At 39.2% G+C, this 57,671-nt stretch carries 47 protein-coding genes and 2 pseudogenes (1 of these 49 cut by a window edge); 29 read left to right on the top strand and 20 right to left on the bottom strand.

The window, feature by feature from the left end:
- Positions 1–549, top strand: the 3' portion of a protein-coding gene (locus AC012T_RS18040) for an alpha/beta fold hydrolase (protein WP_487060125.1). The gene continues 342 nt to the left of window position 1, outside the view; 549 of the gene's 891 nt are visible here — the last part of the coding sequence; its start codon lies beyond the left edge, outside the window; its stop codon occupies positions 547–549.
- Between the two features lie 3 nt (positions 550–552).
- Here the strand turns inward: AC012T_RS18040 and AC012T_RS18035 are convergent, their stop codons facing one another.
- Positions 553–1,110 (bottom strand): hypothetical protein, encoded by a 558-nt coding sequence (locus tag AC012T_RS18035; RefSeq protein ID WP_487060124.1) that lies wholly within the window; start codon positions 1,108–1,110, stop codon positions 553–555.
- Positions 1,110–1,742 (bottom strand): nucleotide-binding protein, encoded by a 633-nt coding sequence (locus tag AC012T_RS18030; RefSeq protein ID WP_487060123.1) that lies wholly within the window; start codon positions 1,740–1,742, stop codon positions 1,110–1,112. Before AC012T_RS18030 ends, AC012T_RS18035 begins: the two co-directional genes overlap by 1 nt.
- A gap of 161 nt (positions 1,743–1,903) precedes the next feature.
- On the opposite strand from AC012T_RS18030, the pseudogene AC012T_RS18025 reads away from it, so the two are divergent.
- Positions 1,904–2,503, top strand: a pseudogene (locus AC012T_RS18025) (cytochrome P450); the annotation flags it as partial.
- Between the two features lie 132 nt (positions 2,504–2,635).
- Here the strand turns inward: AC012T_RS18025 and ccmS are convergent.
- Positions 2,636–3,067 carry a beta-carboxysome assembly chaperone CcmS gene (ccmS, locus tag AC012T_RS18020; RefSeq protein ID WP_487060122.1) on the bottom strand — a complete coding sequence of 144 codons (432 nt, stop codon included), beginning with the start codon at positions 3,065–3,067 and terminating at the stop codon, positions 2,636–2,638.
- A gap of 37 nt (positions 3,068–3,104) precedes the next feature.
- Positions 3,105–4,469 (bottom strand): annotated as a pseudogene (locus AC012T_RS18015) (ABC transporter ATP-binding protein).
- Between the two features lie 199 nt (positions 4,470–4,668).
- Here AC012T_RS18015 and AC012T_RS18010 point away from each other — a divergent pair.
- From AC012T_RS18010 to AC012T_RS18000, 3 genes are all read left to right on the top strand, one after another.
- The gene (locus AC012T_RS18010; protein ID WP_487060121.1) at positions 4,669–5,517 is read left to right on the top strand and encodes a prohibitin family protein; all 849 of its coding nucleotides are present in this window, start codon (positions 4,669–4,671) and stop codon (positions 5,515–5,517) included.
- Positions 5,518–5,597: 80 nt separating this feature from the next.
- Positions 5,598–6,014, top strand: a complete 417-nt coding sequence (locus AC012T_RS18005) for a DUF1824 family protein (RefSeq protein ID WP_487060120.1) — start codon at positions 5,598–5,600, stop codon at positions 6,012–6,014.
- A gap of 80 nt (positions 6,015–6,094) precedes the next feature.
- Positions 6,095–8,020: an ABC-F family ATP-binding cassette domain-containing protein gene (locus tag AC012T_RS18000; protein ID WP_487060119.1), complete on the top strand. Its 1,926-nt coding sequence runs from the start codon at positions 6,095–6,097 to the stop codon at positions 8,018–8,020.
- A 143-nt stretch (positions 8,021–8,163) separates the two neighbouring features.
- Here the strand turns inward: AC012T_RS18000 and AC012T_RS17995 are convergent, their stop codons facing one another.
- Together AC012T_RS17995 and AC012T_RS17990 are read right to left on the bottom strand one after the other, a co-directional pair.
- Positions 8,164–8,538: a hypothetical protein gene (locus tag AC012T_RS17995; RefSeq protein ID WP_127052207.1), complete on the bottom strand. Its 375-nt coding sequence runs from the start codon at positions 8,536–8,538 to the stop codon at positions 8,164–8,166.
- Between the two features lie 360 nt (positions 8,539–8,898).
- The gene (locus AC012T_RS17990; RefSeq protein ID WP_487060118.1) at positions 8,899–9,258 is read right to left on the bottom strand and encodes a hypothetical protein; all 360 of its coding nucleotides are present in this window, start codon (positions 9,256–9,258) and stop codon (positions 8,899–8,901) included.
- Between the two features lie 473 nt (positions 9,259–9,731).
- On the opposite strand from AC012T_RS17990, the gene AC012T_RS17985 reads away from it, so the two are divergent.
- From AC012T_RS17985 to AC012T_RS17975, 3 genes are all read left to right on the top strand, one after another.
- Complete coding sequence (locus AC012T_RS17985; protein WP_487060117.1) at positions 9,732–10,859, top strand: substrate-binding domain-containing protein; 1,128 nt, start codon at positions 9,732–9,734, stop codon at positions 10,857–10,859.
- 53 nt (positions 10,860–10,912) lie between these two features.
- Complete coding sequence (locus AC012T_RS17980) at positions 10,913–11,284, top strand: hypothetical protein (RefSeq protein ID WP_487060116.1); 372 nt, start codon at positions 10,913–10,915, stop codon at positions 11,282–11,284.
- A gap of 102 nt (positions 11,285–11,386) precedes the next feature.
- Positions 11,387–11,836, top strand: coding sequence for a phosphate-starvation-inducible PsiE family protein (locus tag AC012T_RS17975; RefSeq protein ID WP_487060115.1), 450 nt, complete (start codon positions 11,387–11,389; stop codon positions 11,834–11,836).
- A 100-nt stretch (positions 11,837–11,936) separates the two neighbouring features.
- Here AC012T_RS17975 and modA read toward each other — a convergent pair whose 3' ends face one another.
- Positions 11,937–12,713, bottom strand: coding sequence for a molybdate ABC transporter substrate-binding protein (modA, locus tag AC012T_RS17970; RefSeq protein WP_487060114.1), 777 nt, complete (start codon positions 12,711–12,713; stop codon positions 11,937–11,939).
- A gap of 408 nt (positions 12,714–13,121) precedes the next feature.
- Between modA and AC012T_RS17965 the strand changes: the two genes are divergently transcribed.
- From AC012T_RS17965 to AC012T_RS17955, 3 genes are all read left to right on the top strand, one after another.
- Positions 13,122–14,789 (top strand): iron uptake porin, encoded by a 1,668-nt coding sequence (locus tag AC012T_RS17965; protein ID WP_487060113.1) that lies wholly within the window; start codon positions 13,122–13,124, stop codon positions 14,787–14,789.
- 235 nt (positions 14,790–15,024) lie between these two features.
- Positions 15,025–15,843 (top strand): PEP-CTERM sorting domain-containing protein, encoded by an 819-nt coding sequence (locus AC012T_RS17960; protein WP_487060112.1) that lies wholly within the window; start codon positions 15,025–15,027, stop codon positions 15,841–15,843.
- A gap of 448 nt (positions 15,844–16,291) precedes the next feature.
- Positions 16,292–17,122: a squalene/phytoene synthase family protein gene (locus tag AC012T_RS17955; protein ID WP_487066648.1), complete on the top strand. Its 831-nt coding sequence runs from the start codon at positions 16,292–16,294 to the stop codon at positions 17,120–17,122.
- Between the two features lie 81 nt (positions 17,123–17,203).
- On the opposite strand, the gene devC is transcribed toward AC012T_RS17955, so the two are convergent.
- Positions 17,204–18,379 carry an ABC transporter permease DevC gene (gene devC, locus AC012T_RS17950; protein ID WP_487060111.1) on the bottom strand — a complete coding sequence of 392 codons (1,176 nt, stop codon included), beginning with the start codon at positions 18,377–18,379 and terminating at the stop codon, positions 17,204–17,206.
- Between the two features lie 196 nt (positions 18,380–18,575).
- Positions 18,576–19,766: an ABC exporter membrane fusion protein gene (locus AC012T_RS17945; protein ID WP_487060110.1), complete on the bottom strand. Its 1,191-nt coding sequence runs from the start codon at positions 19,764–19,766 to the stop codon at positions 18,576–18,578.
- Positions 19,767–19,986: 220 nt separating this feature from the next.
- Here AC012T_RS17945 and AC012T_RS17940 point away from each other — a divergent pair, with 220 nt between their 5' ends.
- Both AC012T_RS17940 and AC012T_RS17935 read left to right on the top strand, forming a co-directional pair.
- On the top strand, positions 19,987–20,634 hold the full coding sequence (locus tag AC012T_RS17940) for a TetR/AcrR family transcriptional regulator (RefSeq protein ID WP_487060109.1): 648 nt from the start codon (positions 19,987–19,989) through the stop codon (positions 20,632–20,634).
- A 363-nt stretch (positions 20,635–20,997) separates the two neighbouring features.
- Positions 20,998–21,543: a DUF4231 domain-containing protein gene (locus AC012T_RS17935; protein WP_487060108.1), complete on the top strand. Its 546-nt coding sequence runs from the start codon at positions 20,998–21,000 to the stop codon at positions 21,541–21,543.
- A gap of 117 nt (positions 21,544–21,660) precedes the next feature.
- On the opposite strand, the gene AC012T_RS17930 is transcribed toward AC012T_RS17935, so the two are convergent.
- The 4 genes from AC012T_RS17930 to AC012T_RS17915 all read right to left on the bottom strand — a co-directional run bounded on the left by AC012T_RS17930 (position 21,661) and on the right by AC012T_RS17915 (position 29,240).
- Complete coding sequence (locus AC012T_RS17930) at positions 21,661–22,407, bottom strand: hypothetical protein (RefSeq protein ID WP_487060107.1); 747 nt, start codon at positions 22,405–22,407, stop codon at positions 21,661–21,663.
- Positions 22,408–22,427: 20 nt separating this feature from the next.
- Positions 22,428–26,306: a TIR domain-containing protein gene (locus AC012T_RS17925; protein ID WP_487060106.1), complete on the bottom strand. Its 3,879-nt coding sequence runs from the start codon at positions 26,304–26,306 to the stop codon at positions 22,428–22,430.
- Positions 26,307–26,641: 335 nt separating this feature from the next.
- Positions 26,642–27,274, bottom strand: a complete 633-nt coding sequence (locus tag AC012T_RS17920) for a Uma2 family endonuclease (protein WP_487060105.1) — start codon at positions 27,272–27,274, stop codon at positions 26,642–26,644.
- A gap of 358 nt (positions 27,275–27,632) precedes the next feature.
- Positions 27,633–29,240 carry a protein kinase domain-containing protein gene (locus tag AC012T_RS17915; RefSeq protein WP_487060104.1) on the bottom strand — a complete coding sequence of 536 codons (1,608 nt, stop codon included), beginning with the start codon at positions 29,238–29,240 and terminating at the stop codon, positions 27,633–27,635.
- A gap of 441 nt (positions 29,241–29,681) precedes the next feature.
- On the opposite strand from AC012T_RS17915, the gene AC012T_RS17910 reads away from it, so the two are divergent.
- On the top strand, positions 29,682–29,885 hold the full coding sequence (locus AC012T_RS17910; RefSeq protein WP_487060103.1) for a metallothionein: 204 nt from the start codon (positions 29,682–29,684) through the stop codon (positions 29,883–29,885).
- 92 nt (positions 29,886–29,977) lie between these two features.
- Here the strand turns inward: AC012T_RS17910 and hemL are convergent, their stop codons facing one another.
- Positions 29,978–31,276 carry a glutamate-1-semialdehyde 2,1-aminomutase gene (hemL, locus tag AC012T_RS17905; RefSeq protein ID WP_487060102.1) on the bottom strand — a complete coding sequence of 433 codons (1,299 nt, stop codon included), beginning with the start codon at positions 31,274–31,276 and terminating at the stop codon, positions 29,978–29,980.
- 290 nt (positions 31,277–31,566) lie between these two features.
- On the opposite strand from hemL, the gene hisIE reads away from it, so the two are divergent.
- From hisIE to AC012T_RS17865, 8 genes are all read left to right on the top strand, one after another.
- Complete coding sequence (gene hisIE / locus AC012T_RS17900; protein ID WP_487060101.1) at positions 31,567–32,217, top strand: bifunctional phosphoribosyl-AMP cyclohydrolase/phosphoribosyl-ATP diphosphatase HisIE; 651 nt, start codon at positions 31,567–31,569, stop codon at positions 32,215–32,217.
- A 306-nt stretch (positions 32,218–32,523) separates the two neighbouring features.
- Positions 32,524–32,805: a transporter suffix domain-containing protein gene (locus AC012T_RS17895; RefSeq protein WP_487060100.1), complete on the top strand. Its 282-nt coding sequence runs from the start codon at positions 32,524–32,526 to the stop codon at positions 32,803–32,805.
- Positions 32,806–32,853: 48 nt separating this feature from the next.
- Positions 32,854–33,144, top strand: a complete 291-nt coding sequence (locus tag AC012T_RS17890; RefSeq protein WP_487060099.1) for a 4a-hydroxytetrahydrobiopterin dehydratase — start codon at positions 32,854–32,856, stop codon at positions 33,142–33,144.
- A gap of 945 nt (positions 33,145–34,089) precedes the next feature.
- Complete coding sequence (locus tag AC012T_RS17885) at positions 34,090–35,001, top strand: RNA polymerase sigma factor (protein ID WP_487060098.1); 912 nt, start codon at positions 34,090–34,092, stop codon at positions 34,999–35,001.
- On the top strand, positions 34,941–36,548 hold the full coding sequence (locus AC012T_RS17880) for a tetratricopeptide repeat protein (RefSeq protein WP_487060097.1): 1,608 nt from the start codon (positions 34,941–34,943) through the stop codon (positions 36,546–36,548). Before AC012T_RS17885 ends, AC012T_RS17880 begins: the two co-directional genes overlap by 61 nt.
- Before the next feature lie 127 nt (positions 36,549–36,675).
- Positions 36,676–37,242: a hypothetical protein gene (locus AC012T_RS17875; RefSeq protein ID WP_487060096.1), complete on the top strand. Its 567-nt coding sequence runs from the start codon at positions 36,676–36,678 to the stop codon at positions 37,240–37,242.
- A 146-nt stretch (positions 37,243–37,388) separates the two neighbouring features.
- Positions 37,389–37,979: a hypothetical protein gene (locus AC012T_RS17870; RefSeq protein WP_487060095.1), complete on the top strand. Its 591-nt coding sequence runs from the start codon at positions 37,389–37,391 to the stop codon at positions 37,977–37,979.
- Between the two features lie 122 nt (positions 37,980–38,101).
- Positions 38,102–39,628, top strand: coding sequence for a metallophosphoesterase (locus tag AC012T_RS17865; RefSeq protein WP_487060094.1), 1,527 nt, complete (start codon positions 38,102–38,104; stop codon positions 39,626–39,628).
- Positions 39,629–39,823: 195 nt separating this feature from the next.
- On the opposite strand, the gene AC012T_RS17860 is transcribed toward AC012T_RS17865, so the two are convergent.
- Complete coding sequence (locus AC012T_RS17860; protein WP_487066646.1) at positions 39,824–40,837, bottom strand: hypothetical protein; 1,014 nt, start codon at positions 40,835–40,837, stop codon at positions 39,824–39,826.
- A 231-nt stretch (positions 40,838–41,068) separates the two neighbouring features.
- Positions 41,069–41,899 (bottom strand): FecR family protein, encoded by an 831-nt coding sequence (locus tag AC012T_RS17855; RefSeq protein ID WP_487060093.1) that lies wholly within the window; start codon positions 41,897–41,899, stop codon positions 41,069–41,071.
- A gap of 254 nt (positions 41,900–42,153) precedes the next feature.
- Here AC012T_RS17855 and AC012T_RS17850 point away from each other — a divergent pair, with 254 nt between their 5' ends.
- Positions 42,154–42,435 carry a WGxxGxxG family protein gene (locus AC012T_RS17850; protein WP_487060092.1) on the top strand — a complete coding sequence of 94 codons (282 nt, stop codon included), beginning with the start codon at positions 42,154–42,156 and terminating at the stop codon, positions 42,433–42,435.
- Between the two features lie 297 nt (positions 42,436–42,732).
- Here the strand turns inward: AC012T_RS17850 and AC012T_RS17845 are convergent, their stop codons facing one another.
- On the bottom strand, positions 42,733–44,139 hold the full coding sequence (locus AC012T_RS17845) for an IctB family putative bicarbonate transporter (protein ID WP_487060091.1): 1,407 nt from the start codon (positions 44,137–44,139) through the stop codon (positions 42,733–42,735).
- Positions 44,140–44,253: 114 nt separating this feature from the next.
- Positions 44,254–45,801 carry a GAF domain-containing sensor histidine kinase gene (locus tag AC012T_RS17840; RefSeq protein ID WP_487060090.1) on the bottom strand — a complete coding sequence of 516 codons (1,548 nt, stop codon included), beginning with the start codon at positions 45,799–45,801 and terminating at the stop codon, positions 44,254–44,256.
- Between the two features lie 402 nt (positions 45,802–46,203).
- Between AC012T_RS17840 and AC012T_RS17835 the strand changes: the two genes are divergently transcribed.
- The 5 genes from AC012T_RS17835 (at position 46,204) to AC012T_RS17815 (ending at position 52,950) form a co-directional block, all read left to right on the top strand.
- A complete protein-coding gene (locus AC012T_RS17835; protein WP_487060089.1) occupies positions 46,204–47,346 on the top strand; it encodes a DegT/DnrJ/EryC1/StrS family aminotransferase in 1,143 nt (380 codons plus the stop codon).
- Between the two features lie 145 nt (positions 47,347–47,491).
- The gene (crtB, locus tag AC012T_RS17830) at positions 47,492–48,394 is read left to right on the top strand and encodes a cyanoexosortase B (protein ID WP_487060088.1); all 903 of its coding nucleotides are present in this window, start codon (positions 47,492–47,494) and stop codon (positions 48,392–48,394) included.
- Positions 48,395–48,453: 59 nt separating this feature from the next.
- Positions 48,454–49,176, top strand: coding sequence for a cyanoexosortase B system-associated protein (locus tag AC012T_RS17825; protein WP_487060087.1), 723 nt, complete (start codon positions 48,454–48,456; stop codon positions 49,174–49,176).
- Between the two features lie 32 nt (positions 49,177–49,208).
- Positions 49,209–50,579, top strand: coding sequence for a polysaccharide biosynthesis/export family protein (locus AC012T_RS17820; protein WP_487060086.1), 1,371 nt, complete (start codon positions 49,209–49,211; stop codon positions 50,577–50,579).
- Positions 50,580–50,763: 184 nt separating this feature from the next.
- Complete coding sequence (locus tag AC012T_RS17815) at positions 50,764–52,950, top strand: GumC family protein (RefSeq protein ID WP_487060085.1); 2,187 nt, start codon at positions 50,764–50,766, stop codon at positions 52,948–52,950.
- A 523-nt stretch (positions 52,951–53,473) separates the two neighbouring features.
- Here the strand turns inward: AC012T_RS17815 and AC012T_RS17810 are convergent.
- Positions 53,474–54,190, bottom strand: coding sequence for a response regulator transcription factor (locus tag AC012T_RS17810; RefSeq protein WP_487060084.1), 717 nt, complete (start codon positions 54,188–54,190; stop codon positions 53,474–53,476).
- Between the two features lie 601 nt (positions 54,191–54,791).
- On the opposite strand from AC012T_RS17810, the gene AC012T_RS17805 reads away from it, so the two are divergent.
- Complete coding sequence (locus tag AC012T_RS17805; RefSeq protein ID WP_487060083.1) at positions 54,792–55,418, top strand: CPP1-like family protein; 627 nt, start codon at positions 54,792–54,794, stop codon at positions 55,416–55,418.
- 431 nt (positions 55,419–55,849) lie between these two features.
- Here the strand turns inward: AC012T_RS17805 and menD are convergent, their stop codons facing one another.
- Positions 55,850–57,571: a 2-succinyl-5-enolpyruvyl-6-hydroxy-3-cyclohexene-1-carboxylic-acid synthase gene (gene menD, locus AC012T_RS17800; RefSeq protein WP_487060082.1), complete on the bottom strand. Its 1,722-nt coding sequence runs from the start codon at positions 57,569–57,571 to the stop codon at positions 55,850–55,852.
- Positions 57,572–57,671: the final 100 nt, after the last annotated feature.

Below are 57,671 nucleotides of genomic sequence, written 5' to 3'. Positions count from 1 at the left end.
CTGATCAAGCAACCTGTGATTTTGGTTGGTGCTTCGATGGGTGGTGCTGCGGCAATTGATTTTGCCCTGACGTACCCTGAAGTGGTGCAGAAGTTGGTGTTAATAGATAGTGCGGGGTTGAAAGGCGGTTCAGCTTTAAGTAAATTGATGTTTGCACCGTTGTATTCTTTGGCAGCTGAGTTTTTGCGAAATCCCAAAGTGCGCGATCGCATTTGTCGTACTGCTTACAATAATCCTAGTCTGATTTCTGCGGACGCTTTATGTTGTGGAGAGTTGCATCTAAAAATGCCTAATTGGAACCAGGCGTTGATTGCTTTTACTAAAAGTGGCGGTTACACTGCTTTTAAACTTCAGCAACTTGCACAAATTGGGCAACCAACGCTAATTTTATGGGGCGATAACGATAAAATTTTGGGAACTGGGGATGCGAAAAAGTTTCAAAAAGCAATTCCCGAAAGTCAACTAATTTGGATTCAAGATTGTGGACATATCCCCCACTTAGAAAAACCACAAATTACCGCCCAACATATTTTAGAATTTCGCGGTTAAATTCTAATCATATAACCATGTATTATCTGCAAAATTATCATTTGATTGGTTGGGCATTTCTTGAAGTCTTTCAGAGGATCTGTGTGATTTTTTGGGATTAATGGATAAAGATCTGGAAGTTTCTTTTACAGGTTCTTTGAAAGTTTCTTTGACAGGTTCTTTGACTTTCTTTAATTCATTAATTTCTGCTATTAATTTAGAATTAGATTCGGCTAATTGCAGGGCTGTTTTCTTAGTTTCATGAAGTTCTGTAGTCAAACGTTCTGCCAAAGCCTTCTGTACAGATAAATCTGTTTTGAAATCGCTAATTTGCTCCTTCAGGGAAACTTCTTTTTTCTGTACTTTTTCCAGAGTTGCAGTCAATTCTTTAATTGTAATTTCTAAATCTGCCTTAGTCGGAGTTGTGCGCCTATTAGAAGTTGATGCTGGTTCTTCCTCCATTGGTGCAGAATTCTCTTCTTCAACTTTTTGTGCAGTTACTTCAATTGCTGTGTCACCAACCTGGGGTGTAAATTTTTGTGCTTCTTCTTGTAGTAAGTCAGAAAGATTTTTCTTAGCCATTATTTCCTCCAATCATGCATTAATTCATCAGCCACTCGACGGTAATCAGATTCTGCTTCCCGTGCGTTTCTTCCTCGCCATTGAGTAATTGTTACACCTTCAAGGGCGGCTCTTTCATGCGCTTTATAGGTACGAATAAAAGTATTAAAAACTGGAATACCTAGTTGTAAAAGAGTTTTTTGTGCTTCTAGTGCTTCCCCTGAACTGCGGGTATCCACTTTAGTTAACAGTACCCGATGGGGAGTACCCATAGGGATAACGGCTTGTCTAACTGTCTCAATCAGGACGGCTAAATCCATTGCTGCTGGGGGTGTGGGTAAAACTAGATAATCTGCAATCCCTACTACCGCCGCTAAAGCTTCAGAACGCAATGCTGGAGGCGTATCTACTATGACTAAATCGTAACTTGTAATCTTGGGTAATTCACCTAAAAGTTGTGGATTTGTATCTTGAGCCAAATCAAATCCCATCCCCTGCTGATTTCGTCGAAACCACCAACTAGCAGAACCTTGAAGATCTGCATCTATCAGCAGGACTTTTTTGTTTTGGGCAAAGTTAGCCGCTAAGTTGACTGCGGTAGTCGTTTTACCGACTCCGCCCTTACCATTAAGGATAGCGATGATTTTTGGCACTTTTTACTTCCGATCCAGCCTGATCCCAATTCGGGTTTTTAGATTTTGGATTAAAATTACTAACTATTTCAAGTTGTTATTACATAAATGTACCGCTTTTTGGGGACTTGCAATCTAAAAAAATTGCCCCGGTTAAAATTTAGAATATATAGATCGTGCAAATGACTGTTTTAGTAGCGGGACATGAAACCACAGCTTCCGCGTTAACCTGGGCGTTTTACTGGTTAGACAGACTACCAGAAGTCCAAAAAAAATTACTACAGGAAATAAACTCTTTGGGAGTTAATCCAGAACTCAGTCAAATCGCTAAAATTCCCTATTTAACAGCAGTTTGTCAAGAAACACTGCGAATTTACCCCATTGTGATGGCAGGTTTCGTGCGAGTTGTCAAAACTCCGATTGAGGTTATGGGTTATAAATTACCAGCAGGAACATTTATCATCCCCAGTATTTACTTAGCACATCATCGAGAAGAAGTATATCAGCAACCCAAACAATTTAAACCAGAACGCTTTTTAGAAAGGCAATTTTCACCTTATGAATACTTACCCTTTGGTGGTGGAAATCGTCGTTGTATTGGGTTAGCATTTGCTCAATATGAAATGAAAATAGTATTAGCAACCATTCTTTCAAATTTTCAACTCTCACTATTAAATCAGCGTCCTGTTAATCCTGTGCGTCGGGGTTTAACTTTAGCTGCACCTGGGGGAATGAAAATGATTCCAAGATCAAAGAATACTAATACAACAGTGATACTGTAAAATTTTGGAGACTTTGTGTACAGATAGTAGAATTCAGGAAACAGGCGTAAAACTAGTACATAGACGTTCTAACTTTTAATAATTTTACTTCTAATTTTTTCCATCCCCATAAATCCTCAGCGTCCCTCTGCGTTAAAAGGCATTTATCTGTTCACTCATTCTCTCTTCCAACAATTCCAACAAACTATCTACATCTTTACCCACTTGATCAAAACAAACTTCTGGTTTGGGTTCAGGTGCAAATTGAATTAATTTAACTTCCCCCTTACCAATCCCAATCATAACAACTTCCGTTTCTGGTTTATTATTATCAATAATTCCTAAAAGTTCTTGCAGACGATTTTCAACCCTATCATTTAGTTTTTCTATTTCGACTTGGGGACAATAAACAAAATGAGGCTTTGGTTGTAAATCAATACCAATAGTACCTTGACTATCACCATTTTCTAACCTCAATCCCCAAAACAAAGCTGCTAATTCTTGCTGGTTGGCTTTGACAAATCTATCTAATTGTCGCCGCCATTTGCTATCTTCCGTTTCCGGTTGTGTACTACCAAACATCATAATTAATTCGTAATTCGTAATTCGTAATTGAAGACTTTTATTTTAAACCTGATTGTACACGCCAGAGGCTTGTATAAATACCATTTTTTTCTAAAAGTTGTTCATGGGTTCCCGACTCTACTAATTGTCCGTGTTCCATGACATAAATGCAATCAGCATTGCGGATAGTAGAAAGACGATGTGCGATGGCTATCGTAGTCCGATTGACGGTAATCCGTTCTAGAGAACGCTGAATAGCTGCTTCTGTCTCATTATCCACTGCTGAGGTCGCTTCATCCAAGATCAAAATTGGTGGATCTTTTAACACTGCGCGAGCGATAGCGCAAGCGCTGACTTGTCAGTTCGCAATCCGTTGTCTTTGTCCACCAGATAACTTCTGCCCCCTCTCCCCCACAATTGTCTCATAACCTTGGGGCAACAGCATAATAAAATCATCTGCTTCAGCTACTTTTGCAGCCATGATGATATCTTCATTTTTGGCATCAAATGTGCCATAGGCAATATTTTCAGCTACCGTACCATGAAACAAAAATACATCCTGACTTACCAAACCAATACAACGGCGTAAATCTTGCAAATTTAAATTTTGTAAATTCACACCATCTAGAGAAATTGCCTTAGCATTACTTTGGCGATAAGCATCACTTTCAAATTCTAAACGTTTAGCTTCATAATCTTCAGATGTAAAACTTTTAATAGTAGTAATCCCGCTGAGATTATTCGATAACCTCCCATTCAGCAAACCAACTTTTTCCCGCACTTCAGCATAACGTGGTGCTAGTAATTTCTGAAAAGCTACCGAACCACCTAAAATAAAAGGCATAGGCAACATTGCCATCCATGCCACACTAGGAGCTAAAATAAAAAATGCGCTGCCAATGATAACAATAGTTGTTACTACTTGAATAATATCATTTGCGCCCACATCTAAAAAACGCTCTAATTGGTTAACATCATCACTAAGGATAGACATTAAACCGCCAGTACTACGTTCTTCAAAATAAGCTAATTCCAATTCTTGGAGGTGTTTATATGCATCCAGTCGCAAATTATGTTGAATATTCTGCCCCAAATTTCGCCACAACAATTTGTAGCAATATTCAAAAAATGATTCTAAAATCCAAGTAATCACAGTCAGAATGGACAAAATCAAAAATTGTCCAGAAATCTCTTTTACACCCAACTGAGCAATAATAGAATCCTGCCGCTTAACTACCACATCCACCGCAATACCTACTAATGCTGGTGGTGCTAAGTCAAAAACTTTATTCAGGATAGAAGCACCAATTGCCAGCCAAATTTGCCGACGATACTTATCTCCATAGTCAAACAGGCGTTGGAGTGGATGTACAGAATGTCTCCGCCTTCTTGATTCCCCGTTAGTTTGAAATCCTATAGCCACAGATGTTTACAATTACTTGTAGCTAAAATATTACCATAAAATTAAGTTTATCAGGTTTAAATACTCAGCAATTAAGTACAATAAATTTGGAGTGTGGCTGTAAAAACTCAGTTCAACGCCGCCGACTTTGAAGATATTTGAGTTAAATGTGTTACTTTACTCAAAAATCAGTACTCAAAACTAAGCAGGAGATAAAAAGTTGAACACTAAACAACTAGGGAATTGGCAAACTACCACATTCGGAATTGTATTTGCAATATTAGTACTTTTTGGACTCAATTCTTTTGTGATTATCAACCCTGGACAAGCGGGAGTAATCAGTATCTTAGGTAAAGCAAGAGATGGTGCTTTGCTGGAGGGTATTCACTTAAGACCACCATTTATCTCAGTGATAGATGTGTATGATTTAACGGTACAGAAATTTGAAGTTCCCGCCGAAAGTTCTACTAAGGATTTACAAAATTTATCTGCCAGATTTGCTATTAACTTTCGTCTTGATCCTATCCAAGTAGTTCAGGTCAGAAGGAAACAGGGGACTTTAGAAAACATTGTCTCAAAAATCATTGCTCCCCAAACCCAGGAAGCATTTAAAATTGCAGCAGCGAGAAGAACAGTAGAAGAAGCAATTACCAAAAGAAGCGAATTAAAAGAAGATTTTGATAATGCTTTAGGCGATCGCTTAGATAAATATGGGATAATCGTATTAGATACAAGTGTTGTTGACTTGGCCTTCTCACCAGAATTTGCCAGAGCAGTTGAAGAAAAACAAATAGCGGAACAGCGAGCGCAAAGAGCCGTCTATATAGCACGAGAAGCTGAACAAGAAGCCCAAGCAGACATTAATCGCGCTAAAGGTAGAGCCGAAGCTCAAAGACTCTTAGCAGAAACCCTCAAAGCTCAGGGAGGACAATTAGTTCTGCAAAAAGAAGCTATTGAAGCTTGGAGAAATGGCGGTTCACAAATGCCAAATGTACTTGTGATGGGAGAAGGTTCCCAAGGTAGTATCCCATTTATTTTCAACTTAGGTAAGATGTCAAATCAATCTTGATTTTAATCAAAAATACTAGTAAGGTGGGCTAGTCCCATCTTCCATCCAACAGCAACACCAGAAGCATAATAAACGAATATATGCCTACTCCCCAAGATCCCAACCTGACAATCTCAGAAGCCAAAAAAATCCTCAACAAATTCAACTGTCTAGATATTGCCCCGGTTCTTAAACCATCAGAAAAAGTTTTAACCCGTCAGGCATTAATTTTCATGGCCAGCCTTTCAGACTACCAAATTTTAGGAATTTGTGCTGATACAGCGGAGGAAGGTATTCTGGCAATGAAAACCTATTCTCATGCTTTTCATTATGAAGCACCAAGTAATTTAGAAACACCTGAAGGGCCAGTTTATATCAAATTAAATGGTAAAAATGGAATTTGCTATCTTGATTCTTATTTTGGGCATCATCGAGGAGTATTAGTTTCTTGTCAATCTTATCAAGAAACAGGAATCAACGAGATGTATGGACACTTACCCCTAGATTTATTTGTATAGTATTTATAATAAATCAATTACGACCTAGGGTGGGCATTGCCCACCAACCAACTAACTAAATAACTAATGATTAAAATTTTATGAGTATTATCACTTTACAATCAGTTAAAAAAGATTTTGGTATCAAAGAAGTTTTAAAAGATGCGAGTTTTAGCCTTGATATCACAGATAAAGTAGGTCTAATTGGTACTAATGGTTCTGGTAAATCAACATTATTGAAGATGATTGCCGGACTAGAATCAGTGGATAGCGGTCAAATTTTGGTGAACTCTGGTTCTAAAATTATCTACTTACCCCAACAGCCAAATGTAGATGAAAATCGCACTGTTTTAGAGCAAGTATTTGCTGATAGTGGAGAACAAATGGCTTTAGTAAAGGAGTACGAAGAACTTTCTGATAAATTAGCTCATCATTCAGAAGATAGTCAACTAATGTCTCGCTTCTCTGTGGTAATGCAGAAAATGGACTCAACTGGTGCATGGGAACTAGAAACTAATGCCAAAATCATTCTCACTAAATTAGGAATTGCTGATTTTGATGTTAAAGTTGGCACTTTATCTGGCGGCTATCGCAAGCGGATTGCCCTAGCAACGGCGTTATTAGCAGAACCAGATGTATTGCTCATGGATGAGCCAACAAACCATCTTGATGCACTATCTGTAGAATGGTTACAAACTTATTTAAGTCGCTATCGTGGCGCACTTTTCTTAATTACTCACGACCGCTATTTTCTAGATAGAGTTACGAATAGAATCATTGAAATTGATAGAGGTGATATTTACACTTATTCCGGTAACTATTCCTATTATCTCGAAAAGAAAGCTTTAGCTGAAGAATCTGCTGTCAGCAGTCAACGTAAACATCAAGGTGTATTGCGGCGCGAATTAGAATGGCTCAAACGTGGGCCTAAAGCCAGAAGTACAAAACAAAAAGCTAGAATTGATCGCGCTCATGCACTGCGTGATACTGAGTTTAAACAAGCTCAAGGTAAAGTTGATATTTCTACTGTTAGTCGTCGGATTGGTAAGAAAGTTATTGAACTTAATAACATTACTAAAGCTTACGATGAGCGAATTTTAATTAATAATTTCACCTACGAATTTAGTCCCGAAGACCGCATTGGTATCATTGGTGCTAATGGTGCAGGTAAATCAACTTTAATGAATATCATCACCGGACAAGTTCAGCCAGACTCCGGGACTGTAGAAATTGGTAGTACAATTCACATTGGTTATTTTGACCAACATTCTGAAGAATTACTCACGGAATTAAATGAAAATCAACGGGTAATTGATTACATCAAAGAAGAAGGAGAATTTATTCAGATAGCTGATGGTACAAAAATTACTGCTTCCCAAATGTTAGAAAGGTTTTTGTTTCCTGGAAGTCAGCAATATGCGCCAATTAATAAACTTTCTGGTGGTGAAAAACGACGCTTATTTCTCTTACGCTTGCTGATTAGTGCGCCGAATGTCTTGATTCTAGATGAACCAACTAATGATTTAGATGTACAAACATTAGCGGTATTAGAAGAATATTTAGAAGATTTTTCTGGATGTGTAATTGTAGTTTCCCATGACCGCTATTTTTTAGACCGCACCATAGATACTGTATTTGCACTGGAACCCGGTGGTAATTTCAAGCAATATCCTGGTAACTACTCAGTTTATTTAGATTACAAAAAAGCTGAAGAAGCAGCACAACAAGAAATAGTTAATACTACAGAAAAGCCCAAAAATACCACAGAAGAAAAACCTGCATCTCCAGAAACAGAAACTAAAAAGCGACGCAGATTATCGAATTGGGAAACAAAAGAATTTGCACAGTTAGAAGGTAAAATTGCCAAATTAGAAGATGAAAAAACAGCCGCAGAGAAAGCACTAGTTACTGTTTCTCCTGGCAATTATACCCAAGTCCAAAAGCTTTATGAACAGGTAGAAACACTAAAAAAAGCAATTGATGTAGCGACAGAACGCTGGTTAGAATTAGCGGAAATGGATTCTTAATAGGGACGGTTATCCATACCGCTAAATCGGCAATTTAACATTTCTGAATTATAGCAATTATCGGTCGAGTAAGTTACAAAAACCACTCCCCGTAAGCGAGGAAGGGGCTATGATATACTTCATGTGATTAGGAAACGCTATATTTACGTATTGGGTAACTCTTCTCCTGGCCAAGTTTTGTCTATACTAATTACCCAAGGGATACCATTATTAACTGGTGAACTAATACTAATTTTGGCTTTGTTCGCAAACCTTTTTAATGTTTCGGCTAAGTAGGGAACAGTCGTCATGATATTCTGGTAACTTTCAATATTATGACAAACCATGATTAACATCAAAATACCGCTATTGACTTTGAAATACCAATGGCAACTAGATAATAAAATGCGTACCATACTATTACAAGCTAGGAAAAATCGCTTTTTAGTGACTTCTTCCAGTTGACTAAGCAATAATTCACTTATTTGTGTAGTTTTATAAGAAGGCAAATCATCTGGAGATAGATATGGTTTAGTCATGGGATTTCGTCCTTTTTCAAAAGAACAATAGACTGACGTAATCTGAATAATTCCGCATGATTAATTAGTGAGTTACGTCAGATGTTAAGATTTTCCAAAGTAACAACCGTTCACTCCCATACGAATGTTTATATAATTCGTATGTCTTGCACATCAATTTTCCACATCTTTTCTTAGCAAGTTAGATACAAAACTACATTAAGTTTTGTGGTAATTGCCAATAAATTCAGGACTTACGTAAGATTGACATTTAATATCTTTTGCAGGTACGGTGTGTCAGATCTATAAATTGGTTATTATCAATAGATTTTCGACATCTGACGCACCCTACTAATATTCCAGTTGTGTCAGTTCTGATATTTAAGAACTGTATTCTTGTGTTTCTGTGGTAATCCAAAGAAGTTCTAACCACAAATGAGGATAAGCTATTTTTAGCTTTGATAAAGGATCACGCAGTAATTTGGTAGCATTTAAACAAACAACTTCAGCTAGTCCTAAATATTTTGCAACTTCTCTGAGTAAATCTTTTTCAGCTACTAGAGATACAAAAATTTCATGAGGACAGTAAATGCCAAAATACTGCACAGGAGAAACACAAGAACGCATTAAGCAAGGAGTTATTACTTTCACATAACAGTGTCGTAGTAATTCCCATACTCGCGGGTGCATTTCTTCGATAATGGTGTTAAAGTTATCGGCTAATTTTTCTTCAGTAATCATAATTCTCTCCATGACTGGTGCCTAATAGTGCAACCAGGATAAAGAACTTTTTCAGTTCTACAAACCATCAATTGTTGAAAATCTTTTCATTTGCACCTGAAAACTCTTCGTTGTTAACGGTGCGTTATAGAAATCATCAAAACTGAATTTTCTGGGGAAAACTGTATTTTTTACTACTATTTACCAAATTAATTGGTAAACATGAAGATTTTTAGCCAACTTTAAATCTTGAAAAGCTTTTATTTAAAGGAATTACAGCTATTACCAACCAATAAAAATTTATTGCTTCGCAAAATATTTTGCGAGTCGCAAGCAAATTAGCAAAATGTTGTGATATTCTTTGGGTATGGGGAATCAAGAGAGCGAAAGCACAAAAATAATCCAAAGATAAATGATATAGATTAACGGTGCTTTTGCCTTGGCAGATTTTAGTTAAATCCGCTACGGCTTTGAGAAACTAAGAAATAAAGCTAATGAAGCAGGATAGTAGCCTCCGTAATAACTTGAAGTCAATCAGAACCCGTTTAGCCATGAGTCAACAAGACTTGGCAAATCTAGCTGGTGTAACTCGTCAAACTATTAGCGGTGTGGAGTCGGGACAATATGCACCCTCGGTTGAGATTACACTGCGTCTGGCTAAAGCATTGGGCTGTCAAGTTGAGCATCTATTCTGGTTAGAGCGAGATTTACCGGAAATTGAAGCCGTTCTTGCCAAATCTGTTGTTGATGTACAACAACTAAGAGTTAGTCTAGCGCGGGTAGGAGGTCAATGGATAGCTTATCCTTTGATTGGTAAAGATGCCTTTCGTCAAGATATGATTCCGGCTGATGGAGAAGGACAAATGAATACAGGTAAACTGCGTGTCCGACTCCTCGACGATAATATGGACTCTCTTTATAATACCGTCGTTATCGCTGGATGTTCTCCTGTGATTTCGCTGTGGGCTAGAGCTACTGAACGTTGGCATCCCCAACTGCGAGTACAATATAACTTCGCTAATAGTATGGCTGCATTACACAGTTTATGCAGAGGTGAAGCTCACATTGCTGGAATGCACCTATATGATTCAAAAACGGGAGAGTATAATACTCCCTTTGTTCGGGATGCTTTGGCTGGAAGAAAAGCTGTTCTGATTACTCTGGGAGTTTGGGAGGAGGGTTTGATGGTGCAATCTGGTAATCCCAAGGGAATCAGCACTTTAAGCGATTTAGTGGCAATGGATGCAGCTATTGTAAACCGAGAAGTGGGTTCTGGAAGTCGGTTGCTTTTAGAACAAACTTTAGAAAAGGAAGAAGTTCCTTTCCATGCTCTCCAAGGCTTTGATCGGATTATTACTAGTCACCAGGATGTTGCTCAAGCGATCGCTTCTGGATTTGTGGATGCAGGTATTAGTACGGCATCTGTAGCGGCAGCTTTTGGGTTAGGATTTATCCCTCTACGTCAATCAAGATACGATTTAGTAATTCTCAAAGAATATCTGGAAGAAGCACCAGTACAGCAATTACTCAGTACTTTGGGACATCAACTGGTTCACTCCCAATTAGAAATTCTCGGTGGCTATGATATCAGTAAAATTGGGGAAGTCGTAGCAACAGTTTAGTTTGATTTGTGCCAGCAAGGTGAATTTATACTTCAACCTTTATCTCTTCAGTCATGAATAAAGATTCTCTTTCTCCAGACGATTTACCACCCTCTCAGGTGACATATGTTGATGAAATGTTACTCAGAAATTTAGATGCAGTTATTGGTAAGCATTTTTATACTAATTGTGGTCGGATTCTCCAAGTTTTGTTATCCAATTGTCAATGGTGCATCAAGACCAATTCCCGTGCGTTAAATTTAATTATTGTTTATCCTGATCGAGAAATGTATTGGCATATTTTCAACGCTATTCCTGACATAGCCAAAAAGTTAAAGTATTTTTCCCAAGGATCAATTATTCGTTTATGTCCTCCTATTAACAAAGGCACACCTTGGGAAATCAGTGTGCATGAAATATCTGCTTATAAAGGTTGGTTTAAATAATTTTATTAATGCTCTAGATAAACAATGTAATTTTAAATTTTGACTTAATATTATTTATTGACTCACATAAAAATAAATACACATAAATATCCTGGAGAAATTATGCCAAAACGCATTCTTATAGAAGTAAATAGTTGGTTTCAACGAGATAGAATTGTCCGTAATTTAGAAATCTTTCAAGATATTATTGTTATTTCTTTATGTGTAAGCTTATTTTGTGTGATGTTAATCAGATTAGGAGATATGTTTTTCTCTTTTTTGCATCCACTGGATTTACGGCAAGTCACATCTGATATTTTGTTTATCTTGATACTTGTTGAATTATTTAGACTGTTGGTTGATTATATCCAAGAACATAGTATATCTGTAGGTGCCGCAGTAGAAATTACTATTGTTTCTGCTTTGCGAGAGATAATTTTACGAGGTGTGCTAGAAATTCCCCGTGACCAAATTTTTGGAATTTCTTTATTCTTATTAGTATTAGCAGGAATTTTTATCGCTATTCCTTGGATATCTAAATCATTTGGACATATTAAAATTAGCGAAGATTAAGGATTGTATGCTTAAATTAATCTTGTTTACTTCTATTCCTGCATGATTGATAAATGCAGGAATATTTAACTTGTGAAAAAACTTTGATGTTTAGCTATGATTAAGGCAGAATAAATCCATATTTTTTGAATATAGATTTAACTTGATCGCTAGATAAAAATTGGGAAAAATTCTTAGCTGCATCAACATTTTTACTACGTTTAAGGACTGCTAAAGGATAAATAATTGCAGAGTGATATTTTTCGTCAGCAGCAACTACAACTTTTACGTTTTTGGAAATTTTTGCGTCAGTAGTATAAACTAAACCTGCGTCAGCGTTTCCAGTTTCTACAGATGCTAGAACTTGGCGTACATTATTAGCATAAACAAGTTTTGACTTGACTTGTGACCAGAGGTTCAACTTTTCCAAAACTTGTTGTGCATATTGTCCAGCAGGTACGCTTCTAGGTTCACCAATAGCTATTTTTTTAACTTTTGCATCTTTAAGATTGTAAAAGCTGGTTACACCTGAAGAATTAACTGGTACAACCAACACAAGACGGTTTTTAGCGATGATGGTACGAGTACCAGAAATTAAAAGATTTTTTTGCTTTAAAGCATCTACTTGTCTTTTCGCAGCAGAGATAAATATATCCGCAGGGGCCCCTTGCTCAATTTGTTGTTGCAAAGCACCAGAACTACCAAAGTTATAATTAATGTTGATGTTTGGCTGACTTTGTTGGTATATGGGCTGAATTTCTTTTAGTACATCTTGGAGACTTGCAGCAGCAGATACCAGCAAGTTTGTTTTGGATTGTGCTACTACAGGGGCTGAAATCAGGCTTGGTAAGCCAATTGTTATTAATACTGTAGTCAATGCTGTCACAATTGATAGCATGAACCATCTTCTTTTCACTGAAAAAAGGTTGTTTGAGAACTTTTGTTTCATGAGAATTGATACTCAGTAGAGTCTTTGTAATGTTACCAGATATTTACCGTGTAAGTTGGTAAATACTTGCATATCTACATTCTAAAAAGTGTATGGTAGAATACAGTTTATTTTTAGTGCTGGGTATAAAGTAATTTTTACCAACTTAGTTGGCAAATAAGTTTTGTCCAATTTTGCACCTGTTATTGTTATGTCAATGTGGCAAATAACCGTAATTTATATGTCACATTGTATCCATTGTTAATGATAAATAATTCAGTATTTATCACAAGAAACAGTATGAATTGATATTTAAGTTGGTATAACAATTTTACCAACCAATTTGGTAAATATCTTTGATTTTGAGGTGTGAGGTGTATGTCTAGTCTTTTACAGAATTCTTTTTGGATAACGACTTTTCTGGTGCTGGGGAATACAATGAGTGTAATAGCACAAGTCTCCACTCCAGACACAGAAAATACTTTAGAGCAGGTAACATCTGTTTCTCAACTTGCAGATGTGCAACCGACAGATTGGGCTTTTCAGGCTTTGCAATCTCTAGTTGAGAGATATGGTTGTATTTCTGGCTACCCAAATGGTAGTTTCCGAGGCAATCGAGCCATGACTCGCTATGAATTCACCGCTGGTCTAAACGCTTGTTTGAACAGGGTTCGGGAATTGATTGCCTCAAGTACGACTGATCTGGTGAAGAAGGAAGATTTAGAAACCCTGCAAAAACTGCAACAGGAGTTTGCAGATGGATTAGTAGAATTACGGGGACGGGTAGATGGCTTAGAAAGTCGGACTGCTGTACTAGAAACTGAACAATTTTCTACGACTACCAAATTGAGTGGTGATGCAATTTTCTCACTAGGGAGTGTGTTTGGTGGAGATAGACCACTGAACTCAGACCAATGGAGAACAACACCAACTCCAACACGCAGCAGTCTACAAGATAATACGATTTTTTCTGACCGTGTGCGCCTCATCTTTGATAGCAGTTTTACTGGTAAAGACCGCTTACGACTAATATTAAAAGCTAACAATACTATCGCCTTCAACGGTGCTGTTTCTGGTACACAAATGACCCGTTTAGGGTGGGACACAACAGTTAGTGCTGATAACACAGTGGAAGTTGGCAAATTATTCTACAACTTCCCAGTTGGTGATAAACTCAACGTGACTGTAGATGCAATTGGCGGTTCATTTTTTGACAACTTTAATACTGTCAACTCTTTGTTTTCAGCAGCTACAACTGGTTCTGTATCGCGTTTTGGTCGCTTTGCACCTATTTACCGTGCCAGTAACACTGGTCTAGCTAGTGGTAGAGGTTCTGGAGTCAGTGCTGTTTTTAAGTTGAGTGACAAAATTAGTTTATCTGGTGGTTATTTAGCCAGAAATGCTAATGATCCTGATGAAAGTCGCGGTTTGTTTGACGGTACTTATGGCGCTTTAGGACAATTAGCTTTCCAACCCAGTCAAAATCTAACTTTAGCTTTAGCTTATGCTCATTCTTACTTTAGCGGTGCTGTAGCTGGAGATGTGAGTGTTTCTGGTGCTGAGGGTAGTGCTTTTGCTAATAGTCCCTTTGGTGGTGGTGTTTCTACTTCCGCCAATCATTACGGGTTACAAGCCAGCTATCGTTTCCACCCTCAATTTACACTAGCTGGTTGGGTCGGGTATACTCAAGCAACTGCTGAAAATGCTTCTGGTACTAACGTTAACCGGGGGGATAACGCTGACATCTGGAACTGGGCTGTAACTTTAGGTTTTCCCGATTTAGGTAAAAAAGGGAATTTGGCAGGTATTATTTTTGGTCAACCACCAAAAGTTACGAGTAATGATTTTGGCCTAGCAGTTCCCACTTCTACGAGTCCTCGTCGGTTAGATAGTGATACTTCCTACCATCTAGAAGCACTATATCGTTATCAAGTTAATAGCAATATCTCCATTACTCCTGGCTTAGTTGTGATTTTCAACCCAGAACACAACAGCAATAATGACACCATTTATACAGGAGTTATTCGTACTACATTCCGGTTCTAAAGTGAGTACCGAGTATTGAGTACCGAGTACCGAGTGGTTAACTTGGTGTTCTAGTCCTATCTTCCCTACACCTTTTTTAAGTCATAGGATTTACGCAAGTGTCACACTAAACATCTATTTTATGGTGCATCAGATGTCAAATATCTGTTTATTTGCAGGATTCATAAAGTCTGACGCACCCTACTGATATGCCAGTTGCGTAAGTCCTGCTTTTCAAAACTAGGAAAATAATCTCATGATTCAGCTATCTCAAAAGATGGGCAAAGTTAGTATTGCTTTGTTCACAGGATTACTATGCAGTTTACTTAACAGTCATTCTCTGCAAGCAGCTACAGTAGTCAAAAAAGAAGCGGTACTTGGTAAAAACTTGATAGTTAATGGTAACGGAGAACAAGGTACTTGCGACTCCATTGGCAATGCGGTAGGTTCTGCTATACCCAGTATTCCTGCTTGGCACACCACTGGTAGCTTTAGTGTTCTTTGCTATGGTGCAACAGGGTTTGAGTTTGTCAACGCTTTGGGTCAAACTGTCAGTGTCAGTGGACTTCCTGATACTAACAGCCCAGGCCCGGATAATCGCGGTCAAAATTTCTTCTTTGGTGGTGCTGATAGAGCATCTTCCAGTGCTTCACAATTACTTGATGTAGCTCGACTGGCCTCGATTATTGATGCAAGTCAAGCTATGTATGATTTGGGTGCGTGGTTAGGTGGATATGGAACAGACTTAGATAACGTGCAACTGAGTCTGAACTTTTTGGATCAAAATTCTCAATCTCTGGGTACACAAAATCTTGTTTCACCTACGGTAGAAGAAAGAAACAACACAACAGCTTTATTATTTAAGTCCTTACAAGGCATTCTTCCCGTTGGTTCACGACAAATTGATGTGACTTTGAATATGAACTACGTGCGTGGACGCGTCAATGATGCTTATGCAGATAAGCTTTCACTAGTAATCACCAAAGTTCCTGAACCATCAATGTCAGGTTTGATGCTAGTTGGTATCTCTGTTGTCATGGGTTGGAAGTTGGGTAAAAACCATCAGCAAAAATGAAGTAAAATTTTGGTATCAATTGCTTTCAGCCTAATTATTTAAGTCTTGGAGTTAATTTAATCCGCTCAAGCGGATTTTTTTATGTTAGCGTGTTAATAACGCGTAGTTGCTATCATTATGCAAATCGGAATATTTCCAAATCTGAATATTTCCATTGATTTTTTTGACATTAATTATTTTATACATATATTTTACTTAATTTTTTCTCAAAACAAACTGAATATTACCTAGACCACTCATCAGAAGAACCTTCTGTTGTCACCAAAACCCTATATACTAGACTAGAATTTAGTAACATTTGAGCTTTTTGTTAATTGCTATACCATAAACTATTAATTTTTAGATGAAATACTAGATAGTTTTTAAGATTATTTAGTAGGAACTAAATCCACTATCATCAGAAAAACCAACATTCATGTGGTGTGAAAATCAAGAGGGGAATGAACAAATGGATTTACGTGGAGATGCATTGCAAATCCTCAGAGAAACTAGCCGAACTTTTTATATTCCAATAAGTACTTTACCGTCAGGGTTGCAAGAAGCTGTTGCATCAGCCTACTTGTGTATGCGTGCTATTGATGAAATTGAAGATCATCCAGAATTGGATAATGCAACTAAGTCACATTTGTTGCGAAGTATTAGCCACACTTTACAAGCTGGGGTTGATGGTTTTGCTGTAGATGCGTTTTCTCTAGGATTTCGTGGATATGAAGATTCTTTAGCAGAGGTCAGTCTCCGGGTCAGAGAATGGTCAATTTTAGCACCGGAGAGCATTGCACCGCGCATTTGGGATGCAACAGCAGCAATGGCTGATAGGATGGCTGATTGGGCAGAAATAAACTGGAAAATTGCAACAGAATCTGATTTAGATCGTTATACATTTGGGGTGGCAGGTGCGGTAGGCTTGTTACTATCAGATTTATGGTCTTGGTACGATGGTACGCAAACTAACCGGACTCAAGCGATCGCATTTGGACGGGGTTTACAAGCGGTGAATATTTTACGTAATAATACTGAAGATTTAACCCGTGGGGTAGATTTTTTCCCAGAAGGTTGGAATAACGACAATCTCCAACAATATGCACGTCGTAATCTGGTTTTGGCAGATGCTTATACCAACTCCCTTCCTGCTGGGCCGGCTTTACAATTCTGCCAAATTCCTCTGGCTTTAGCTCATGGTACTCTTGATGCCTTGGCTAGTGGCAAGGAAAAACTCAGCCGTAGTGATGTTTATGCTTTGATTGAAAACCTTATGGATGTCAATGTCAAAGCTAGTTAATTATCTGGGAAAATAAACATCTGGTGACAAAGTAGAGACGTTGCATACAACGTCTTTACAAGAGTTATGAAAGACTAATGTTCAAAACATATCGGCAGGATCAGCAGCTTGGAGTTTACGAGTTGCGATCGCACCAGAAATTGCACACATGGTAATTGTCAGCACTAAAACTTGCATACCACGAATTATCGTCATGTATACTGGTAAGTTGGTGGCTTGTCTGGTCAGTTGGTAAAGCCCCAATGATACGGTTAAACCAGGTATAAAGCCTAGAATAGCCAAAATTAATGCTTCTTCAAATATCACAATTAACAGGTAATAATTTCGATACCCAATGGCTTTAAAGGTGGCATATTCACGTAGATGGGCATTGACATCGGCTGAGAGAATTTGATAAACAATAATGACCCCCACCACAAATCCCATTGAGACACCTAAACTGAAAATAAATCCAATGGGTGAGTTGGTTCTCCAAAAATTGTTCTCAAATTCAATAAATTCTGCATGGGTTAGTACTCTTACATCATCTGTAAGATACAGTCTCAAGTTTTTGGCTACTTGCTGCGAGTCATAGCCTGGTTTAATTTTCACCAAACCAAGACTGATACTGCTAGATGGACGTTTGGGAACTAACCGCAATAAATTCTGATCACTAGTAATTAAGCTGCCATCAGTGCCAAAAGAAGCACCTATTTTAAATAATCCACCGACAGTAATTGTCCGTCCATCAATTTCGGTGGTAACGGTATTACCTTGGTCAATTTGGGCGATCGCTTTTTGATAATCTCCCCTTGCACCCCGATCAAATAAAACTGTGTCTGGTAGTTTGATTGCGGCTAGTTGTTGATTGACTTCTGGTAAATCAAAAACTGGTCTATTAGGATTAAAGCCAATTCCCAATACTGCTGTTTCTTTACGAGTTTGGGGATTTTTCCAGGTGATGACATTGAGATAAATTGCTTCTGCTGACTGTACCCCTGGTATATCCATTGCTTGGTATAGTCTCCTGCGCGAAAAAGTAGACATACTTTGCAGGTTACGGGTTTGGGGACTAGTTAAAATAATGTCCGCGTGCAAACTGCGATGTAACCTAGTATTGCTGTCATAGAGTGCAGTTTGAAAGCCCAGTTGCATAAACATGAGAATGTCAGCAAAGGCAATACCTGATAACGCTACCAGCAAGCGACTTTTATCATGACTTAGTTGCAACCACCCCAGAGGTGTCCGTCGTCGCAACTGTTGAAGTATTCGCATCATATTAGAAATCAAGGACTGGATACTGGGGACTGGGGAGAGTATTTATCTCAGGACTTACGCAAGATGTGACCGAAACCCTTATTCTTCCGTAGCGGTAATTCATGAATTACCGCTACTTTCGTTGTGTTATGCGTAAGTCCTATATCTTTCTTCTGACTCCTGAACTCCTGAACTCCTGACTCCTGACTCCTTCTTCCTAAAGTTCAATCACTACCTTGACTTGCATATTGGTTAAATTGGCAGCTTTCTGACTCGAAGCTGGATCTAGTCGGATATGGACTTTGATCACCCTGTTGTCGATATTGGTAGAAGGGTCAGTATTGATAGCATTCTGCCGCTGTACCTGTAAACCTATCCGTTCCACTGTCCCCTGTAATTCCATTGCTAGAACATCACCAGATACCCGTACTTGTTGCCCTGGATTTAATTTTTTAATATCGCTTTCATAGACTTCGGCAACTGCGTACATTTGACTGGTTTGCCCAATATCGGCAATGCCATTATTTGATATTAATTCTCCAGGACGGGTGTGAATTTCAAATATCTGTCCATTTTGGGGCGATCGCACGTAAGCTTGTTGAAGATTAGCTTTTGCTTTGTTTACTATTGCTTGAGTCCGACCAATTTCGGCTTTGGCTGCGACTACATCGACTGGACGCACTTCCACAATTTGATCTAATGTAGCGATCGCTTCTTTGATTCGTTGCTGGCCTGTTAACTGGATACTCTTTAACTCTGCTTGTGCAGCTTGCAGGCTTTTTTGGGCAGTTTCTAGGGTTAAGCGTTTACTATCGAGTTGAGAGGCTGAAATTGCCCCTTGTGCATATAGTTCCTGATAACGTTGGTTTTCTGATTTGGCATTGATTAACTCAGCTTGCAAGCGGTCAATAGTCGTCGTTTGAGTATCAATATTCCCTTGGTTTTCTGCTGTCAGACGGGCAATAGTTGCTTGTTGGGTGGCAATTTCTCCACGTTTTGCACCAGCTTGAATGCGGGATAAATTAGCTTTGGCTACTTTGACTTCTTCCTCCGCTTCTTGTAATGCAGCTTGCAAGCGATCGTGATTGTCTAAAATAGCAATTATCTGTCCTTCTTTTACTCTCTCTCCTTCCTGCACCAATAACTTTTCTATCCGACTACCTTCACTAGATCCAGATGAGAGTTTAATCACTTTTCCTTGCGGTTCAATCCGTCCCAAAGCTGTAACTGTTTTCAGTTCGGGTATGATTACTACCGGCATTACTGCATCTTGGGCTTTATCTCTCAATCGCACGACAGTAAATGTACCAATGCCGACAACAGTGAATGAGGCAATTATAGATATCGTAATTGGTAGCCAAATCAGCGCGTGAGAAGATAATGAACCTTGTAGCTTGGGGTTCTGCACAATAGCATACCTTTTAAGCGATTCAAAATTTGTTCATGAAAATGCAAATTGCTTAATCGAGCAGTATTAAGGTAGAAGTTTGCACTTGAGAAAAATATTTTTGATCTGCACCAAAAACTAAACCGTTTAGTTTTAAACTGTAGGCTAGAAGGACTAGTTAAGTCAACTAGGCAGGCTTCCTTTATATAGAACTGTTGACAAACAAGGATATTAGTAAAATATGGTACGCCCAAAAATTGGGGGGATAGAGAGAGCGCATTCAGATAAAGTAGAAAAGATTCTGCAAGGAGCAATGGGGGAGTTCTTAAAACAGGGTTATGCAGGGACGAGCATGGATCGGATTGCGGAAGCGGCGGGAGTATCTAAAGCAACAGTATACAGCCACTTTCAAGATAAAGTTGGACTTTTCAGCGCCTTGATCGAACGACTAGCCAGAAAACGGTTTCAGTCAATTTTTGGGCAACATCCCCTTGTCGGAGAACCTTATGTAGTTTTAAGGTGTTTAGCGAAAACTGCTTTAGAGCAAATGATGACAGATCCAGAATATTTAGCATTTGAGCGAGTGCTGATTGGTGAATCCGTGCGGTTTCCAGAACTAGCGCAAGTTTTTATCCGTTCTATTGCCAAACCAGCGATTGAGACTATTAGTAAATATCTAGCATCACATCCAGAATTAAAAATACCTGATCCAGAAGCAACAGCAAGAATCTTAATTGGTTCTTTAGCGCATTTTGCGATCACTCAAAAAGTTTTATATGGCGAGGATATTATCCCTATGGAGAGCGATCGCATAATTGATGCTCTAACCCATTTAATTGTAACCAGTGCAGATGCAAAAAATCATCACAGTTATCCTCAAAACAGCTAGGAACGTTACTTTTTCATAATACAAAAACCAAATTATAAGCCTATCCCCGTTGTGGGGCTAATGTGTATACTGCAAACGGTTCATAGTGTAAACAAATATAGAACCCCTCTCCAAACCTCTCCCCGTTCACGGGGAGAGGCTTAAAACTTAGTTTTTTAAGCCATAAAAAAGAACTTAATTAAAAAATCCAGTCCCCCTCCTCGCTTGCGGGGAGGGGCTAGGGGTGGGGTTTTATCGCTGTGGGAAAACAGTTTCATCTCAAATCAAGTCCAATGAGCAAATCAAAGGATCGTAAAATCTAGTTAGCAGTTCACTACACATAGCTGAGATAATAGAGAATATTTTGATGCTCAGGAGTGAATTGTGGCAAAAAAAGATTCTTATTCCCAATTTTTAAAAGAAGAATTTAATAATTTATTTGAGACTCTAGAACTTAATGATAGACAAAAGCATTATCTAAAATCGCGTTGGCTAGACCAGATTTTGTGGATGGAAGGACGAGCGAATCATGCCCGTCAACGCTATTATCAACTGAGATTAACCACAATTATTGGTGGTGTCATCGTTCCCATTTTAGTAAGTTTAAATATTAATAATAAACAGTTGGATTCCTCTCTTAAATATTTTACCATCGCCTTATCGGGAATGGTAGCTATCAGTTCCTCTGTTGAAGAATTTTTCCATTATGGAGAACGTTGGCGACACTATCGACGGACAACAGAAATTCTCAAAGGAGAAGGTTGGGAATTGTTTGAACTCAATGGTTCCTATGCCAATTACAAAACCCATGACGAAGCTTTTAGCAATTTTGCCGGCAATGTAGAAAATATCATTCAGAGTGATGTTGAAGTTTATCTCACCAAAGTCACCCAAGAAACTAAAAAGCAAGAAGAGGAAAAAAAGCCGTAGGTTTAAGATGTAGAGACGTTCCATGGAACGTCTCTACGGTATTTATTTGGCGCAACTTTACACAGAATTGGTATGATTTTCATCATTTATTAATGTTTTAATCTATTAATGTCTTAATCACTCATGTGTCAACTGCTGCCTTAATAGCTTGGCTAATTCTGACATTGGCTCTGATAGGTCAAATAATAACAGGTTACTTTGCCCTACAACCTCTGCCACCTGTTCCCGCACTTCAGACCCTGGATGGTTTCTAGCAAAAGCAATTTCATCTGCCAGCCGACCGCTACCAGCGATTACAACTATTGTCCGACCAACTTTTAAATTTTCTGTAACATCTACTAAAGCAATCTCCCCACCATTGATTAGTAGGGTTACTGATGGTGCTTCGTTAGCGAGTAAACTGGCTACTCTGGCCTGCCAAGGCGATTCATCACCCCATTTAGTGCCAGGAACCAAGACAAAATGAGTATGGTGAGGTTCTAAGGCTTCTGTATTCGATGATGTGGCGACTGCATTAGGTAATGTAACAGTCCCAACTGGGGCAACACCAATTAAAGAAAACGTCCCATTGATTTCCCTACGAGCCTGACCCATCATTTTCATTACCCCAGCATCAGTACCGCCGTCAACTACATCGGCATTCAATTCTTCAACTAGGGGGGCGATGACTTCTACAAACAACAGGCGTAAACGGGCTAAATCAGCTTCACTCACCTTACTTGCACCACCTACTAATACTAGTAGAGGACGCGAACCTTGAAAGCCGAGATCATGGAGAGCAGCGGACAAATTTACAAAGTCATCAACTTGAACAGCATCTGCTGTTTGTCCGGTTGGGAAGGAAATACTGAAAGGCTTTTTCATGAATTGAATTACAAAAACCACTACTTTACTTTTGAGTACCAATCGTCACATAAATTTATATCGTCTTTAACTTTAGGATTATTTTTCAAATAGTTTCGTACCCAATTGCAACTGCGCCCCATTAAAGAGTCTAAGTCTAGCATCCAAAAATCTAAATCCCAGAGTTTGATTGTCTTGTCTGCACTGCCAGAAACTAATGTTTTGCCGTCCGGGCTAAAACTCACGCTATGGACAGGGTCAGAATGCCCGGAGAGGGTGCGGATTTCTTTGCCTGTCTCTAAATCCCAGAGTTTGATTGTCTTGTCTGCACTGCCAGAAACTAATGTCTTGCCGTCCGGGCTAAAACTCACGCTCCAGACAGGGTCAGAATGCCCGGAGAGGGTGCGGATTTCTTTGCCTGTCTCTAAATTCCAGAGTTTGATTGTCTTGTCTGCACTGCCAGAAACTAATGTCTTGCCGTCCGGGCTAAAACTCACGCTCCAGACAGGGTCAGAATGCCCGGAGAGGGTGCGGATTTCTTTGCCTGTCTCTAAATTCCAGAGTTTGATTGTCTTGTCTGCACTGCCAGAAACTAATGTCTTGCCGTCCGGGCTAAAACTCACGCTATGGACAGAGAATTTATGCCCGGAGAGGGTGCGGATTTCTTTGCCTGTCTCTAAATTCCAGAGTTTGATTGTCTTGTCTGCACTGCCAGAAACTAATGTCTTGCCGTCCGGGCTAAAACTCACACTATAGACACGGTCAGAATGCTTAAAGAGGGTGGGGATTTCTTTGCCTGTCTCTAAATTCCAGAGTTTGATTGTCTTGTCTGCACTGCCAGAAACTAATGTCTTGCCGTCCGGGCTAAAACTCACGCTATAGACAGAGAATTTATGCCTGAAGAGGGTGGGGATTTCTTTGCCTGTCTCTAAATTCCAGAGCTTGATTGTGTTGTCTGCACTGCCAGAAACTAATGTCTTGCCGTCCGGGCTAAAACTCACGCTATAGACAGAGAATTCATGCCCGGAGAGGGTGCGGATTTCTTTGCCTGTCTCTAAATTCCAGAGTTTGATTGTCTTGTCTGCACTGCCAGAAACTAATGTCTTGCCGTCCGGGCTAAAACTCACGCTCCAGACAAGGTCAGAATGCCCGGAGAGGGTGCGGATTTCTTTGCCTGTCTCTAAATTCCAGAGTTTGATTGTCTTGTCTGCACTGCCAGAAACTAATGTCTTGCCGTCCGGGCTAAAACTCACGCTCCAGACAGGGTCAGAATGCCCGGAGAGGGTGCGGATTTCTTTGCCTGTCTCTAAATTCCAGAGTTTGATTGTCTTGTCTGCACTGCCAGAAACTAATGTCTTGCCGTCCGGGCTAAAACTCACGCTATAGACAGAGAATTTATGCCCGGAGAGGGTGCGGATTTCTTTGCCTGTCTCTAAATTCCAGAGTTTGATTGTCTTGTCTGCACTGCCAGAAACTAATGTCTTGCCGTCCGGGCTAAAACTCACACTATAGACACGGTCAGAATGCTTAAAGAGGGTGGGGATTTCTTTGCCTGTCTCTAAATTCCAGAGTTTGATTGTCTTGTCTGCACTGCCAGAAACTAATGTCTTGCCGTCCGGGCTAAAACTCACGCTTCTGACAGAGTCATCATGCCCTTCCAAGCGATTGCGTTCGCTTTTCTCACTAAGAGCTTTTTGCAAGGCATTCATCGTTTGTGGGTTAGTTGTGTGTTGGTTTTGCAAGATTTTTCCTGCTTTAATCGCTTGAACAAAAGCATCTAATTCTTTATGTTCATTAAGTAGAGACGACGAATATCTACCAAGAGATTCGGCTTGATTGAGTTGTGCCTGCTTTAATTGTTTTTTGGCTTCATTAGATTGAGAGACAGCAAAAACACCCTCTACTATTGCCGTTACTAAAGCCATGCTTGCCGCCACTAACAGTACCTTCAATCTCAATGTCTGCTGTTTTTCCTTTTGATTTTGCGTTTCTATAGCTTGCTCAATCTTTTTAATCGCTTCCCGACTTTGAAAAATCAACTCTCTTTGTAATTCTGTCGCTGCCGGCTTTTTATTCTCTGTTTCTGCTGTCTTTAACCATGCATCAGCAATAGCAAATTCAATTCCTCGTAACAAAAAATCTGCACTCTTATTTTCTTTATCCCATTCCAACGCCTGTTGTGACCATTTCGTGTGACTTCTGACATGATCTCTATCTGTATCCAGCGTTCTCACCAATTCATTAAAATTGGCAGAAAATTCCCCTCTATGCGGATTAAAATCGAGCCATTGAATACTTGCTAAAACCGCAGGGAGGTTTTTTAGCTCATCGTCTGATAGAGGGCGATGTAGTATAGTAACAAAGCGTTTACCCAATTTTTGGGCATATTCCACTTCATCACCACAATAGGGAGAATTTACCGATTTAGGCGAAATAATAAACAAAAAGTTATCGGAACTGGCAATTCCTAAATTAATTTCTTCTTGAAACTTAGTCCCTGTAGCAATACTTTCTTGATCAAACCATGTCATTTTTCCTAATTCTTGTAAAGCATCATTTAATCTCCTTGCTAAGTCTGAATCAGCACGAGAATAGGAAATAAAAACTTCTAAAGAAGATTCTTCTGGTTTGTTGAGACTGGCAGTAATAAACTCCTCTTGTAAAGGTAAGGGAGGATAATCTTCTCGCTGTTTTGCTACCTTTAACCAAGCTTCAAAATGTTGTAAATTATAACCTCGTAATAAAAGACTAGGGTTTTGGTTTTGTTTTTGCCATTTTCTGGCTCTGACTAAAAGAATTTTATGTTTTTCATAGTAAGAAGGTTCTTTCTTTAATTCTTGTAATAATTTATCAGTACTGAGATGATATTCCTCTGCGTTTTCTGATTTAGTAAAATCAATAAACTGTATTTTTTTTAACTCTAACGGAATTAATTCTAAATCAGTCTCTGCAACTAACAAAGGAATAATCCGTTTATTATTTGCTAAAGCCTGATTTAATTCCTGTTGACAATATTCCGATTTTAACGAATCCAATGATATCAAATAGACAAAATTATCTGCTCCCTCAATTCCTTGATGAATTGCTTCTGGAAATGCAGTTCCGGTTTTAATATCAGTCTTATTTGTCCAAACAGTAATACTTTCACGCATTAATGTTTTTCTAATTTTCTCCTTAATTGCCTCGTCTGTATCTGCGGCTGCCAGAAAAACTTGACTAAGTAAATTCTGAGAATTTTTTATGCTCTCACAAATAAATTCACAATGTAAATCTGTAGGAATACAAGGCTGTTGTTCATCTATAAATCTCTGTTTTAACCACTTTTCCGCTTTTCCTCTTTCTTCCCCAACCAAAAAATAATTAGTTTGTTGCTGATTTCTCTGCCATTCTAAAGCTTGCACTAAAAAATTAGTATGTTGTTCAACATAATCTTGATTTTTACTAATTGCACTCAATAACCCTGCAAAGGCAGCAGAAAAATCATCAACATTATCCCGAAAATAAACCCAGTTGATTTTACTAATTACTGGGTGCATATGCGGATAACTAGAATGCCGTCCTTCTTCTTGGTATTTTTGCCAGTTATCTTCAGTTTGATTCGGGTTTCTTTGTTGCCAAACTTCTTTGCTAATTTGCTCAACGTGAAGTAAAGGAATAATCCGTTTATTGAGCTTAATAGCCAGTTCAATCTCTTTGAGACAATATGGAGAATTTACCGAATGAGGAGAGATAATAAACAAGAAATTATGAGCTTTTTCTATGCCATCATTAATTTGTTCTTGATAATCTACAGCTAAGGGAATATCGTTTTGATCAAACCAGACATTTAAACCTGCTGCTGCCAATCTTTCATGAAGATTTATAGCAAAGTCTTTACTATCAGCACGTCCATAGGAAATAAAAGCATCATAAAAACTCATTTTCTGTCCCTTCATATTCAGATAAGCTAATACCTATCGGCGTAAATACGCCTACCTTTTACCAGGGTTTGAAAAGTCAACATTTTTATAATACCATTTAGACAGACAATACTTACGTAAAAATCAGGGTACGATTATGAATAGAAATTTCGCTATGCGACAGTGTGCTTTATGCGATCGCTTGATTGACGCTTTAACCCATTTAATTATAACTAGTGCAGAGGCAACAAATAATAATGGTAAAATTTCATAATAAGTTGGTTTAAATTGTTAGATGCTGTTTAAAATTTGGTGTTGGGTTTCCTTATTTCCTCCTTGTCTTTAGAGTAAGCAAACTATCCTATTTTCCCCCGTACCCAAGCACGAAAAGATTTCAACAAAGCAATTTCACCCATAGTTTTACTTTGCTGAATAAATCTATTCATATCACCAACAGCAACTAGCGGAAAAGCAATGCTAAAATTAATCTCAATATACTCGCTTTCCACTAATTGATAAAACTTCAAAACTGCCCCGTCATATTTCCATAGTTCAGTAACACCTAAAGCCGCATAAATATTAAACTTATTCACAGAACTGCTAGTAATATCAATTTCAATTGCTAAATCTGGAGGAGGATCTATTTCTAAATTTAAAGTTTCCCTACCTCTAATAGCTGCTTCATTTTGGATATAATAGCAACTATCTGGTTCTATTCCCTTTGCAAAAGATTTACGTTTTAATGTTGTAGAACCAGCACTTCTCAGTTCAATATCTAATTCTTCAGCTAAAGCAATAATAAAATTACTAAAATTGCCTTTCGGGTTTTCGTGTTCAAAAAGTGGAGTCATAATTTCTAAAGTACCGCAGTCATAAGCAAACCGAGAACCTCTATGTTCACCTGTATCTCTCAATAAGGCTTCAAAGGTATCCCAGCTAACGTTATATAAAACCGTTCTTTGTTCAGTAGAAATTGACTGAAGAAGCATATAAAACACCTATTCCATCACAATAATAGATAAAATACCTAAAATTTTACCAATATTATTAATATAATAATCTGTCAAGTCAATTTCTACTACTTGATTAATAAGGTTTAAAAATTTCCAGTTAGTACCAGTAGTCTCTTATAGGGTGTGGTTCGGCAAGCTCACCTACCACGTCAGACTCGATAATTTGGCACAATTAACAGATTTTCTACATCTAACGCACCTTACTAATCTGCTGTCTCAAAAGCCTGCAATCACCAATCATCGTTGATTGATATCATGTCTAATTTGTATAGTGCGTAAGTCCTAGAATTGACGCTTTAACACATTAAATTGTCAATTCAGCCCAAAGGTAATATTACAAAAATCCCCGTTTACCATTGGGACGAACAGTCAACCAATTAGTCTTAGCCAGTGCTATTTGCTCATCAGTAACTTTAGCACCAGTGAGATTAGCACCGCATAAATTAGCCCCCCGAAGATTGGCCTGACTCATGTAAGCATAACTAAGATCAGCACCCCTCAGATCAGCCCCTTCCAAATCAGCATGACTTAAATAAGCTTTAGTCAAATTAGCATCTCTCAAATTCGCGTGCATCAAACTAGCTCTGCCAAAATCACTATTTTGGAGATTTGCACCTTGGAGATTAGTTTGTTTTAATTGAGCGTGATGGAAATTAGTTCCTGATAAATCAGCACCTTGTAAGCTCAACATACTGATGTTGTACGAAGCAAAATCCCGTCTTCCCTTCACATATGCTTGGAGGAGAGTTTGAGAATTTAATTTGCGGCCAGCTTGAGAATTATTAATATCAGTGTTAACTATATCGGGAGATTTAGAAATTAACTTCTTCTGCTGAATTCGCCCAGTTCGGAATCCAGTCGTTTCCGATGACTTAGCCCGTCTAGCACGGATTGCCGCTGCTACTTCCGCTACACCATGAGTATTAGAACCAGGATGAGTAGACAAACCATTAGAATTATCTGACTTATTGTTTGCTGACTCTTTGAGATCAACATCAGATTGAACTATTAACCCCTTCGCTAAACTATCTAAATATGGTTCTATCTCCAAGGCTCTGAGAACATCTGGGGCTGAATGGTAGCGATTACGGACTGAAACCTCTAACATTTTTTTTAACACAGTTGTTAAATGTGCGCTCACATCTACAAGCTGCTCCCACATGATTTCACCCGTTGTGGGATTGTATGGCAAATCTTTAGGAGTTTTGCCAGTTAGAAGATAAATGCACGTCACTCCTAGAGCGTAGATATCGCTGGAGTAAACCGGACGCATGGCCATTTGCTCTGGAGGAGCAAAACCAGGAGTACCAATTGCATAAGCTGTCAATGCTGTCTGTCCTGATTGCTCGGCAGCTACTTGGGTAACTTGGTTTTTGACAGCCCCAAAATCAATCAGTACTAGTCTGGCATCTTGAGAGCGGCGAATTAAGTTAGCTGGTTTGATATCACGGTGAATTACCTTTAGCTCATGGATGTATTGCAGCAATGGCAAAATCTCACTCAAGAACTGTTTGACTCCAGCTTCGCTATAGACTCCTGTTTTTCTTACTTCCTGTTGGAGAGTAGCACCACTGATATATTCCTGAACTAAGTAAAATTGTTTGTCGTCTTCAAAATAGTCCAGTAGGCGCGGTATTTGTGGATGATTGCCAATTTGACCCAAAGTTTTGGCTTCCCTCTCGAACAGTTCTCGTGCCATTTGCAATATGTGTGGAGCCGTTCCTGAGGGACGCAGTTGTTTAATCACACAACTTGGTTCTCCTGGCAAGGCTTCATTTCTAGCTAAAAATGTGGCTCCGAAACCTCCCTGTCCTAAAGGTTTATACACTCGATATTGACCACATTTACCACGCAACGTTAGTGGCGAGTCGCAAGATTGGCATCTTGGACTAGATGCCACATTTTTAGGATGGGAACAGGTAGGATTGAAGCAATAGCTCATGCACTTTTAACTCGCTGCACAACGAATATAACGAAATAAGGGAGAAAATTTAGACTCAGATTCTATTATTGATAACAAGTTTCAACTTTGCGAGATAATTTTTGCTGAAAACTAGTCTTTAAAGAGTTCTTAAACTTATACATGATGCTAATTGAAGTGATCGTAAAGTACTTAGAATAAACTATGAGCTAAAATTAATTTTTTTCTCCCAACTATTATCTCACTAAAATCAAGCTATTATCTCTAAGGTTTTTATGTAAAAGTACTGAAAAAGTAAATTATTAATTATACAAAATTAATGTATAACAGCTTATTATGATGATTTACGTACACAGCCAATCGTGAACTACTTCACCCTCAGCCATAGCAGGGTGGTGACTTTCGCGTTTTGTTAAATTTTAGGTTGAATTCTTTTTCCATAACATATGAATTACTGTTCATATGTTATATTATTATTTTCAACAACAAAATGGAGAAATTATTATGACAACCATAAATCAAATGAAATGCGCCTGTCCAAGTTGCTTATGTGTTGTTTCATTAGAAAGCGCTATTCTCAAAGATGAAAAATACTATTGCTCTGATGGTTGTGCGGAGGGTCATCAAACCATCAAAGGCTGTGGTCATAGTGGATGTGGCTGTTAAGTAGTGCTGAGTGCTGCGGCGTGGGGGTAGGGAACTCTTAACAGGAAAGAAAACTCATTCACTGTTCCCTATTCCCTATTCCCTGTTCCCTTTTACAAGTTAGACATCACATCCCTGGCAACAGCTAAGGTCTGTTCAATATCTTCGTCTGTATGAGCTAAAGAAGTGAATCCAGCTTCAAACTGAGATGGTGCTAAGTAAATACCATGCTCTAGCATTCCACGATGGAAACGCCCGAACTTGGCTGTATCTGCTTTTTTCGCATCCTCGTAGTTATGGACTGGCCCAGCGGTGAAAAATAAACCAAACATGGCGCTGATATTACCACCGCAGATTGCGTGACCCGTTTCTTGAGCAATTTTAAGTAACCCATTGGTTAGCTTCTGAGTCATCTGTTCTAGAGAATCATAAGTACCGGGTTTTTGTAGTAATTCCAGTGTCTTGATTCCAGCAGTCATTGCTAGAGGATTACCGGAAAGAGTCCCTGCTTGATATACAGGGCCAGCAGGTGCAACCATTGACATGATATCGCGGCGACCACCATAAGCTCCTACTGGCAAGCCACCACCGATAATTTTACCGAGTGTTGTTAAATCTGGAGTGATACCAAATTTTTCTTGAGCGCCACCATAGGCAATACGGAAACCAGTCATGACTTCATCAAATACTAGTAAGGCTCCATGCTCGTGGGTAAGCTCTCGCAATCCTTCTAAAAAGCCAGCGTCAGGAGTAATAAAACCGGCATTACCAACTACTGGTTCGAGAATTACGCCAGCTATCTGGTTGGGGTTTTCCTCAAATAAGGCTTTGACAGCTTCTAAATCATTATAAGGGGCTGTTAATGTATCGCTAGTTGCCGCTTTGGGTACTCCTGGTGAATCAGGTAAGCCAAGTGTGGCGACACCTGAACCTGCTTTGACCAGGAACATATCAGCGTGTCCGTGATAGCAACCTTCAAATTTGATGATTTTATCTCGTTTGGTGAAGGCTCGCATTAACCGGAGTACGGCCATACAAGCTTCAGTACCAGAATTAACAAATCTGACCATTTCGATGCTTTTAACTGCATCTATCACCATTTCTGCTAAAACATTTTCTAGTACACAGGGTGCGCCAAAGCTAGTACCTTTTTCTAAGGCTGTATGCAGTGCGGTGATGACTTCTGGATGGGCATGACCACAAATAGCGGGGCCCCAACTCCCCACATAGTCAATGTATTTGTTACCATCTACATCCCAAATATAGGCTCCGTTAACGCGATCAAAAACTATGGGTTGTCCACCAACAGATTTGAAAGCGCGAACTGGAGAACTTACTCCTCCTGGCATCAGGTTTTGAGCAGCAGCAAAGATTTCTTGAGATTTTGTCGTTTTAATTGTGGTGTTTACCAAGGTTTCCTCCCAAAAATGGGGAATAAAAAGGGCTTATCTATCTTAGGATAGGGTCAAAAATGGCAAAAAATTTCTATCCTTGTGGGGTTGCCTGAACCAAAAAAATAACAATATTTTAATACACATCGAACTCAAAACTTACTCTAAAGATATCTAAAGATATCTTTAGAGCTGCGGACTCAATGATCTTAGACCTAATCAAGATGTTTGTTAAAAAGATGCCAGTTGCTCTATTGAGAATGGTATCGTGAATGCATCAATCATTGTTAAATTTAAAGTAAATTTTTGGTATGTCTTCTCCCGAACTGCGATCGCTCCAATCTGCTATCCCTGTGGAAAAAATTCGCTACGATGACAAGGGTTTAGTGGCAACCATTGTCCAAGATTATCTGGATGGTACTGTCTTGATGATGGCCTGGATGAATCGGGAGTCTTTACAAAAGACGTTGGAAACTGGAGAAACTTGGTTTTGGAGCCGTTCCCGTCAGGAGTTGTGGCACAAAGGAGCAACTTCTGGACATATTCAAAAGGTGCAGAGTATTCGTTATGACTGTGATAGTGATGCCATATTGATGGTAGTGGAGCAGCTGGGAGATATTGCCTGTCACACTGGGGAGCGTAGTTGTTTTCATCAAGTAGATGGGAAAGTTATCCCACCACCAGGGGATATGCTGTCGCAGGTATTTGATGTGATATGCGATCGCCGTGACTACCCCAATGAAAGCTCTTATACCTGTAAGTTATTGGCTGGTGGCGATAACAAAATTTTGAAAAAGATTGGTGAGGAAAGCGCTGAGGTCGTGATGGCCTGTAAAGATGATGATGCAGACGCGATCGCAGGTGAAGTAGCAGATCTGTTTTATCATACCCTCGTAGCGATCGCACATCATCAAGTTGACTTAAAAGCTGTATATCGCAAATTGCAAGAACGTCGGAAATAGGTATTGAGTAATGGGACAGAATTAATTAGGGCTTGCTTAATAAAGCTAAAACATAGATATATCAAGAGTCGGAAGGTTAAAAAGGTAAATCAGGTGCAAGGAATAAGCGTTGAAACTACCAAAAACCTATCACTGGATCTGATTCAAGACTATTCTTCTAATTCTTCCTCCTGACTCCTGACTCCTGACTCCTGACTCCTAGCTTTCACAGATAACTTTTTCAGCAACCCCTACTTAATGTAGGATAAGCCACTCCAGCCAAACAGATAAAAATACTAAACTCAGATTCTGTTATAAACAGGAATTATGCAAAAGCTGGGTTTGGTTCTCATTGTTATCTCGTTTTTTCCGTGGTTAGCGATCGCTATAATTGTCCCATTTCTGCCAATTTCTGTAGCTCAAAAAGCCTTATTAGTACCAGCATTATTGGTTTTAGCTGAAGTTATATTTTGGTTGGGTGTGCTATTGGTAGGTAAAGAAGTCGCCCAAAGGTATAAACGTTATTTGAGTTTTCGTTATTTCAAGATACTGCTCAGAAAATTCAGGCGCAGAAGCAGGAACAGAGGTTGCACGAATAAGCGATTTTAATTTGATTTGCTAGTATAAATATAAGTACTATCTGTGTAGATCAAGAAAATGTCAGCACAAAAACTCAGTGAAGTAGAACTACAACAAGCTTTGAGTAATTTACCTGGATGGCAAATTAAAGAAGGCAAGTTGTATAAAGAATACAAATTTAACTCTTTCCCAACTGCATTAGGTTGGATGGTAAAGGTGGGTGTTCATGCAGAAACAATGGGACATCACCCTGAATGGTTAAATGTTTACAACACTGTCTGTGTGAATCTTGTTACCCACGACATCGGTAATGCTATTAGCAATTTAGATGTGGAATTGGCAAAGAAAATGGAAGAATTAGCAGCCTAGAACTGGCAATATCATTTCCAGTTCAATACTTATATTAAGAAACCGCACGGAAAAGAGGGTATTAGACTATTTGATGTTTGTAACTGGAGTTTAGACTAGATTCTGTTTCAAAGGCTATAACCCTGATGTAGCAATGATTCTAGACTTGGGATTTAAAACAAGTTGATAAATCCTCAAAACCTCTCTGAATAAGAGTTTGAAGGCTTGATAAGTAAAATTAGTCTAAACTCCAATTGTCAGGGAACAGATCAGAAACTTTAGTTCTGAGTTTAAAGCTCAGTCAAAAAAACAGTGTCATTATTTCAATCCCATGTTTTTAAACATGAGTTTTCCCTGTTCTCTGTTTCCTCTGAAAACATATTCAGGTTTTGAAAACCTGAATTTAACTCAATTTACTTGAATTTGACTGAAATTAAAATCCTGAATTTAACTCAATTATTGATTATAAAAACTAAGTATCATTTAATAGACTTCCAAATAAAAAAAATATCCTAAAATTGCTTATGGTGCAGGCATACTATGGCTAACGCCAGCCTACGCTATCGACAAGCTCAGTAAAAGTCCTGCCTACTAATGATTACAAGGAAGTCCAGGATGCCCATCCCATAAAATTGGATCATCTTTTTTGTGGAGTTCTCTAAATGCTTTTGGGTTTTTTGAAGGTTGAAACAACCAATCTTCGTTCCAAATTCCACCACCTTAAAAGGGCTAGTCCTACTTAGTTTAGGATTGCTATGTATCCTATTTAATTTTTGATAGCTTGTGTGGTGTAGCCATACAAATTACATATACATCTAGCAGCCTTCTTTCCCTATTCCCTATTAAGAGTCTCCACGAGTCATTATGGCTATGCCTCCCGTCAGGGATATAGTAATCAAATTGGATTCCTAGCATGGATAATATTTCAGTCTTTTGTACAGTGCATCATCACTCAGGTTTTAAATAATGAGCAGGAGTTCACATATACAAGCGAACCCAGAACAAGAACTTTTGTTCTGCTTATCAGGGCTGAAAATCAGGAATGTATTGCCGAAACAAAGCCAATTAAGGGATTTATCTCAAAATGATTGTGGGGATTTTTGGGAATTATGGCTATCATATCAAGATTATTTTTATAACCTTTGCTTAAAGTGGATGGGAGGTAATTCTCATGATGCCGAAGATGTACTGAATCAGGCAATGCTCAAAGCCTGTAATCAATGGAAAAAATACGCCAATAAAATTATATATCCTAAAGCATGGTTAACTCGAATTATTTATAACTTCTGCATGGATGTACATCGAAAAGGCAAACGAGAAGCCATAGGAGTTGAAAACATTGACGATATTAAATTTGCCGATCATCCAGCGTTTGCTTCTAGGGCAGAATTTCCTGAATCCAATATTTTGAATTTGGAGATGCGAGCATATCTCCGCTACAAAATTGAATCCTTGCCTGATAGATTGCGCCATCCTTTTATTTTACACTGCTGCCAAGAAAAATCCTGTCAAGATGTTGCCAAACAACTCACCCTCTCTGAAGAGAATGTTCGCAAACGTATTCAACAGGCACGAAAGATTCTAAAAAAGCAGTTAGAGAAGTATCTGACAGGAGAAGATAACACTTGTATTGATTTCTTATCACCATCCTTAAACAAGGTAACTTTGATAGTAGAAAAGATTCAATCTAATGAAACACTTCCATACGGGATGCTACTCGAACGAAAAGCTCAGTGTGATGCAGTGATTCCTTATTGTAAATCATCAATTATAACCAAAAGCCAGCACGAAGAAATTAACTATAAAGTAACAGTAATATGTCTGGAAAAATTGCCACATCCTTGGTACAGTTCACCCAATTCTCTGGGCTGGAGATGAATGCTCACTTACTTGTAGAGGAGAACCTAGCTAGACAAAAGCAGAAACTTATCACCTTAAGTAAGTATGTTCAGAAATATCCCCAAGGATGGAAAAAAAGATTAAAACTGGCTGACTTATTTTACGAAATGGGAAACTGGCAACAAGCAATTGCCGAATATTATCAAGTGATTGAGCGACAACCTCAATTAATTGATGTGTGGCTGCAACTGGGTAAAGTTTTGCATCTGATGGGACTAGAAAAAGAGGCTCTAGAAATATATGAAAAAGCTTTAGTGTTGTCCGAAAATGAAGGAACTCAGCATCACATAAAAGGATTGATTGCAGTTTGCAGAGGTGAGAGTCAGAAGGCAATCATCGCCTTTAATTTAGCGGCTGCTTTAGAACCGGAGAAAGTAGTTCATTGGCTGGCTTTGGCACAGGTGCATCAGAGAAGAGAAAATCCTTTTGGTACTCTTAGCGCCTGTGAGCGGGTTTTGTCAATCAACCCAGATGATGTTTTCTCATTGATTTACAGCTATGACGGGTTAATGGCGGTGGGGAATATTCCAGCAGCTAGAGAGCGGTTGAGCAAACTTATAGCCTTAGCTGGAGATGATTTCCGGGTACTGCAACGACAAATTAATCAGCGTTGTCAGATGAGCTTGGTATCTCGTAAAGAAGGGAAACTGACGAAAAAGATGATTACTTCTGCACTGCGACAGGCTCCTCATGGGGTTGAGGCTCACAATTCCCTGGCATATTATTACATCCTGCGAGGGGATTGGGTGCAAGGTGTGGAGGTGTTAACAGAGTTTACCGCAGAACACCCGCATCATCCTTATGGTTGGTATTATTACGGGCGCTGCTTGTTCGAGACGGGAGAATATCAGAAGGCGGTACAGATGATGGAGAAAGCTTATCATCTGTATCCCCATGATTGCGAAATTTATCGGGCGTTGTGCGAAATTTTATCAGTTGCGACCTCTCCCCCTACCCCTCTCCTACTAGGAGAGGGGAGTAAGACGACTCTTGCTTCCATAGTGGAGGAGATGTTGAAGCGGTTTCCTGAATGCTGGAGTGTTTGGACGACTGCGGGGCGGGTGTTGGTGGAACATTTTCAAGAGTTTGAACGAGGGTGTAGTGTTTCTGAACAGGGGACGCAACTACAGCCCCAATTAGCTGATGCTTGGTTTCGTCATGGACGAGTTTTAGCTTTGGCTGGAAGACATCGGGAGGCAGTGGAGGCGTTGGAAAAAGGATGGCATATATTACCAAGAGGGGGTTATCTGCAATCCGTACCTGCTGCGGTGTGGCTGGGGGATGTTGGAGCTAGTAAACAATGGTGGAAAACGGCTTGTGAGGGATGTCAGGAATTAAGGGCGTTTAACCCGGCTATGGCTGATTACTGGTTAGGGAGAGCCTTGGTAGGGTTGGGGGATAGCTTGGGAGCGATACAGGCTTATGAAAGTGCTTTAAGTCAGCAGTTGTTGTATCCGGCTCGTGGGGAGGTTGAGAAGACTTTGCAGGGGCTGAAAGGTAAGGGGAGGAAGGGTTATGGGGTTTGAGGGTGAAGTTTTGGTGAAAAATTTGCCCGTAACTCGAAAAATTCACAAATGCGGGTTGGGAAAAGTCTAAATAATGTGGGGAAAAAATAACCACTGATTAAATTATACTCATCAAGGATTTGTGACGATGAAATCTCTAACTAGAGTTTTTGCTGCTTTCCTACTGGCTATAACCATCGCTTTCGGTGGTTTTTCAGGCAATGCCCATGCTCAGTCACCAGTGGGTGCTAACGTCAATGTTGCAATTGATGTTAATCAAACCATAGATCAAATTGTAGGGCTAATCACCTCGACACAAAAATTTCAAATGGTGATAGCTAATCAAACTGGGTCTACACTTACCCGTGTGGGTGGTTACAATAGTTTAGGAAATTGGGTTCTTGGTGATGTTCCTCCATTAACTGCTCAATATAGAGACTGGACAGAGAGTGGTGCTGGGTATTTTACATTTGCCTCTAACTATGCAGTTGGAAATACTGGAAGATATTTCCAATTTGGAGCTTCATGGCCTCCCGTAGGAAGAAGAAAAATTAATCTTTGCACCCGTAATGAGCAAGGCAATTCCCCAGCAGAACAGTGTTGGGATGAGATGTCTAATGCTGATGACAAAAATAAAGTCAATGGTCAGTTCACTGGTAGAGCCATGATGGGTAACAATAATGGCAGAGTTCAGTGGATATATCAAGTGAGATAACTTGATCTAAAAAGAGGTAGGTATTTTTTCTACCTCTTTTTTAGTAGTTGCTGAGTTTTTGCAAAGTTTGGATGCTTAATTTCACCAATGTCATTTTTTATTTGCGAAAAAATTATCATTTTGAGTTAACTAAGGATATATATTTCATGAAATCTCTAACTAAAATTTTTATTGCTTTATTGTTGAGTGTAACTATTGCCTTTGGTATTTTTAATAATCATGCTAATTCTTCACCTATAAGTTCTTTAGACCACGATCAAGCTAGCTCATCTGATGTACAACCACAAATTCTTCCTAATCAAACTATCGAAATACCAATGAGCATAACATATACAAGGATGGTTGAAATAGCTAACAAGACTCAATGTATTCTTAAACCTATAGGTGCTTACAATAAGTCTTTAGAATGGCCTCTAGGTGATATTGATTCATTGCGATTAGTCGCTGAAAGATTTAATAGTGATAGTTTTTCTTTTGCATCTAATTATCAAATTGATTGTGGGATAGGTAAAGAAAAAAGAAATTTACAATTTTCAACTTCGTTAGATACTGAAGGGAATAAAAAAATTAATATTGGAGTTATTAATCAAAATGGCAATCAGCCAGCAAAATTAACTTGGGATAAAATGACAGATACTAGTGATAAATCTCTCCTTAATCCTCCCTTTGGGGTTAATGCTTTTGTCAGACAAAGAGACCAGACATCAATCTGGCTCTTTGAAGTTGTAGAAAAATAATAACTTTTTTTATTGGTTTTTTCCTGTAAGTTGTGATAGAGAAAAATTTGCCCATAACTCAGAAAATTCACAAATGGGGCTGGTAAAACGTCTAAATAAACAGAGTTTTGTGTAAATAAATCATGTCGATAGATAAAATCGTTGTCTTGAGCGACGTACATATTAGCACAGATATTAAGACAAGCTGGTATCAAAAAAGCTTACATGAACCATACTTGTCAGCTATTCTAGACAATGTAATCCGTGAGGCTGACTCCATTCAAGAGCTAATTTTACTTGGTGATATATTCGATTTCTGGACTTTTCCCCCCAATCATCGTCCTCCAACCTTGACTGATATTATAAATGCTAATCCAAACATCTTGGGAATTGATGGCAAGCTCAGTCAGGTTTTAACGGCTTTAGAAGGAAGAGTAACTTACGTGAATGGCAACCATGACATGAATGTTACTCAAGATGATTTACGTCAAATTCAAAATTCATCAAATTACCAAATAAACTATTGTCAAGACCCAATTTACTATGTCAAGACTGCGGGAGGAAAAAAGATTGCCTTTACTCACGGGCATATTTTTACGATGTTTAATGCCCCCTACCTTGAGAGTGAGATTAAGCCTTTACCCGTAGGTTATTACATTACCCGCGCTGTGGCTTATATGTTGGATAAAACACTGCAACCTGGACAAACCGTTGCTGATTTACCAGATCAAGGCGCTCCTAATGGAATAAATTTATCTAGTATCCTCTCTGCATTACAATCCTTGATTAGCTCTGGCAATGTAGTATCTGTCCTTCTGGATCAAATCGCAGAAGTCACCAAAATACCAAAGAATGAACCGATTATCTTACCCAATGGTGAAACAAAGACGATAGAAGATGCGAAGATACTATACGCGAATTTGCAAAGGCAGTGGGTTGATAATTATGGTTTAACAACCACATTTAAATCAGCATATGCTGATTTAAATGGAACTTATATACCTTGGTTTGCCCAACAATCTGCTCTCACCTCTAACTCAGATTTGATTATTTTAGGACATACCCATTTCCCAAAACTAGGTATTAAGAATGGTTTAGTTGGGTATGCTAATAATGGTTTTCAATGTCCCTCATCTCCTGATATGGAGAATACGAAGAAAAAACAAGTAGTTACTTTCACAGTGGTTGATACAGATGAGTGCGAAGCTAGTGTTTATATGGTAGCTAAAGGTGAGGGTACTTCCTATAAAATTTCAGGTTATCCTGCTCCTACAGACAGCGTGATTAGTGAGGGAATGAAACCGCCGTCAATGGACTTTTCTTGTTATATCATCATTGACAACACCAAGGGAAATTCTCAACTGGATTTAACTGAATCCGAGGCTAAGAAGGGTTATTATGTCGTCAACCCCCCTATGCAGATTCTTCCAGGTGAAATTAAAAAGTTCTGGATACAAGATTATACGGGTGTATCTGGAACAGAGGGTATTGCTGTTTATGCAACAAGAAATGGTCAACCTCTGCATTTTTCCTATGCTTGTCCTACGGGTTTTTCTAGTAATAAATGTTCTGGTGCGAACTTCTACACTTGCAATGATGGGGTCAATTGGGGAAACCCAAATGAAATCAAAAAGCTGGGACATCCATTTTTTGTAAGGTTTGTCTTGTAATGTGATTGCTAGTTTTTACGCAGAAATTTGCGATCGCTGATCTTTCATCAAAGACATTTTACTTTTGAGCGATCGCCTGATCTTGTAGCGTGCGTTATTCAATTAACGCACCAACCATATCATTAAATTCGGTGGGTTACGCTGTCGCTAACCCACCCTACTTTTTAGCATTTAGGGAACACCAATACCCATTACCTAATTTGTCTCTTGAATCTGTAACCTGATGGTGTGTTCAGTTGCACCACTGAGTTGCAGTTCCATGATTTCACCACCAAGAGGTTCTATGCAAGTGAGGAGCGATCGCAGATTGGGTGTACTCGCACCAGTGTCAACATATAATCTATCTGCTAAATTACTGATTTTTTTCCAAGTCATATATAACTTGGCTATACCTTGTTCCATCTGGGATGCTTGATTTACCAAATCAGCAGCGATGCTTAAACAGCCAATTCTTTGCGCTTCTTCTAAAGCTGTTTCAATATCCACATTTTCCTCTGTCAACGCTTGGACTTGGGCCGCAGATTTGAGATATTTTCCTAGTTGGCGGGCTTCTGTGGTTGCTTGTTTGAGAGTATCAACATCAGGATTAGCGGCTATATCCCTTTGTAATGCCTTTTGGTGTGATTCTGGCAGTTTTTCCATTTCCTTGACCAGAGGGGCAATGTAGCGGGGTGGCAGGGTGTTATCTGCGGCTTTTTCCCTAACTTCCTCTGGTAATAAATCTGAGGACATAGCTGTCCATTCGTCGGTGAGTTGACGGACTTCTCTGCGGGTGATGCGATCGCCTTTTTGGGCAGCTTCACTCACCATTTGCTGCACTTCTGGAGCGGCTTTGGCTGTTTCTACAAAGGCGCGTTTACTAAAGTTATTGACACTACCTGGGTCAAGTTTGCCATCTTCAATTAAGGTATCAGCACTATTTGCGAGTTGAATCCAACTGTAGGCTTGAGTTTTACTAATTTCCCGTTCTTTGAGCCATTTGAGAAAACCAGCACCGCGTCCGTCACCGTTTTTTTTCTCTCGGTCACGGACTGAGCGTAAAATGCGACCACGCCAAATTTCTGTTTGTAAATCAAAGCGATCGCATACTTGCCAAGCTACATCTAGCTGCTGTAAAAAATCAGACTCCAGAATCTGTTCATCTTCTGGATCTGGTAGTTCAAAATCTAAATCTACTGGCTGTTGCAGTGCAGCAGCAAGGTCATTCATAGAGTCGGTATCTTGCACGATAGATAGCTGGTTGGTGTATGCGATTAGCTGATTGTGACAAACAATAAGCAGTTAAATATTATAGTTGAAAAACTTAAAATTACGTGAATTAGACAAAAACTCTAGACAAATACAGATCTTTAATCAACTTGTGCGGTTACACGGTGATAGGCTACGCCCGACCATAGGTCATCGCATCTCTCTTGTTTGACTTGATTTGATTCAGTAGCTTTAAGGAACAATTAATTCATAATCTTGTTTTTTACTTAAAGGTGTAGTTACTGTCACTGCAACACGCCGATTAGCAGGCATGGGGATGGTAACGTCAAATCTTCCACTCCGATCAGTAATCAGCGGTTGATTTAGCAACATGACCAAGTTAACTGGATCAACTTTAGCAACAACTCGGACTTGTTGATTTCTTCTTTCTTCCAGTACTTGCACATCTAATCTTGTATTATTTTGCAACGGCATAGGTACTGAAGGTGGTTCTCCAGGAATCACTATGGTCTGAAAGCCTTTATTTACATATACTCTTTGACCTTGAGCCGTTGTTGCTACACTACCTGTGAGAGTCGCTACCCCTGTTTTACCACTCGGTTGGACACTCACACCAAAGTCTGTCCCTCGCACGCCTGTAATCCCTGCTGGAGTCTGTATTTGCAAGGTAGAATCTTGATGTGTAAAGGAACGTATTTTCAGCCGTACCTGTCCACCTGTCACCTGTAGATTGGTAACGCGTCCACCCTGACTAGCTGTTTGGAGTTTTTGAATTTCGAGTTTTGTATTTTCTGCAACCTGAATAAAACCGATACCAGTATCTAGGGACAGCACACTACTCGAACGCTGGCCTGTGCTGATGCTATCTCCTACATTTTGTAGTTTTATGCCTATGCGAGCCGATTGGGAAATCTGTCCATTTTGGTAGGTGACATTTCCAGAAATACTGCGAACTTCTAAGTAGCGGTTGATTTTCAGTTGTAATCTTTTCTGAGCTAATACTTGGGTAATTGTTAATAGTCCCACAAATAATATGCTGAATAGCAGCCAGAGTTTTTTCATCAGCTAATTTCACCGCTAGTAAACCACCCATGTATCTAATTTACGCGATCGCTAAACCATTAAACCATTTATAATCAGCCACGGGGCGCTATCAGGTTTTTCAGCTTATTTTTTGATCTTGGGCAAGGTTGGTTAAATATATCCTCAGCCTGATTTAGAAATAAATCGAGTTTATAGCCGCAGATTGATTTAGCCCATTTTGGGAATAGATACAGTGGTGAATATCTGAAGTAGGATATAAGGCAATATTTACCATGACGAATAATTTAACCAAAACATTAGGCGTTGGGGTTCTGACTTTGACTATGGGAATTTTACCCTTAAGTTTCCGCGCACAAGCCCAAGTAACTCAACCTAGAACTGACACAGTTGCACCAAATAGGGTTGTGTATGACGATCGCGCTAATACTGATTGGGGTTGGCTAGGATTAATTGGTCTTTTAGGTCTAGCTGGGTTAGCAGGTAAAAAGCGTGACGAAGAACCAACTCGTTATCGTGACCCTAATACACCAGGGGCCAGCAGCTACAGGGACTAGTATCACCTGAGTTAGGAGTTAGGAGTTCGGAGTTAGGAGTTCGGTGTTCGGTGTTTCTTCTATGCCTACGGCACGGCTTCGCCGAACGGAGCTATGATTTTTAAGAGCGAGAGAATAAGGGTTTGAAACTCCTACTGGGGGGAGTTTTCCACAAATTATCTTATCTCGAACTCAGGTTACACCAATTAGCTATAAAAAAATAGTCAGTTGTCAGTGGAAATAATGCTGACAACTAGACTTATTTGCAAATGAATATCAAATCCTTATACAGGACTGATATCTAATTTCTGGATAATTCTACTGAACAACTCTAGATTGATTTGCTGGTTGAGTTAAAGGTTGCCAATAGCTGGCAATTAAGGCCACCATTAGCCACCACACAGTATTAACGGCTGGACGATACCAGACAGTATCGACGGTTCCGTGAGCGAGCATACCCAGTAAAGTAGCGATCGCCCCAATAATCCAAAATCCTTCCACACTTCTAGATTGCCGTAACTTTTGCAGTTGTACAAATGCCGTATTAAAAGTAACAATTACTAACCAGAGAAAACTAGCTAAACCCAAAAAGCCAGTTTCTACGAGCGTTTCTAAAAAAATTGAATAGGCACTCAAAGCTGTATATCGGGGTTGTTGGTAGAGAGGGTAAACCTTGTTAAATGAATGGTGTCCAGGTCCAATACCAATAATTGGGCGATCGCCTATCATCTTAAACACAGCATCCCAAACATAACGACGGAAATTATTACTACTATCTTGACGGTCTGCAAAAATGCTCACAACTCGCAAACGCACAGGCTCGACAAAAATCACAGCCAGCACCAACACCCCAATCAAACCTCCCACAATAATTGGTAGTGACCAAGTCCGCCAAAATGGTGGCATTTCCATACTCCACCAATAAACTAACAATGCCATCGCCGTCAAAAGTGCCACTACTAAAGCAATCCAGCCGCCACGACTATAAGTAAGAACCAAACAGGAAGTGTTGACAACAAACATTGTTGCAGCTAAAGCTTTCTTCAACCAACCATGCCAAGCAAAAATTGCCACCAAGCTTAAAACTACGGCTGGTGTTAGGTATCCTGCCAGTAAATTGGGATTACCCAAATAACTATAAACCCTAGTCGTCTTAGATAGAGCCGACTCTGGATCAACCCAAGTTGCTAGTGCTTTAGCACCAAAAAACCATTGTCGAATCCCATAGACACTGACAATTAGGGATATGTGTAAATAAACAGTGATCAGCCAAGACCGAAGGCGGGGAAATCTCAGCACCCTAGCGCAGACAGTAAAGAGTAATAAATAGAGTGTTAATGTTGCCAAGTCATTCAATGCTGCTTTTTTGACTGGGGATAGGGCTGTAGCGATCGCGGCTATTCCCCAATACAGCAATACCAACAGATGAATAGGAGTGACAGAAGCTGCATTTACAGAAGTAGTTTCATCAGATAAAGTCAGCAACAGCCAAAATCCTATACAAGCCACCATTAATACCAGCATTAAACTACTGGAGACAAAAGGCGCAAAACCATAGACCAGGCTGAGAAGAGCCGCCGCTATTGTATCTCCCCACTGCATCAAAATACTAGTTTGCCGCCAAGGACGTAAAATCCCGACTATCAAACGATGCAAATAACTCGTAGACAGATATTCCTTCAGCGGTAAAGAGGATAAAGTAAATTTTTGCCAGACTAAATTCATAAACAACGTCGTCACCAATTAGCACTTATATGCAGAACTTGGCTTTTATGATAATGCCGGTCGTTATCCAAAGATCACAACTGAGATTAGCAATTGAAAAATTGTTCCTTGTAATTAGGTTTCATTATTAATTAATTGTCGGGGTTTCGCCGCTTGCAGTGGCAAAGAAATCACATAGCGGTATCCTGAATCTAGTGAACCTTGTATTGAAATATGTCCTCCATGAAGTTCTGCTAGATGACAGCTAAGTAACAAACCTATTTTTTCACGAGATCGATGACCAGATAAATTAGCTAAATCCTGATCTGAAGCATTAACCAGTATACCTAGTTGCTCATCAATCAAATTTTGTGATGTATTCAATCTTTTTGGCAAATTCTCCTGATTATCGGCAGCAAGATTATACTTGTCCTCTCTACCGACTATTTCTAATATTGACAAGGAATCAGTGTGTACGTAAGGGTCAATTTCAGTAATTCCATCTCCCAAATAGGGATGAGAGACCCAAACGGTAATACAGAGTGTATCTTCTCTGCCAGAAATATGAACACGAATAATGCTACCTGTAGCAGAAAGTTGAATCACGCTAAATAACAGGTGATACAAAATTTGCCGCACCTTATCTTTATCTAAAGGCCAAATGCGATTGCGTCCTGGCTCTATAGACAAACGAATATCTTGATCACGACGGACAGCTACTTCTGCTAGTGTATATATGGCTTGTTGACATAGCATTTCAATATCCACAGAAACTAAGTTCAGCACATCCGAAGCATCACTTATTGTTCCTAGTTCAGTAATTTCATTCACCAAAGAAAGCAAATACTTGCCACTGTGTTGAATAATCTCTAGATATTCTCGCTGCTTAGTTGTCAAAGGACCATAAATCTCCCGGCCGAGAACACCAGCCATACCCAGTACAGATGTTAAAGGTGTACGCAACTCTTGAGTTAATTGGCCTAAGAGTTCTAGTTTAAGTTGCTGAGTAGAACCAGAGGCTGTTTCTAGAATTGGTGGGGAAATTTTGAGGTCAATAATCTGTTCTTCTGAAAATGGCAAACTAGAAATGCTTCTAATATTGCTTTTTGGTGATTTCCCCTGTAACAAACGATTACGCTCAAATTCACTCATACTCCAACGAGCGATGATTTGCAAAAACTCAATGTCTCGCTCTGTAAAATCACGTGGTTTGCGATCCATCACTGCTAATGCACCTAAGCAATATCCAGCAGCATCAATCAATGGCGCTCCTAAGTAGGAACGAATGCCATACTTCTGCACCAAATCGCTGGTAAATATTTCTGTATCTATGTTGTTTTTGGTATCATTAATGACTACAGTTTGTGAGCTTTCTACCACTTGTGTGCAGAAGGACTCTCGACGTAATAATTGACGATTTTTTGCCAAATTATTCATCAGTCCTAATCTTGATAAACCCACCGATGACTTGAACCAGTGGATTTCTTGATCTATAAATCCCAAAATGGAAATTTCGGCTTCCAAAAAGTGGGCAGCGGTTTGAGTGGCTTCTTCAAATATCGGAATGGTTTCTAATTGTCGTAAACCTAACTCTGTCAAGACTTTTAGGCGTTTTTGCTCTTGGATTTCTAAAGAATTCCAACCATCATCAGGGGCAAATAATTTATTTTCAGGTTCTATCATCACCAGTACTACCTTGATAATCTTTCGATACGGTCAATTTTATAACCACTATCATGTGGTTATTATTTTCTATTTCTCAGCATTCCCCAATTTCACCTCCGATCAACAGGTTGGGCAAAAAAATTTTTACTTGCTTTCAGGAGTTGGTGAGAGAATCTCTAGAATTAGTAGATACTAGTGCTAAAAATATTACTTAAGTAGAGAAATTTTACTAAGGATAATATATCAGTGAGTTATAGTTTTGCATCGTCAAACCTGTAGTAATGGGGTTTCTTTATGAGTGTTAACCCAGGTTCAACTGAATTGCTAAAACAAAAGCTGTGTGTGAAATTGAAAATGTAATACATTTTGTGAGATAGTATGTTGCTACTGAATTTTTGATACTACCAGGACAGAAATAAAATGACTATTAAAGTTCCTTTTGTAGACTTAAATTTACAACATCAGCCGATTCAAACTCAGTTGCAACAGGCGATTCAGGATGTATTGGCAAAGGGAGATTTTATTTTAGGACAAGCTGTATCCGATTTTGAAGAAGCGTTTGCAGCGGCATCTGGTACGGAGTATGGAATTGGTGTGGCATCTGGAACTGATGCGATCGCTCTGGGACTGCAAGCTTGTCACATTGGTGCTGGTGATGAAGTCATTTTACCAGCTAATACTTTTATCGCCACACTGATCGGTGTGGTTAGTGCTGGTGCTACACCAATTTTAGTAGATTGTGACCCCCAAACAGCTTTAATTGACTTGGAAGCAGCCTCTAAAGCCATTACACCCCGCACCAAAGCCATTATTCCCGTACATCTATATGGTCAAATGGTATCACCAAGCGAATTATTAGACTTTGCTGATACTCATAAAGTGCTAATTTTTGAAGATGCAGCCCAAGCACATTTGGCAGAAAGAGAAGGATATAAAGCAGGTTCGGTGGGTATGGCCGCAGCCTTTAGTTTCTATCCCAGCAAGAATTTAGGGGCTTTTGGGGATGGGGGAATGGTAATAACACGAGATGCAGACGTAGCGGCAAAAATGCGCCGGTTGCGAAATTATGGCTCATCTCAAAAGTATGTGCATCTTGAACCAGGTACTAACAGCCGTTTAGATACCCTACAAGCAGCAATATTACACCAAAAATTACCTCATTTATCTGGGTGGAATAGCGATCGCTTTACCATTGCTAAACAGTATAATATAGAACTAGAACCATTAGACTCTGCTGGTGTTATCCCTATGGTTAACCAAAGTGGCACAGGACATATCTATCATCTCTATGTCATCAAAATTGATGATTCTTGTCCCCTAAAACGTCAGCAACTACAAGACAAACTAACAGCGGTCGGAATTCAAACAGGTATTCATTACCCAATCCCCTGTCATCTTCAACCCGCATTTAGCCAATTAGGTTATCAACAAGGAGACTTTCCCCAATCAGAAAAATTATCTAAACAAATATTATCCTTGCCCATGTACCCCGGCTTGAAAAATAGCCAAATTCAAGAAGTTGTAACTGCTATTTTTTCAAGCTTGAACATCGCCAAAAAATGAGATGAACTTAAATTTTATTTGCACTAACAACTACAACAAACACTATTCACGGCAAATTTTAATAGTGAATTTTGGGTTGGAATGTGAAAACTAATCTCGATCATCCTTTCATCCTTAAATCCTGATTTAATTGTGCATTAAAATTATGGAACTCCAACAACAAATTAAAATCCGCAGTACAGGCCAATTGTTAAATTTAGGCATTTTAATAATTTTCTTCCTGCTTTATGCTCCGATATTGCTACATTGGTTAGATGGTTGGTTACACAAAAGTATCAGTATTGAACATGAATATTTCAGCCACGGTATTATCGGTTTACCATTTGCTGGTTATATCGCTTGGACAAATCGGAAAAAGTGGCAACGGTTGCCCGATTCGTCCCATCCTGTTAGCATCGGCTTATTAATAATAGGCGTATTTTTTTATCTCAGTGGTGTATCCGAATGGGTTAACCTGTCCTTACCTACCATACTAGCCGGACTATGCTTATGGTTCAAGGGCATACCAGGCTTACGATTACAAGGTTTTCCCTTATTGCTAGTGTTCTTAGCTACCCCGACAGCATTACCTTACATAATAGCCCCCTATACCTTTCCTCTACAAAGCTTTATAGCTGGTACAGCAGCCTTTATCCTCAATCAATTTGGCATGAACGTCATAGTAGATGGAATCAACCTCTACGTAAATGGACGAATTGTGGAGGTAGCTCCCTATTGTGCAGGGTTGAAAATGTTATTTACTACCCTCTACGTCAGCTTAATATTACTTTATTGGACAGATACCATATCTTCACGACGCATAACAGTCTGGTTTTTATCTATTGCTGTTGTCATTAGTGTGACAGCCAATATTATTCGTAATACCTTATTGACTTTTTTTCACGGTACTGGCAACGAAGGAGGCTTTTCATGGCTGCATGAAGGTTGGGGTGGCGACCTCTACTCTGCTTGTATGCTGTTATTACTAGTACCTTTACTAAATTGGATGAATAGTTATTTTTCAGAACAAGCACCAATTGATTTAGACGAGAAAGCCGAAAAAGCATAAAAGAAATATTTTCTCGTTTTATCTAGTACAATCCTGTCTAAGTGTTGGAAATTTTACTAATGATTTCCTTATCCAAATTTTTCAAAAAACAACAATGGAATCAGGTAGCAGTGTTAATTTTACTGCTACTGCTGTTAGGAGTGGGAGCAGTTCCTGGATACCTAACAGGAAAGTGGCAATGGAAGCAGCCACCACCAGTTACTCAACTCAAGCAGTTGAAAAACATCCGTAAAGTAGGATTAAGTATTCCTGGGTGGCAAACTATTCAACAGTCAGAAACCCAAATAGGTGAACATAAATGGTCATTGCAAACACTCAAGCAACAAGATCAGTCGGTTGAAGCCATACTGCTTTTGCTGCCGCAAAATGGGCCCAGAGATCAACCAGAAGTAGAGTGGACAGACGTTAGTGGTTGGGGCAAGTCAAGTTGGGGAAAGTGGGATATAGCTCAATATCGGGCTGCTGAATTTACTGTTAAACAACCATCTAGTCCAGAAGCAAATGCCACTATCAAAGTTAAGGCTAGGTTCTTTCGGGCAACAACACAAAAATCAACTTTTGCTGTCTTACAATGGTACGCAATGCCAAATGGTGGAACTTCATCACCAGTAAACTGGTTTGTTGCAGACCAAATGGCACAATGGCAGCAAAAGCGTGTTCCTTGGGTGGCTGTGAGTATTCTGATACCAATAGAGCCTTTTGGACAAGTGGAAACATCTTGGCAGCAACTTCAGTCTCTCGGTGAAACAGTGCAATCCGCATTGATGTCTGTAGCTCTGTAAAGTATTCTATTTAACCAACTATAACTGTATCGATGTTGATAACGTCCAGTTCTCATATACGTGCATTCAGCGCCCTGTTTTTGATTACTCTTCAGGTAGGTATTGACTTATCAGTATCTATAAAACCTGTTATGTCTCAAAATTTACTATTATTAGAACAATCACCAGAACAAGTTCCTCAGCCTCCAGCAAGTTTTGAGGTGATGCCTCCCAGTGAAAATGATGAAATTTCACCGCAATTCAACCGTTATCTCTTAGGTATAGGAGATACAATCAGCGTGATAGTTCAGCGACCCCCTGGTCTATACCGCTTAGGAATTGGAGATTCTATTGGTGTGACGGTGCAGCGATTTCCAGATTTAAGTTTTCAAGCTGCTATTAATCCAGAAGGCAATATTGTCGTACCACTATTGGGAGTACTTTCTTTACAAGGTTTAACTTTGCAACAAGCAGAGGCAAAAATTCGCACTGGCTTAAATCGTTATGTTATTGACCCCATTATATCCTTATCACTAACTGGGCAACGTCCAGATTTAAGTTTCCAAGCGGCAATTAGTCAAGATGGTAATATTGTCATTCCACAAGTAGGGAAAGTTTCTATACTAGGCTTGAGTGTGGAAGAAGCCCAAGAAAAAATTCGCTTGGCTTTAAGCAGTGTTACTACAGATCCTGTGGTGGTAACTTTAGCACAGATGCGCCCAGTTCAAGTTACTATTACGGGAGAAGTATTTCGTCCTGGAATTTATTCTGCTAGTTCGGGAATGCCACGAATTACTGAGATTTTACCTTTAGCAGGGGGGTCAACTTTGACCGCAGACCTGCGAAAAGTGCAAATACGTCGTCAGCTAACTGATGGTTCTATAATTTCACAAAATCTTAACTTGTATGCTGCCTTGCAAAATGGTGGTTCACCCCCTAATTTACGCTTACAAGATGGGGATGCAATCATTGTACCGCGCCGTGAAATTGGTACTGATGACGGTTATGATCGCAAGTTGGTGGCACGTTCAACTTTAGCTATTCCTCAGATTAAAGTCCGAGTTTTAAACTATGCCGCAGGAGGAATAGCAACTCAATCTTTGCCTAATGGGAGTACATTTATAGATGCTTTGGGGGGTATTCGTCTCGACACTGCTAATCTTCGGGATATTGCTCTTGTTCGCTTTGATCCTGAACAGGGTAAAGCCGTTACTCAAAGACTTGATGCTAAAAAGGCACTCGCAGGTGATAATTCTCAAAATGTGGCACTTCAAGATAATGATGTGATAGTTGTTGGTAGAAATTTGGTTGGGAAAATTACTAATTTATTGAATACTATCACGCAACCGTTTTTTAATGTGCAATCATTTCTAAACTTTTTCCAAAACTTTGGGGGAGGATTATTCGGTGGTGGTTCAAATTAAAAATTTATTTAAACCTCGTCCAAGTTGAGAACTGGAGTTTTTTAAAAGGGAACAGAGAAGAGTATAGGATTTAGAAACAAAACCCGATGAAGAAAAAACTATTGGTTTCAAAGCAGATGTGGTTTAGCAGCCAGAGTTTATAACTCATAAATAATAAGTAATAACTAATGATTAATTAAATGCTATGACACCACCAATTATTAAACGCTATCTTATTGCTTTTGAAAAATACAAGTGGGTTGGACTAGCTAGTTTTGGTCTAGTGGTAATAGGTTCCACAGTAGTTGCTATACAACCAGATCCACCAGTCACTTATATGGCCGAATCTGCGTTGACATATAATACACCAACCGTTTCTTTCTCAAAAACTGGTAGTGAAATTCAAGCACAGGGGAAAGAACTAACACCAGAAGTTTTACTATCAGATCCAGTCATTGAGACAGTAGCAGCAAAAGTAAAGACTAACCCAAAAACTATTGCTAAAAATGTAGTAATTAAATTTCCAAGTAGAAATAAATTAGGAGAATTAGAATCTACATCAATCATCATGAAGTATGTAGATAGCGATGCCAATAGAGCTAAAGATGTATTGCAAGAATTGATGAAAGGAATAATTCAGTTAAGTAGCGAGATTAATACTGGACGATTAAAGGCGATTATTCAAAAAATTAATGAGCGCTTGCCAGAATTTAAGCAAGAACTCCAAGCTGCTGAAAATAAACTAGAAGAATATGATCGACGGGAAAGAACAGCGATTTTAGCAGCAGAAAATGGTAGTTTGCTGAGTGGGATTAGTGCTAGTCAAAATCAGCAAAGAGGAATTCAGCTAACTATTTCTGGAATTGATGCTCAACTTCGTTCTTTGGAAGATAAGTTGGGGTTAACCGTTGGACAGGCTTATGTTTCTTCTGCTTTGAGTGCTGATCCAATTATTGCTAATTTGCGATCGCAAATTTATCAAACTGAGTCACAAATCGCCGTTCTCCGCAAGGATTTACGACCTGAACACCCGACAATGATTCAGTTAAAGCGTCAAAAAGAAGCTTCTGAAGAATTACTGCAACAACGTGCTGCGGAGGTTTTAGGTGGTGGTGGTCTTGCGGCTCCACTTCGGGGGAACGTGACAGGTATTCGCACCCAAAGTAGCTTAGATCCCACGCGTCAGGCATTAGCTAACCAAATGGTAGCTTTACAAACCCAACGAGAGACGCTCGAACAACAACTCAAACAGCAAATTCAACAAGAGGCACAATTACGTCGAGAATATTCTCTCATACCTAATAAGCAATTAGAGCGATCGCGCTTGGAACAGTCTGTTGGTCTTAAAAAAGCTATCTATGACCAAATGCAAGCCAAGCTAACAGATGCTCAAGCTGCAGAAGCAGAAACCGTCAGCAGTTTCACGATTGCTAGACCACCCATAGCTACTAACGTTGCTGTTCCACTCAAGAGTATACCTACAACCTTAGCTATCGGTGCTTTCTTGGGTGCTGTCATTGGTAGTGGTGTAATATTTTTGCTGGGTTCACTGGAAGGAACTTTCAAGACCAAGGAAGATATCCGCGAAAGTCTCAAGGAACGGGAAGTTTTACTATTGGGAGAATTGCCTTTGATGCCAGTTGATGATTTGGCTCCAGAAGCTTTACCTGTACTACTTTTTCCAGATTCTCCCTATTTAGAGTTTTATGAAAAGTTTCGCAGTAACTTGCGCCGGATTGGCGGCAATGACGTTAAAGTGATATTGATTACCAGCGTCAGCAGCCAAGAAGGTAAAACCGTGAGTGCTTACAACTTGGGGATAGCTTCCGCACTTGCTGGTAAAAGAACATTGATTATTGAAACAGATTTGCGATCGCCCTCCCAGGCTGCATCGCTGAAAGTAGCTGCCGATTCCTATGCCACGGTTGAACCATTGGTTTATTATTCCAGCCTGAGTGACTGTATTCGCTTAGTTCCTGATGTAGAAAATTTATACATTATTCCCAGCGTCGGACCTGTTCGTCAATCTGCCGCTATCATCGAATCAAGCGAAATGCGCCGCCTGATGGAAGATGCACGAGAACGTTATGATTTAGTAATTTTAGACACAAATCCTCTCAGCATTTCCAATGATCCGTTATTAATTCAACCCTATAGTGATGGTATCGTGCTAGTCGCCCGACCTAACTATACACAAGAAAATATGCTCGGAGAAGCCATTGATCAGCTGGTAGAAGCTGAGTTAGGGCTGTTAGGAGCTATTATTAATGGTGCTGATATCAGAGTTTCCATACCTGAAGAAGTGGTAGAATTTTCCTTTTCTGAACCTGAATTAGAACTGGAAGTAATAGAGCAATCAGGAGACATATCCACTATTTTGGGTAAACGTTAATAATATTACCGACAGTACACTTCGTATTTACAAAATGTCCCGAAGGGATACACTACACTTTGTTTCTTATAGTTATAGCTTACGTGATGACTTAGGAGTCATCCGCCACGCTACGCTATAAGAATGAAATTGGGCATTTCTTTTTGTGGAGTTCTCTAAGAGTATTCCAAATAAAAAATGTCCAATTGTCATTGCTTCATCCAGCTGTGCTAATTGATTTTTGGGAACACTCTTACAGCAGTTTGCGTAGTTAGGAGGTACAAAATCTAAGTTGAAACCTATACACAAAGCCAGTTTTACTTCTGACTCCTGACTGGTCACTGAGCTTGTCGAAGTGCTGACTCATGAATTCTGCTGTAATGTCAGATTATGCTAGAGAAATTTACCATTAGCCATGCCAGAGCCAAAGACAATCGTGAAAAAATTGATAACGCAGGCAGGATAACGGTAATTACCCTTTCAGATGCACAGTATTGTACTCTTTAGCTGATTTTTAAAGAGTCAAGATTTGCAAAACTCTAGATTAGGATTGAACTTCTTGTTGCGGATGAGTAGGACATTCAAACTTGTACCCTACACCACGCACAGTCTGAATTAATGCAGGCTGACTAGCATCAATTTCAATCTTCTTGCGAATTTGACCGATATGGACATCCACAACTCGCTGATCACCCACATATTCATAGTCCCAGACCTCTTGGATGAGTTCTGCTCGCCGCCAAACTCGACCTGGATGACTGGCTAAAAAATGTAACAAGTCAAATTCTAAAGCAGTTAAAGGTACTGTTTCGTCGTTAAGTGTAACTTCCCTCCGTACAGGATCAATCATCAGCTTTTCAAAAATGAGGCGTTTTTGTTCTGCGGTAGTTACAATTCGCTGCCGCCTCAAAATAGCTGCTACTCTTACTTCTAGCTCTCCCAAACCAAATGGCTTCGTGAGATAGTCATCAGCACCTTTAGAGAAACCGCGAATTTTGTCGGCTTCATCTGTCCGGCTAGTTAGCATGAGTACAAAAACGCCGTTACGACTTTGCATCTCTTGACAGAGATTAAAGCCGATGACATCTGGTAAATTTACATCTAGGATTACCAAGTCTGGGTTAAATTGCTCAAATAGAGCCAGGGCTGCCTTACCATCTTCGGCAGCTTCCACTTGATAGTTCTGTTTAATCAAAAAGCGTTGGATTAAATTCCGAACCGCAGGGTCGTCATCAACTACAAGAATCTTGGCAGGAGCCATGATCATCACTTTACATAAAAATTCATAGGATTAACAAGGGGAATTGTGTAAAAACACAGTTTACACTTTGGCCGTAATTAGGAATCTACAGGGTCTAGTTACGAGTATCCTGATTATTCACAGTGAACTGTAGTCATAATTATGAACAATGTAGGCACCAATCTTCCGGTAATCAGGTCTGCAATTCAGTATATACACTAAATGGTTGTTCCGATCCTATTTGTAGCGTTTTGTCTCAAGAGAACACAGTGTGACCAGTAAGATATAATTTTAAAACATCCTCTCAAAGTAAGATTTAGTGATACAACTCAGACCTCTGTAGCTTGCTTGCAGTAAGGTGGATACCCGTGCAGGATATATTTTTTACTACTATGGTAAGTAAAGCCATAGCTACTCAGCAAGTTGATGATATACACAGTGTTATAACAATATGTTAAACTATCCATAGTTAAAATTCCTGGGTCAAACAAACTAACCCGTGCTAATATCCTGTTAAAGGATGGGAATAAGTTGGGACAAATATTTGGAACAACATAGACCCAGGTTAGTGTTCTAGTAAACGAAAAACTGCTGCTTACCAAGGCCGAAGTAACAAATTGCCATGAGCGATCAAAATCCCTACGAAAAACTTGGGGTATCAGAAGATGCTAGTTTTGATGAAATTCAGGACGCTCGCAATCGCCTGTTGGAGCAACATGGTGTTGATGGCAAGGGTCTAGAACTAATTGAATCAGCTTATGATGCGATTTTAATGGAGCGCCTACGGATGCGTCAAGAAGGTAAAATTAAAGTACCTGAGCGTATCCGCTTTCCAGAAATGCGATCGCAATCTCCTCAGAAAGAAAGTCCTACCCCTCGTGAGCAGTCACCTGCATGGCTGCAAAGAATGTTGGATCAACCAAGTTTACCTGATGTGCTATTACCAGGAGCTTGGTATCTGAGTTTAAGTGCTATTTGTTTGTTTTACCCTGCTGCTAGAGATCAGGTTCTACAACTGTCATTAGTAGTTGGCGTAGGAGTTAGTATTTATTTTCTCAATCGTAAGGAAAACAAATTTGGCAGAGCCGTATTATTCACACTAGGAAGTCTAATTATTGGTTTAATATCAGGGGGACTAATAGCCACCTGGATATTACAGCAAATGCCATTTATAAACGTGACATCAAATCAGTTTTCTACTGTTTTAACGTTTATATTGATGTGGATAATTAGCAGCTTTCTGCGTTAGTGATTTAAAGTTTGATACTTGATATCTAGTTCGCTAAAATCAAATTTATCAGCTATCAGTAAAAATTTTTTCTAATGTGTGTGAGCAACTTTTCAATAAAATAGACTCCGTAAAGCTCGTTAGTAATGCGATATTAATCAATATTGTATTGTTTAGATTATCCAATAAACATCGTCCAAGTTGAGAACTGGATTTTTTCACAAGGGAACCCTTAGACTCGCTCAGGGCATCGCAGGCAACAGTATAGTGTATTTAGGAATAAAATCCCATTAGCAAAAAACTATGGGTTTCAACGCTGACCCAGTTGAGATTTATTTTTATCAAAAAAATCGGTTTAGATGAAGAATAAAACAATATTGAATGGATTAACAATTTATAGATAAAATTTAGTAAATAAAGATGAATATTTTATCAATTGGCTTTCAAAATAATTATGACAATCTTGTTAAATTGTCTTTCCTCCATTGAGCATCAAATTTCCTATTTGTTCTTACCTCTAAAACCCTTATCCCTATTTTTGGTAATGTTTGTAACCTTTCTTGCAATTGTTTACAGGAATTAATAAACTCATATTGTACACCATAAGTAGCGCATAACAGAGAAAAATCAATATCCTGTGGCGTAGCAAAAAATTTCTCAAAAAGTGGGTCAAATTTAGCAATTGGCAACAGTTCAAAAATTCCTCCCCCATTATTATTAATTAAAATAATTGTCAGGTGTCCCAGAAATTTTTTGCTAATTAAAAACCCATTCGTATCATGCAGTAGGGCTAAGTCTCCTGTCAACATTACGCTACTTTGTTGAGTATGTGATACTCCTAAAGCAGTAGAAAGAGTACCATCAATACCATTTGCACCCCTGTTAAAATAAGGACTTATTCCTAAATTATTCGGTTTCCAAAAAAATTCTATATCTCTTACTGGCATACTATTAGAAATAAATAAAGGTGTCCCTGGTGGAAGATGTTGAGAAATTAACCAAGCGATTTTACTTTCAATTAATTCATCTATATTTTTAAAAGTTTGGTCAATATTTTTTCTGACTTTTGCCTCAGCTTGACACCATTGATCTAAATATTTATTTTCCCCACATTTTCCCCTTTCCTCATCTTTTAATCTCCCAATATCTTCTATAGATATCCTTAAATGTGTCGTTTTTCCATGTAAAGGGTCTAAATTTTGAGAACAACTATCAATTACCCAATGTTGAGGTTTAGTAGAAATCAACCAATTACGCAATTCTTTACTAGTTGGCATTTCTCCTATTTGAATTACAATCTTTGGTATTAATACTTCGGCAAGTTGCTGATTACGTAAAATGATGTCGTAGGTAGAAATTAAATAGGGATTGAAGTCTGCATAATTTCTGACTGGGGAGAGTCCCTCCGCTAGAACAGGCCAGTTGAGTGTTTGGGAAAGGTGTGCGATCGCTCTACAATATTCTTGAGGTTGCTTAGGTTGGGCTACACCAGCAATAATAATACCCCTTTGACATTGCTGCCATTCTTGGGGAATAGGGAATGGGGAATGGGGGATAGGAAATGGGGCAACTATCCCAGCAAAAAATTCTTCTAAATCTAATGTAAAATTTGTACCATCGGCAATAGGTGCGAGAGGGTCACGGAAGGATATATTTAAATGTACTACCCCTCCCGTAGGAAATTGGCAACGTTCCCAAGCATGAATTACCGTTTGCCTAAGATAACTTAACATTCCTGTATCTGCGATAGGTACAGCTAACTCTGTTTGCCAGTTGGGATAATTACCATATAATTTCACTTGGTCGATAGTTTGCCCAGAATGACACTCCCTTAATTCTGGCGGTCTATCAGTGGTTAATATTAGTAAAGGAACACGACTTTCTTTAGCTTCAATTACAGCAGGGTAAAAGTTCGCTCCTGCTGTTCCCGAAGTACAAACTAATACTACAGGTTTTTGGGTTGCTTTTGCTTGTCCCAGTGCAAAAAAAGCCGCAGAACGTTCATCTAAAATCGGAATAGCTTCAATATCTGGTGCTTGTTTGGCAAAAGCCACAGTTAACGGTGTGGAACGAGAACCCGGACAAATGACAGCACAGCTTAAACCCAAACGTTTGAGGGTTTCCGTTAATACATAAGACCAAAGTTGATTAAGATTATGAAAATTAAGCTGCATTAAATTAATATATAGCAGTATGCACTTTAGTCAGATACACTTCAGTAAATTGCAAAACCCGTAAGGGCAGGGTTTCACCGTCCTCGATTGTATTCCACTA

The organism is Anabaena sp. EIM26 (genome assembly GCF_057568715.1).
Note: the sequence above shows the minus strand (reverse complement) of the source record. Positions and strands in the feature narration are given on the sequence as shown.

Coding starts and splice junctions, on each gene's coding strand:
- AC012T_RS18035 (WP_487060124.1), bottom strand. CDS start 1,110: ATGGCTAAGAAAAATCTTTCTGACTTACTACAAGAAGAAGCACAAAAA.
- ccmS (WP_487060122.1), bottom strand. CDS start 3,067: ATGATGTTTGGTAGTACACAACCGGAAACGGAAGATAGCAAATGGCGG.
- AC012T_RS18005 (WP_487060120.1), top strand. CDS start 5,598: ATGCCTACTCCCCAAGATCCCAACCTGACAATCTCAGAAGCCAAAAAA.
- AC012T_RS18000 (WP_487060119.1), top strand. CDS start 6,095: ATGAGTATTATCACTTTACAATCAGTTAAAAAAGATTTTGGTATCAAA.
- AC012T_RS17995 (WP_127052207.1), bottom strand. CDS start 8,538: ATGACTAAACCATATCTATCTCCAGATGATTTGCCTTCTTATAAAACT.
- AC012T_RS17990 (WP_487060118.1), bottom strand. CDS start 9,258: ATGATTACTGAAGAAAAATTAGCCGATAACTTTAACACCATTATCGAA.
- AC012T_RS17985 (WP_487060117.1), top strand. CDS start 9,732: ATGAAGCAGGATAGTAGCCTCCGTAATAACTTGAAGTCAATCAGAACC.
- AC012T_RS17980 (WP_487060116.1), top strand. CDS start 10,913: ATGAATAAAGATTCTCTTTCTCCAGACGATTTACCACCCTCTCAGGTG.
- AC012T_RS17975 (WP_487060115.1), top strand. CDS start 11,387: ATGCCAAAACGCATTCTTATAGAAGTAAATAGTTGGTTTCAACGAGAT.
- modA (WP_487060114.1), bottom strand. CDS start 12,713: ATGCTATCAATTGTGACAGCATTGACTACAGTATTAATAACAATTGGC.
- AC012T_RS17965 (WP_487060113.1), top strand. CDS start 13,122: ATGTCTAGTCTTTTACAGAATTCTTTTTGGATAACGACTTTTCTGGTG.
- AC012T_RS17960 (WP_487060112.1), top strand. CDS start 15,025: ATGATTCAGCTATCTCAAAAGATGGGCAAAGTTAGTATTGCTTTGTTC.
- AC012T_RS17955 (WP_487066648.1), top strand. CDS start 16,292: ATGGATTTACGTGGAGATGCATTGCAAATCCTCAGAGAAACTAGCCGA.
- devC (WP_487060111.1), bottom strand. CDS start 18,379: ATGATGCGAATACTTCAACAGTTGCGACGACGGACACCTCTGGGGTGG.
- AC012T_RS17940 (WP_487060109.1), top strand. CDS start 19,987: ATGGTACGCCCAAAAATTGGGGGGATAGAGAGAGCGCATTCAGATAAA.
- AC012T_RS17930 (WP_487060107.1), bottom strand. CDS start 22,407: ATGAAAAAGCCTTTCAGTATTTCCTTCCCAACCGGACAAACAGCAGAT.
- AC012T_RS17925 (WP_487060106.1), bottom strand. CDS start 26,306: ATGAGTTTTTATGATGCTTTTATTTCCTATGGACGTGCTGATAGTAAA.
- AC012T_RS17920 (WP_487060105.1), bottom strand. CDS start 27,274: ATGCTTCTTCAGTCAATTTCTACTGAACAAAGAACGGTTTTATATAAC.
- AC012T_RS17915 (WP_487060104.1), bottom strand. CDS start 29,240: ATGAGCTATTGCTTCAATCCTACCTGTTCCCATCCTAAAAATGTGGCA.
- AC012T_RS17910 (WP_487060103.1), top strand. CDS start 29,682: ATGTTATATTATTATTTTCAACAACAAAATGGAGAAATTATTATGACA.
- hisIE (WP_487060101.1), top strand. CDS start 31,567: ATGTCTTCTCCCGAACTGCGATCGCTCCAATCTGCTATCCCTGTGGAA.
- AC012T_RS17895 (WP_487060100.1), top strand. CDS start 32,524: ATGCAAAAGCTGGGTTTGGTTCTCATTGTTATCTCGTTTTTTCCGTGG.
- AC012T_RS17890 (WP_487060099.1), top strand. CDS start 32,854: ATGTCAGCACAAAAACTCAGTGAAGTAGAACTACAACAAGCTTTGAGT.
- AC012T_RS17885 (WP_487060098.1), top strand. CDS start 34,090: ATGAGCAGGAGTTCACATATACAAGCGAACCCAGAACAAGAACTTTTG.
- AC012T_RS17880 (WP_487060097.1), top strand. CDS start 34,941: ATGTCTGGAAAAATTGCCACATCCTTGGTACAGTTCACCCAATTCTCT.
- AC012T_RS17875 (WP_487060096.1), top strand. CDS start 36,676: ATGAAATCTCTAACTAGAGTTTTTGCTGCTTTCCTACTGGCTATAACC.
- AC012T_RS17870 (WP_487060095.1), top strand. CDS start 37,389: ATGAAATCTCTAACTAAAATTTTTATTGCTTTATTGTTGAGTGTAACT.
- AC012T_RS17865 (WP_487060094.1), top strand. CDS start 38,102: ATGTCGATAGATAAAATCGTTGTCTTGAGCGACGTACATATTAGCACA.
- AC012T_RS17860 (WP_487066646.1), bottom strand. CDS start 40,837: ATGAATGACCTTGCTGCTGCACTGCAACAGCCAGTAGATTTAGATTTT.
- AC012T_RS17855 (WP_487060093.1), bottom strand. CDS start 41,899: ATGAAAAAACTCTGGCTGCTATTCAGCATATTATTTGTGGGACTATTA.
- AC012T_RS17850 (WP_487060092.1), top strand. CDS start 42,154: ATGACGAATAATTTAACCAAAACATTAGGCGTTGGGGTTCTGACTTTG.
- AC012T_RS17845 (WP_487060091.1), bottom strand. CDS start 44,139: ATGAATTTAGTCTGGCAAAAATTTACTTTATCCTCTTTACCGCTGAAG.
- AC012T_RS17840 (WP_487060090.1), bottom strand. CDS start 45,801: ATGATAGAACCTGAAAATAAATTATTTGCCCCTGATGATGGTTGGAAT.
- AC012T_RS17835 (WP_487060089.1), top strand. CDS start 46,204: ATGACTATTAAAGTTCCTTTTGTAGACTTAAATTTACAACATCAGCCG.
- crtB (WP_487060088.1), top strand. CDS start 47,492: ATGGAACTCCAACAACAAATTAAAATCCGCAGTACAGGCCAATTGTTA.
- AC012T_RS17825 (WP_487060087.1), top strand. CDS start 48,454: ATGATTTCCTTATCCAAATTTTTCAAAAAACAACAATGGAATCAGGTA.
- AC012T_RS17820 (WP_487060086.1), top strand. CDS start 49,209: ATGTTGATAACGTCCAGTTCTCATATACGTGCATTCAGCGCCCTGTTT.
- AC012T_RS17815 (WP_487060085.1), top strand. CDS start 50,764: ATGACACCACCAATTATTAAACGCTATCTTATTGCTTTTGAAAAATAC.
- AC012T_RS17810 (WP_487060084.1), bottom strand. CDS start 54,190: ATGGCTCCTGCCAAGATTCTTGTAGTTGATGACGACCCTGCGGTTCGG.
- AC012T_RS17805 (WP_487060083.1), top strand. CDS start 54,792: ATGAGCGATCAAAATCCCTACGAAAAACTTGGGGTATCAGAAGATGCT.
- menD (WP_487060082.1), bottom strand. CDS start 57,571: ATGCAGCTTAATTTTCATAATCTTAATCAACTTTGGTCTTATGTATTA.